Source organism: Amycolatopsis sp. NPDC114503 (genome assembly GCF_055633655.1).
On record NZ_JBVKDT010000002.1, the window covers coordinates 172,367 to 230,037 of the forward strand.

The following is a 57,671-nucleotide window of genomic DNA, read 5'->3' on the forward strand; positions in this document are numbered from 1 at the left end:
TCGTTGCGCGGGCCCGCCCGGACCGCGCCGCGCAGCTGCGCTGCACGGAATCCTCGGCACATCGCGTCGTCCGGCTCGGGCACCTGCGGCAGGCAGGCCACCACGACATCGGCCGCGGCCGCCGCGGCACGCGCCGCCGGGGTGCCGATCAGGTCGACCGAACCGTCGATCGGCCGGAAGCGGTCCAGCAGGTCCGGCACCGCCTCGGCGACGAACCGCCGGGCCAGCGCGGGCAGCCGGGGGTCGAGGTCGCTGCCCATCACCAGCGCGGCCGCGCACTCGCCCAGCATGAACGCGGCGTTCGCGCCGGAGCCCACCCCGACCTCGTACACCCGCCTGCCGCGGAGCCCTGCCCTGGCCAGCCCGGCCTGGAACGTGGTGGTCCACGGATCGGCCGGATCGAACGCGAAACTGGGCACCGCCTCGGAGTCCCCGCCTGCGGACTGGGCCGATACCGCGAGTAAGCCTTTCATCTGCCTTTTCTTCCCTCCGCGCCATTCGATTCGGGTCCGCTAGTCGATCAGCACGATCTCGTTCGCCTGCCCGCGCAGGCAGTGGTCGGATCGCATCGAGGCGGCGTAGCCCCCGGCGTTGAGGAGCGCGACGTGATCGCCCTCCCGCAACCGGGGCAGCACGTGGTCCACCGCCCACTGGTCGAGCGCCTCGTTGATGTTCCCCACCACGGTGTAGGTTTCGGCGCCTTCGCCGTAGCGGGGCGCCACCGCCACCGGTTCGCAGTGCAGGCCGTAGAACGCCGGTTCCATCGCCAGGTTGAATCCCGCGTCCAGGCCGGCGAACAGCACGACCCGCCGCCGCTCGACGTAGCTGACCGTGGTGAGCAGCAGGCCGGCGTCCTTGACCAGGTAGTCGCCCGGCTCCACGCTGACCGCCAGCCCGCGGCCGGCGAACCGGTCCGCGATCGCGGCGGCCCAGCGGTCCAGATCCAGCGGCCGGTCCCGCTCGCGGTGCGGAACGCCCAGCCCGCCGCCGAGGTTGACCTCCCGCAGTTCCGGGAACTCCGCGGCGAACCCGGCCAGCTCGTCCAGCGCCCGTGCCAGCTCGTCCAGCTCCGCGTCCAGATATCCGCAGCCGACGTGCATGTGCAGCCGGACGATCGACAGATCCCGTTTCGCGGCAACGGCTTTCGCCTCGGCGAGGTGCTCGCGGTAGATGCCGAACTTGGTCGTCGCGGCCCCGCTGTAGCTGAGCCGGTCGTCGCCCTGGTAGCCCACCCCGATCCCGGGGTTCACCCGCAGGCCGACCGCGCGCCCCGGAGCGAGCCGCCCGTAGGAGTCCAATGCGGACACCGAATCGAAATTGATCTTGATCCGGGCGAACTTCGCCAGTGCCTCGAGGTCCGCTTTGGACAGCGAGGTGCCGGTGAACGAGATGTCCTCGCCGGAGAATCCGCAGCCGAGCACATGCCTCAGCTCGCCGACCGAGCAGACGTCCACTCCGCACAGCTCGTGCACGCGGAGGCCGGTCAGCAGCGCGGGCGACCGGTTGGCCTTCACCGCGTAGTGGATCCGGTGGTCCAGACCGGCCGCGGACATCGCCGCGGCCAGCCGGGCGACGTTCTCCCGCACCCGGCCCGCCCGGTACACGTAGGCCGGCGTGCCGACCTGGCCTGCCAGCTCGCCGAGATCGGTCCGCCCCAGGTGCAGCCGGCCGGCCCGGTAGGCCAGGTCCGGCCGCTGCCACCAGTCCGGCGGCCGCGGCCCGGGCACCAGCCGGAGCCGGTCGGCCAGCTCGCCGAGAGCGGTGGCGACCAGGTCCCATTCGCATTCGTCGTCGAGGAGCACCGGCAGCCGGTCCGCGCCCTCGTTCGTGGCGAGGGCCTGTTTGACGCGCAGCACGGTCAACGGCGCGGTCAGCCCGCGACAGTCGAGGATCGCCGGGGGTTCTGTCATCGCGGCGCTCCCAGGTTCCCGGCGCGCAGATCGCCTTCCGCCCGCGCGAGCGAGGCGGCCATGATGTCCGCGATGCGATCGATCTCTTCCTTGCCGACGACCAGCGGCGGCGACATGATGCACAGGTTTTCGAACGGGCGGACGAGCAGCCCGGCCTCCTGGCAGTACTCGTCGACCCGGGCCGCGATCGCCTGGTTGCGCGCGGTGGGACCGGTTTCGCCGGGCACCCGGCATTCGACGCAGGCCATCAGGTGGTCGCCCCGCACCGCGGCGACGATCGGCGACTCCCGCACCTCGCGCAGCCGGCGGATGAAGTACGGGCCCACCTCGCGCACGTGTGCGCAGAGGTCCTCCCGTCGCATGATGCCGATGTTCGCGATCGCCGCGGCGCAGGCGACCGGATGCCCGGAGTAGGTGAACCCGTTGGAGAACACCGGTTTGTCCCGGCGGGCCGCGGCGGACATCGCCTCGGCCACCCGGTCGGACATCAGCACCGCGCCCAGCGGCTGGTATCCCGAGGTCAGGCCCTTGGCCGTGACGATCATGTCCGGCACGACGCCGAACCTCGCCTCCGAGGCGAAGAAATGGCCCAGCCGGCCGAATCCGGTGACCACCTCGTCGGAGACGTAGAGGATGTCGTGCTCGCGGCACAGCTCGTACGCGGCCTGGTGGTACCCGGGCGGCGGCACCAGCACGCCGCCCGAAGCGAGCACCGGTTCGGCTATGTAGCAAGCGATGTTGTGCGCCCCGATGCGTTCGATCGCCGCCGCCATGTCCGCGGTGAGCCGGTCGAGCGTCTCCTGGGCGGTGGCCTCGGCGTTGTCCGGGTCGTACCCCGGGCTCGCCAGGTGATGCGCCCAGCCGCTCTCGTAGCGGAAGTCGGTGCGGTCGGCGTCCTTTCCGGACAGCGAGGCGGCGAGGAACGTGCTGCCGTGGTAGGCGTTCGCCCGCGCCAGCACGTGGTATTTCCCCGGCTGCCCACGGGAGGCGAAGTGGTACTGCGCGATGCGCACCGCGGACTCCACCGCGGTCGAACCGCCGGTGGTGAAGTGCACCCGGTTCAGGTCCCCCGGCGCGAGTTCCGCCAGCAGCGCGGCGAGTTCCGCGGCCGGTTCGCTGGAAACGTCGCCGAACGGCGTGAAGTAGGCCATCCGCCTTGCTTGTGCGGCGATGGCCTCGACCAGTTCCTCGTTCCGGTAGCCCACGGTGACGCACCACATGCCGCCGATGGCGTCGAGATAGCGTTTGCCCGCGCTGTCGGCGACCTCGGTCCCTTCGGCCGAGGAGATCACCAGCGACTCCTGTTTGCCGAGGCCGCTGAGGTCCGCCCACGGGTGCAGCACGTGCCGGGCGTCCTGTGCCACCGGATCGTTTGTCGCCACGCCCCAAGTCCTTTCTGTTCCGATGTCCGCGGTCACGGCCGGCCGAGTGCGGCCCGGAGCTGGTCGTGCGCCCGGGTCAGCCCGCTGGTGCGGGCCATTTCCCCGTAGTCCGCGAGGGACGGATAACCGGCCGCGGCCTCCTTGTCGAGCGCGGCGACGAAGTCCCCGTTCCGGATGCCGGCCAGGATCTCCCGGCCGCGGTCCTTCACGTCCTGGCCGAACACGGTGCCCAGGTAGCGGTGGACCCCGAACCGGCAGGTCGGCGAGCCCTGCTGCTCGACCACCTCGTACAGGCCGGTGGCGGCGGCCTCGGCGACCATCTCGGCCATCTCCCCGGAGGCGTGCATGTCCAGCAGCGCCGGGACGCTGTCGTAGCCGGATTCGACCAGTACCTCGAACGCGGTCCGGAAGGCGTCCAGCAGCAACGGGGTCAGGAACTGTTCCTGGAAGAGGTCCAGTTCCGTCTCGGTGGCGCAGGACACCGGGAGCACGCCGCGGCGGGTGAAGCCGACCGCCTTGGCGATCGCCAGCGTCCGCTCCAGCGCCTTCCCGGTCGCGTCCTGGACGACGTCGGCGAACGCCAGCACGCCCGAGCCGTCCAGGTAGTGCTGCCGGATCGGCTTGCCGAACATCTTCGGCGCCAGCAGCGCGACGTCCACTGTGGACGGCGGGGCGATCCGGCGGTACCGCACCGAAAACCCGTGTGCCAGCACGAACAGGTCGCCGTCCCGCAGGTTCGGCGCGAGCTGTGCGGAGAAGACCTCGGGATGGGCGTCGTCCGGGATGAGCAGGATGACCACCGAGGCGTTCGCCGCCGCCTCGGCGATCGGCCGGGTGTCGAACCCGTCCGCGACGGCGGCCTCCCGGTATTCGTCGTCACGGTTGCCGATGAGGACCGGGACGCCGCTGTCCCGGAGATTGGCGGCGAAGGCCTTTCCCTGGATGCCGTAACCGATCACGGCCACCGTGGCGCCTTCGATGTGCCGAACGTCCGCGTCGGATTCGAAATACATGAAGGGCACTCTCCAGTCTGGTGAACTCATTCGGCGCCGCTGCCGGACACCGGTACCGTTTCCCCGTCCTGACGCGGGCCGAGCCGGCGGTCCTGCGGATCGCAGTGCGCGAGGTTCCGCTCGTGGATTTCGGCGAACCGGTCCCATTCCCGCTGACGCCGCCGCTCGTCCCAGCCGAGCAGCCCGGCCATTTCGGCCAGGATCAGGTCGAGCACGTTCCGGTCCAGCGCACAGCGGCCCGCCGGGTCGAACACCACCGCGTCCCGGATCGCGCCCGAATTCAGCAGGTAGTCCGCGTAGCTGTAGGCCATCTGGTACTGCACGTGGTGGCGCACTTTCCCGCGGAGGAAGCCGGCGTCCCCGCGACGGGCGTCCCGCTGCATCGCGAACCGGTCCTCGCCGCGGACCGGGAGGAACGGCGTCCGGCGCGTCGTCGAACAGCCGAGCTTCTTCACGCCCTTGCGCCGCAGTTCGCGGGCGAGCGCGTCGCCGAGTTCCTGGCCGGCCCAGCGGAACTCGGTCAGTTTGACGTTGATCAGGTCGAGCACCGTCCCGCCGCCCCGCCGGTGCCGCACGATCCGGAACATCCGGGACAGGTCCTGTGCGGAGATCTCGCCGTCCCCGGCGGCCGCCAGCGGCCGGATCCCGCAGAACACGTTGAACACGTCCCGCCTGCCGACCTGCCAGGGGCCGGCCACCAGTTCGTTGTAGGCGTCGAGCAGTTCCTCGACCTCGTCCGCCGTCGGCACCACCAGATCCGGATCGGCGTGCGGCCGGTCGGTGGTGGTGAGCTGGATGTACCAGAGCCCGTGGTGGTGGAACGGCCGCAAGTAGTGCTGCCGTTCCGGGTTGAGCGGCACCAGGCCGACCCGGAACCGGGGGTCGGCGGCGAGGCTTTCGTGGATGAACCGGTTCGTCACCTCCAGGTGCGAACCCCGCGAGTAGACCATCGACGCCCGCTCGTCCGAGCCGGCGGCACGGCCGCGGGTCCGGTCCAGCCACGGTCCCGACGCGTTGGTGACGGTGTACGCGCGCACCGTCACCTTCTCCGGCAGCTCTTCGTCGCTGAACCGGCGTGCCAGCGTCACCAGGAAGCACCCCGGTTCGGGCTGCCATTCGCAGCTCTCGAACTCCACGTGGCACAGCGCGCGCAGCGGATGCCGGGCCGTGCCGCGGTAGTAGGCGTCGCGAATCGCCTTGAGCACCAGCACTTTGTCGTTGTTCGCCTTGCCGTCCCAGTACTCGATGCCGCCCAGGACGTTGCCCGCGGCGAGGTGCGGCAGCTTGCGGTGCACCGCCGCGCGGTCGCGGAAGATCCTGGCCTTCCCGAACCGCGGGGACAGCCCGCACCACGCCCACACCGTCGTGAACAGGTCGTAGAGCACGATGCCGAAGAACACCGCGCCTTTCTTCTCCGGGCTGTCCGGGAAGACGCACACCACGTTCGGGGTTTCTTCGACGGTGCGGTCCGCGGTTTCCAGCAGGATCTTCCGCTCCCGGGTGCCGAACCAGACCAGTCGCAGGTCCAGCCAGGCCGAGCGCAGGTTGGCCGCGGGCGACTGCCTGATCCGCGGATCCCGGCGCAGTCCGCTCGCCAGCAGCAGCCGGTGGAAGGCCATCCGCAGGTACCGGATCCCGGGGTGGATCGCCTTGCCGGTCTTGCTCGACGTCTCCCCGCCGAACGCGCCGCGGTCGACCAGGATCGCGCTCGCGTTGCCCCGGGAGGCGAGGTCGCGCAGCACTCCCGCGCCGGCCGCGCCGCCGCCGACGATCACCGTGTCGTGGACGAATCCGGTGCGGTCGTCCGCCAGTTCCCGGAATTGGCGCGCCACGTCCGTCATGGCGAACGACCGCGTGGTCGACGGGGTCGCGGGGAAAGCCCGCCGGAACCGCTTCACTGTGCCCGACCTCCTCGTCGTACCGCGATCACGCGGTGGTTGGTGTCCCGCCAGGCGCGAAAAGTCACCGCCCGTTCGGCCGGCTCCGGCGAAGTCGCCGGCCGGTGCCAGGCCCGCTCGATCATGTAGCCCATGAACGCGCGCAGCGCGTCCGCCGGCATGCCCCGCCGGCCGCTCCGTTGCTGCACAAGGAGTTCCTGTGCCTCGCGCTCGCGCACCATGCGCTCGAACGACGGCCAGTCGAACGCCCACAGGCCGTCCAGCCGGTCGAACACCGGCCGCCACCGAGGCAGGTGCTCAGCGACCCGGCGGCCGAGCCCTTCCGGCACCGCGGCCGGATCGACGTCGGTCTCCGCGCCGGCGAACCACAGGTCGAACAGGAAGACTCCGACCTTGCCGCGCACCTCGAACGCGACGGCCGGCTGATCGTCGGCCCGCTTGTCGAAGTTTCCCATCCGCACCAGGGACTCCGGCGTGCTTCGCTCCATTTCGGACAGATTGCGCAGCAGCCAGTCCAGCTGGTGGGTGCCGGGCAGGGAGCGGTTGGAGACCCCGGGAACCCCGGGGTCGTATCCCCGCGCGCGCAGTGCCTCGCGGTCGGTTCTGCCGAGGTACCAGTCGTCTCCGCTGCGGGCCACGGCAGCTCCTTCGGTCCGCACGTCGAGGAGCTGGTTCAGCAGCACGGCCAGCGCGGTGCTCAGCACCGTCTTGCCGGCGCCGGGACTGCCGTTGAACCCCATCACGAACAGCCCGTCCGGCCGGCGCCGCCGCTTTTCGCCGAGGATCCAGCGGGCCAGCGGGAGGTAGAGCTGCCACAGGTCGGCCACCGGCACGGTCGAGGGGTCCGGGCAGCCGAAGTATTCGCGCCACCATCCGGCGAACGGCCGCCACACCCGGGTCAGCAGCGCGAGGTGTTCTTTCACCGCCGCCGGTCCGGCTCCGAAGCCGAACGCCGCCTGGATCGGGTCCTCCCCGGCCGTCGTGACGAGCATGCGCAGCTCTTCGGCGCTCGCCGGGCGGCCCCGCGCGATCGACCGCAGCACCGGGGCGAGGTGCCGGTTGATCGCGTCCCGGTGGCGGGTGCCGACCGACGCGAACCGCACGTCGTCGTCGCGCAGTTCGGCGAGCGCCGCGTAGGCTTCGGCGGACAGCAGGAACGGCGGCGCGGCGATATCGCGTTCCCGTCGCGCCCATCCCTCGATCGCGGCGACTGTCGACTCGTACCGTGCCGGTGCCAGCTCGCCGCTACGCATCGCGGTACTCCGTGAGCAGCGTGCGGAGTTCGCCGAGACGCCTCCCGGGTTTGGCGATCTCCGCCAGCGGTACGTCCTTGCCGAACCGCTGGGCGAAATCACCGCGGATCCGCACGTAGTCCAGCGAGTCCAGGCCCAGTTCGGCGAGCTGTCCCGCCTCGTCCCACCGATGCAGATATGCGCTCAGGAACGCCCGGATCCCGTCCTGCTCCACCGCCGGCGTGTCCTCTTCGGGCTTCGCGGGCGGTCGCTCCCGGTCCCCTGCCCGCGTTCCGGCGAGCAGCGGGAGGCGTGACCACGGTTCGCGCCGCCAGTCCAGTCCGCTCCCGACGAAGGTGCGGGCCGAATGGCCGGCCAGCGCCACCGCGACCACCTGCCCGAGCAGGCCCAGCGCGGTGCCGGACGCGAGCGGCGTCTCGCCGTCTGCCCTGGCCGATGCCAGTGCCCGTTCGTTGCGCGCGGCCATGCCGACCTCGCCCCACGAACCCCAGTCCACCGTGACGACGTCCGTGCCGGACCACCTCGCGTAGGCATCCATCCACCCGTTCGCCGCCGCGTAGTTCGCCTGGCCCGCCGCGCCCAGCAACGCGCTCGTGGAGGAGAACGCGACCACCCACGGCGCGCCGAGCCCGGTCAGCCCGGCCAACGCGAGCTTGGGCGCCAGCACCGTTTCGAACCGGCCGGGATCGAGGTTGCGCACCACTCCGTCGTCCAGCACGCCGGCGAGGTGGAAGATCCCGGCGAGCGGGCCGATGCGTTCGGCCAGCGCTGGGACGTCCAGCTCGCGGGCGAAGTCGACCGGCACGAACCGCACTCCGCGCCGCGGCCGGGCCGGCGCGCTCCGGCCGGACACCACGATGTCCGCCGCGGCCACCCGCTGGTGGTGGAGCAGCCAGTCCACGACCACCGCGCCGATTCCGCCGGTGCCGCCGGTGACGAGGTAGCTCCCCTCCGCGGCGCCGAGGGTGCCGGGCGGCAGCTCCGGGGCGACCGCGGGCAGCAGCCGCTGCGCCAGCGGATATCCGTCCCGCCACGTCAGATCGGCTTCCTCGGGACACGCGCGCAGCAGCGCGTCGACCCAGGCGGACCGGTCGGCCGGCCAGTCGCGGACGTAGATCCGCCGCACGGCCGGCCCCGGCTCTTCGAGGACGAACGAACGGGTCATCCCGGCCACCAGCCCGCTGTGCGCGTGCTCGGGCAGCACGAGGCTGAGCGTTCCGCGAGTTTCGTGGTGCGCCAAGGACTTCAGCAGTTCCAGGAACAACGCGCAGTACTCGGCGGGCGATTCGTCCCGAGGCGGCGGGCACAGCAGCGCCGCGTGCGATTCCGGCCCGGTGAGCCGCTCCCGGAGGAACCGCGGCGCCTCCGGGGAGAACTCCGTCCAGGCGACGTCGGCTTTCCCGGCGGCCGGGCGGACCGGCGCCCAGTGCAGTTCGTACAGCGGCACGTCGTCGGCGACCGGGTCGAGCCGGTGCAGGAAGGCGGTGACGCCGGCGAGGATCTCGTCCCGCCGTTCGAGGATGAAATCGTGCCCCCCGCGATGGATCCGCACGTCGACCACCGGGCTGCCGGTGAACGCGGCCCAAGCTCCGGCCGACGCGGCGGGGAACGACGGGTCCCCGTCCCCGCAGTGCACCTGAACCGGGCAGTCCACCACTCGCCCGCGGGCCGCGACCCGGCCCGCCGAACGAGCGTCGAACGCGAGGTCGGCGGTCAGCGCGGGGAGCACGGTCTCCCGCCACGCCGGGTCGGTCCGCAGTTCCGCGGGCGCCATCAGATATTCCGCCGGATCGACGTCCACAGTGGACTCGGTCTCGGCCGGGGCGCGGCCGACGACCACCACTGCGGTGACCCGTTCCGCCCAGTCCGCGAGCGGCCCGCCCAGCAGGTCGAAGGCGAGCGACGCGCCGAAACTCAGACCGCAGAACGCAACCGCGCCCGTCTCCGCGTCCGCGCGGATGGCAGCGGCCAGCTCGCCGAGCACAGCGTCGTCGGCCGTTCCGTCGCCGTGCCGCGGGAGCACCGCCACCACGTCGAGCCACGGGGGCGCGGCGTGTGCCCACGACCGGAACGCCTCCGCGCCGCCGCCCGCGTACGGAAAGCAGTAGAGCCGCATCCGCGCCGCCGGTTTGTCGACGAATCGGGTGAGCGGTTCCGATTCCGCGGTCTCCGGGAGCCGAGGCGCCACGTAGATCGACGCGGCCGGCTCGGTCCAGTGACTGGTCCGCTCGAACCGATAGGTCGGCAGCAGACGGTGGGTCGCCCGCTCCCCCTCGTGCAGCGCCGCGAAATCGACCGCAGCGCCTCGGCACCACAACGCGCCCAGCGTGCGCAGGAAAGCCGTCTCGTCGTCCCGGTCCGGGTTCGCCGCGTCCGGCATGGCCGCGATCGGAGCCGGGCCGGCGGCGCCGGTGTGCCTGAGGATCTTCCCGGTCAGGGAAGTGAGCACGGTGCCAGGGCCGATTTCCAGCACCACGTCGGGTTCCCACTTCAGCAGCAGCTCGACGTCCTCCCGCCAGCGCACCGGCGAGAGCAGGTGGTCCGCCCAGTGCGTTTCCGGCCGGTACCGCGCGTCCAGCCAGGTCCCGGTGAGGTTGGCGGCCAGCGGGATTTCCGGGGTCCGAGTGTCCACTTCGGACGCCGCCGCGCCGACGCGTTCGGCGACCGGGGCCAGCAGGCCGCTGTGGAACGGGTGCGAGACCGGCACCCGGCGACAGCTGAAACCCTTCTCCGGCAACGCTTCGGTCGCCTCGCGCAGAGCACTGTCCGTGCCGGAGAGGACGATCTGGCCGGGCGCGCTCTCGACGGCCCACCACAGCTCGTCCCGCCCGTCCACCCATTCGGCGAGCAAGTCCTCGTCGCCGGCGACGCTGAGCATCCCGCCGGCGGGCGGCAGGTCCTCGGTCGCCTTCGCCCGCGCGGCCACCAGCGCGGCCGCCTCGTCCAGCGTCAGCACCCCGGCGATCACCGCCGCCGCGTATTCGCCGATGCTGTGCCCGGCCACCGCGACCGGCCGCACCCCGAGTTCGAGAAACGTCCGCGCCAGCGCGTACTCGACCGCGAACAACCCGCACTGCGTGACGAGCGGCCGGCGCACCGATTCGTCGTCGGCCGTCAGCAGCAGCTCGGCCATCCCGGTGCCCAGCCGGTCGGAAAGGCCGGCGCACGCCGCGTCGAAATGCCGCCGGAACCGCCCGCCGTCCGCGCGGCCCCGGTACAGCCCGCGGGCCATTCCCGCGGTCTGCGAACCCTGGCCGGCGAAGCAGAACGCCACCGTGGCCGCCTGCCCGGGGACGGCGACCGCCTGCGGCGGCTGCTCGGCCAGCTCCCGCAACCCGGCCTCGGACAGCACCGCGGCGCCGCGCAGCGGGTGCGCCTCCTTGCCGAGCTGTGCGGAACGCACCAGCGGCGCGAGTTCCGCCTCGGGAGCCTCGGCCAGCAACCGCACCAGGTCGGCCGCGTTGCGCCGGTAGGCGCCCTCGCTCCGGGCGGACACCGGCACCAGGTGCATCGACCGCGCCGAGGGTTCTTCCGGCGGGCGTTCGGGGGGCTCTTCGAGGATCACGTGCGCGTTCGTCCCGCCGATCCCGAAGCTGGACACCCCGGCCCGCCGGGGCAGCTGGACGTCCGGCGTCGCGACTGTCCACTCCCGGCACGTTTCCTGCACGGTGAAGGGGGATCCGGCGGCGTCGACGAAATCCACCAGCTTCGGGTTCAGCGTCCGGTAGTTCACCGTCGGCGTGAGGACCCGGTGGTACAGGCACAGCACGGTCTTGATGAACCCGGTGATCCCGGCCGCGCAGTTGGCGTGCCCGATATTGCCCTTCACGCTGCCGATCGCGCAGTTGCCGCTGTCGAACCCGGCCGTGGCGCGGTGCTGGTCGAACGCGTCGAGCAGGCCCTTGAGCTCGATGGCGTCGCCGATCCTGGTCGCCGTCGCATGACACTCCACATAGGACAGTTGCTCGGCGGCGACGCCGGCCATGGCGATCGCGTCGGAGATGCACTGCGTCTGGGCGCGTGCGCTCGGCGCGGCGTACCCGGCCTTCGCCTTCCCGTCGTTGGACACGCCGAATCCGGTCAGCACGGCCCAGACGTGGTCGCCGTCCGCGAGCGCGTCGTCCAGCCGCTTCAGCACGACCGCGCCCACCGAGTCGCCGAAGAGGGTGCCGCTGGCCGCCTCGTCGAACGGGCGAACGTGCCCGTCCATGCTGCCGACCAGGCCCTCCGCGTAGCGGTAGCCGAAGTGCGGGAAGGTCAGCGCCGAGCCGCCCGCGACGGCCATGTCGCACTGCCCGGCGCACAACGCCTGTGCCGCCTGCGCCACCGCGACCAGCGCGCTGCTGCACGCCGAGGTCACGGTCATCGCGGGGCCGCCGAGGTCGAGCAGGTAGGCGACCCGGGTGGCGAGGTAGTCCTTCTCGTTCCCGATCTCGGTGAGGAACAGTCCCGCGGGGTCGAGCGGCGTGGTCAGTCCGCCGCCGCGGAGGTGGTGGACGAGATAGCCGTCGATGCCGCAGGCCGCGAACACGCCGGTGCGGCGCCGGTACGGGTTGGCCGCCCTGGCGTATCCGGCCTGTTCCAGCGCTGACCACGCGGTCTCGACGAACACCCGGTGCTGCGGATCCATCAGCTCCGCTTCGCGGTCGCCGATCCCCCAGAATCCGGCGTCGAACTTGTCCGCGTCCGCGAGGACCTGACCCGCGGGCACCCACTCGGGATGCGTGTACACCTCGTGCGGGACTCCGTTGGACCGCAACCGGTCCCGGTCGAACACGGTCAGCGAGTCGGTGCCGTTCTTCAGGTTCTCCCAGAACTGCTCGAGGGTTTCCGCGCCGGGGAACCGGCCGGACATCCCGACCACGGCGATCCGCACGGTCTCGGCAGGCCCGCTCCGCCGCGCCGGGGCCGGCGCGGGCCGCTCGCCGCCCGCGCAATGAGCCGCCATCGAGCCCAGCGTGCTGTACTGGAAGACGTCCACCACCGCGAGCGAAATCCCGAACCGCTCGGCCAGCAGGCCGGAAAGCCGCGCCGCGCTGAGCGAATCCCCGCCCAGGTCGAAGAAGTTGTCCTCGGCTTCGACCGACCGCAGACCCAGGACCTCCTGCCAGACCTGCGCCACCCGCCGTTCCGCCGAGCTGAGCGCCCCGGTCTCCCCGGCCGGCTCCTCCCGAGGGGGCGGCGGCAGCGCGGACAGGTCGAGCTTGCGTGCGTCGTTGCCGCTGATCGGCACGGCGTCCAGCCCGACGAAGTGACGGGGCCGCGCGTATTCCGGCAACTCCCGCTTCGCCCGGCGTCGTGCCCGGGCCAGCACGGCCTCCGAGGGGCGGCCCTCGTCTCCGAGGACGTAGGCGGTCAGGCCGGTCGGCTGGCCGGTGCGGTCGTCCAGGACCGGGCGCACGATCGCCCTGGCCACGCCGGGCTGTTCGGCGAGCACGTGTTCCACCGCGCGCAACGAAACCTTGAACCCGCGCACTTTCACCACATCGCCGGTGCGGCCCAGGATCTGCAGCTCGTCGCCGGGGAGCAGGCGGGCGCGGTCGCCGGTGCGGTAGAACGTGGCGTCGCCGAACGCCGAATCCCGCAGGGCGGCGGGACAGCGGACGAACCGCTCCGCGGTCTTCTCCGGATCGTCGAGATATCCGGCGGCGACTCCGGGGCCCGCGAAGTACAGCTCGCCCACGCTTCCGCGGGGCACTGGCTCGCCCGCCTCGTCCAGCACTGCCGCGGCGCTTCCGGCGAGCAGCGACCCGGCAGGCGCGAACGCCGAACCGGCACCGCCGCCCGGCCGCGCGGGCAGCAGATCGGCGTACGAAACGTCCAGGGATTCCCAGGTGCTGTAGGAGTTGACCACCCGCACGTGCGGGGGCAGCACGGCGGCCGCCTTCGCCACGACGCGGGACGGGACGACCTCGCCCATCAAGAACCAGGCCTCCATGTGGCCCAGGCGGCCGGCGAGGGCCGGACCGGCCACCGGATGGTCGAGGAGGCTCTCGAACAGCGACGGCGGCACCACGAGGCGGGTGATGCGGAACTCCTCGATCGTGCCGACCAGCCGGACCGGATCGACGATGTGCTCGTCCGGGACGACCACGGCGGTCCGGCCGGCCAGCAGGGGGCGCACGCATTCCCAGGGGAAGAACACGTTCAGCCCCTCGCGGGACGATTTCCGGTACGGGTAACGGCGGTACCGCGCGTCGAAGCAGTAGAGGCAGCTCGCGTGGCTGTTCAGCACCGCCTTCGGCGTGCCTGAGGTGCCGCTGGTCATCGAGACCAGCGCAATGTCGTCCGGGGCGAGGACCGGGAAGCCGACCGGTGCCAAGGGCAGGCGCGGCGGCCCCGGTTCCGGAGCGACGATCAGGTGCCGGCCGGCGGCCCGGTATTCCGGCGGCAGGAGCCCGGCCAGTTCGGGGGTGGTCAGCACGACCTTCACCCGGGCGCTGTCCAGGAACCGCTCCAGCAGGGCGCTCGGCCAGTTCTTCTCCAGCAGGCAGGCCGGCGCACCGGTGGACAGGCAGGTCAGCAGACTGACGCAGTACCCGGCCGACCGCGGGAACAGCAGCCCGACCGGATCGCCCTTCCCGACCCCCAGCGCGGCCAGGTCGCCGGCGAGCGCGACGACCTGGCCGGCGAGCGCCCGGTAGGTCCACCGGTGCGGGCCGTCGACCAGCGCCGGTGCTTCCGGGGACCGGCCGACCTGGTCCAGGAACCGGTCCCGGATCGTCTCCGTCGGCACTGGTTCCGGTTCCGGTTCCGGCGCGCCGGTCAGGACGATCGACGGCCCGATCCCGGCTTTCGCCCGCTCCAGGTGGCGCCCGACACTGGCCAGCAATCGCGCCTGCTCGGGGAAGTGTCCGCCCGGCAGCGTCTCGACGGCGACGGGCGTCCCGGGCGCGAAATACTCCCGCCAGGCGACCAGTTCGGCCGGGTCGACGGTCCGGTCGTCGGCGCCGCCGTACACGACGCACGGAACGGACAACGCCTGCCGGTCCGGCCGGTCGCGGTACTCCCCGGCAAGCCGCAGGTCGGCCCGCAGCGGCGGCAGGATGAGCCGCGCCAGATCGCCGTCGTCGAGCGCTTCCCCCGGCACCAGTCCCCACAACCGCACCAGATCGAGCAGCTGTTCGTCCGGCAAGTCCGGTCGCACCGCATCGGACAGCCCGAGATGCGGGGCGCGATAGGCGGAAAGGAAAAGGAGCTCCGGCGTCGGACCGTCCAGCCGAGCCAGTCTCTGACCTACCGCGAAGGCTGCCAGTGCGCCGAAACTGTGCCCGAAGAGCGCGAACGGCGAGCCGTCCGCATGCCGCAGGACCAGATCGGCGAGCTCGGCGACCAGCTTGTCCCACTGCCGGTAAGGCGCGGCTTCCCGGTGCCTCCCCCGGCCTGGAAGGGAGTACGACACCACCTCGACGTCGTCCGCCAGCCCGTCCGGCCAGTCGGCGAAAGCGGAGTGCCCGCCCCCCGCGTGCGGAAAGGCGAACAATCGGAAAGCGATATCTTCCCGCTGACTGAGAACCACGGGATCAATTCTCGGAGCAGAACTCGATTCCTCTCCGGAGCGGAGCATGCAATACCTCCGATAATACCCCGAGAAAAGGGGTCAGACGCGGAGATGCGGACACCGCAACGCATTGGCCGCGGTCAAGAAGAATTGATTGTTTACCCACGGTAGCATCGAGCTTCACAGCAGGTCAAGAATTCACCCGCTCGACACTATCCGCCAATTGGCCAATCATTACGCGGGCGTCGTCCGCCGCGTGCGGTCGTCTTGTTGCCAAGACATTCTCCGGCAACCGGGCATCATCCGGGGAGCGGAAAGCACCGCGCGCCGGGCCCGCCCGGCCGACGCCCGGCCTGCCGATGCCGAGCGCCCGGCCGGGCTTACGGCCGACGCGGTTCCGGCACCTCTTCCGGCTCCTCCACCAGGATCTCCCCCGCCGCGCGGTCCAACGTGGCGAGCACCCATTTTTCGAATCCGACACCGGCCCGGTCCGCGGCTTCGCGCCACTGGCGGAGCCGGTTGCCGGGCACCTCGAGGTGCCGCGTCCTGACCGGCTGCGCCTCGTCCAGCGACCCGGCGCCGCGGGCGCCCCTGATGGCGGCACGCAGCTGTTTCGTGGTCCAGTCCAGCTCTTCGGCCGCATTGAGCCAGTAATCCTGCTCATCCGCGGGGAGCGAGGCGACCTCGGTGTGATGCTGAAAGCTCAGCCGGGCCCGCCGGCGGTTCAGCTCGAACCTCCGGGACACCCACGCGTAGTTGCGCAGGGTCTGGTATTTCAGCCCGGCCGCCCGGATGCCCGTCTCGTACCGGTCCACGTAATTGTCCTTGCCGAACACGAGCCAGTCGCCGAGCCACCAGCACGACGAGTCCACGATGCCGGCGAGCGTGCGTCCGGCCCGCTCCCACGATTCGAAGTTCAGGCCCGACGAAATACGCAGCCCGACCGGCGTCGTCAGCACCTCCTCGCCGTAGGACGAGGCGTGCAGCACCCGCCGCTCGCCCCGGCCCGACGGCATCGGGCGCACGAAGGCGGTCCCTCTCGCGGCAGGCCTCGCCGAACCGACGAATTGAGTATTTGCCATTTCCAATCCTCCGTGTGACCGCGCACTCGAAACATCGGAGACGAGCGGCCCCATTCGAGTAATTGTCGCGTACCGGACACAAATCGACAGCAACCCCGGAACAGCACTTCGGCAGGCGCCGACAACAGCGCACCAGCATGACCGAAAGCGGTCCGGGCAACTTCCCCAGCAAAGAATTCGACCGACCGCGAATGACGAAGAAAATCGTCACGAATCGCGGCGCCCAACCCCGTCGTGCGTCATTTCAACGGGACGAACGAATCAGTCACAGCCAACCCCCCAGGTTATCGATGACCCGGTTACCCGGATTTTCAGTTCGATCTTCACACCTTGCCCTCATCGTGGCGCACCCGATCGGTCGAGTACAGGTCACAGACCCGACACTCACCCGACACTCCGCCTGGTCCGCCCGCAGATCACCCCGGCATTTCCGCTGGCCGCCGCTCGCCCGGGCGTCGGACGGTGACGCTCCGTGCCCACCGACCCGACACATTCGGCCCAGGCCGCCGGATCGCCGGCGAGAGCCGTCAACCCCTATTCCCCGCGACGCCGCGGCGACACTTCCGAAAGCCCGTGAATCCGGTCCGGCCGGGGAATCGCAAACGACTGACCGCCGGCTATTCCCGGCCATTTCGCACCTCCCGGCGGACACCGGTATCCGGGAAGGCCCGGTACCGCCCCCACCTGGGCCGACCGCCGGACTGTCCGGCCAGCGGCACACACACCGAATTAGTCATCAGACGGATTTCAGGTGGGCATGGTAAAGCACGCACCGGGATATATCGAAGCTTTCTACCGTGATGGGTGTACCTCGAACGGCTGAGTGCCGCTACAGTCGAGGTGACCGCGGCACTGGGGAGCAGCGGGCCCCGCCGACGCTGAATACGTTGTGGGTGAGACGCTGAATACGTTGTGGGGGACTGGGGATGGGCTTCGAGTTCGGCGTGCTCTTGCGCCGGCAACGGCTTCACGCCGGAATGACACAGGAGGACCTCGCCACCCGTTCGGGAGTGTCCGTCCGGACGATCAGCAGGCTGGAAATCGGCCGGAGAGACCCACGGGTCGACACCGTACGGCGATTGACCGCGGCATTGGCATTGTCCGGCAGCGCCCGCGACGAGCTCCTGTCGACCGCGCAGGACAGCGCCGACAGGCAGCCGACCCCGGCGCCGGTGTCCGGTCGCCGGTTCCTGCCCCGCGACCCCGGCGGGTTCACCGGCCGGGAGAAGGAACTGGCCAGGCTGCGGGAAGCCGTCGACCGCTCGGCCGAAGACATCGTTGTCATCTCGACGATCGACGGGATGGCCGGGGTGGGCAAGACCGCGCTGGCACTGCACGCCGCCCACCGCTTCGCCGCGCAGTTCCCGGACGGCCACTACTTCCTCGACCTGCACGGATTCACGCTCGACCACGCCCCGACCCAGTCGCGCGAGGCACTGGACACGCTGCTGCGGGTCTCCGGTCTGCCCGACGACCGGATTCCCGACGCGACGGAGGAACGGTCCGCGCTCTGGCGGGCGATGCTGGCGAACCAGCGCGCGCTGGTGATCCTGGACAACGCCCGGGATCTCGCGCAGGTGCAGCCGTTGCTGCCGAGTTCGCCCGGCTGCCTGGTCCTGATCACCTCCCGGCACCGGCTGGTCGGCCTCCCCGGTTCGCTCCCGCTGTCGCTCGACGTGCTGTCGGTCGACGAGGCCGTCGCGTTGTTCAACGAGGTCGCCGCGACCGGCCGGACGAACGGCCAGCAGGACAACGTGGTGAAGGCGGTGGAACTGTGCGGCCGGTTGCCGCTCGCCGTGCAGTTCGCCGCTTCCCGGCTGGCCCACCGCCCGTCCTGGACGGTGCCGCACCTGGTCGCGTGGCTGGAGCGCAAGAACGGTCAGCTGGACCATTTCACCCTCGACAACCACAGCGTCGCCATCGCGTTCACCGCGTCGTACCAGCAACTCGGCGCCGCCCCCCAGCGGTTGTTCCGGCTGCTGGGCCTTCATCCCGGTCCCGACTTCGGCCCGGACACCGCGGCCGCGCTGGCCGGCGCGATCTCCCTGAAGACCGGGTCGAACCTGCTGGAATGCCTGGTCGATCACCATCTGGTGGAACAGCCGACGCCGAATCGGTACCGGTTCCATTCCCTCGTCCGGGAGTACGCCAGGGCCACCTGCGAAGCCGAGGAGTCCGCCGACGCCCGCAGCGAGGCGCTCACCCGGCTGCTGGACCACCACCTGCACGCCGCCACGCTGGCGATGACCCGGCTCTACCCGCACGAATCGCCTCCGCCAGCGGACGTGTCCTCACCGCCGATGCCCGATTTCGAGCTGGAGAACGCGGAAGTCGCCGAGCAGTGGCTCGAAGTCGAGCTGACCAACCTGCTCGCCGGCGCCGCGAGGTCGCCCGGCGGCGGGCGCTCCCAGCACACGGTGCGGCTGGCCGGCGTGCTCGACCGGTGGCTGAACGAGCACACGCACGGCACCGACACGCTGGCGCTGCACTGACAACGCCGCGGCTCGTACGCGCCCCCCGGACAACCGATGTGGCGGTCAGGCGAGGAAGATCAAGTCACGACGGTCAGCGTGCCCCGGACAGGGCCAACGATTTCTGCTGCGCGCACCCCCGGAAAATGATGCATTCGGACTGTCTTTACTGCGGCGCCAGTCTTTTCACGCCGGCAGCGGCGGCCGGGCAGTCCGAGCGGACCGCATAAGGGAAGGCGAGAATCAGCAGCGACGGTGCACCGTCCTCCCGCCGCGCAGTGATCGCCGCCGCCTGTCGTCGACTTCGGGCACGACTCGAGACGGATCGCGCCGGGCGGCTCCGGCCGCTATTTCCGCCACATCCTGCGGAGCACACTTCCGCCGACCGAATACCGAAATGCTAGAAGTGCCTGCCGGTAAAAAGGCGCAGCTGTTCTGTTCCGCGGGCGATTGTTCGGGTGTCAGCAGAACTCCCGGAACCGTCTTCCGAGGCCTGGGCGAGGCTTTCGTCGACGTGGGGCCGATCAACCGGACCAGGTTGTGCACGTGACCGTTCGGCGAGCAGACGCTGGCGTGCTGAGCCAAGTGGACATGACCGGCGTAACGAACGGAGCAGCACACACGACTACAAATCACCTCGCGTCAAGGAGCATCCTCATGATCAAGGGCGTCGCCCTCTTCGCTGCGGCGGCCGCGGCGGCCGTCGCCCTCACCGCCTGTTCCGGTCGTGATGCCGGCGATCTCGGTGCCGGCGGTGTGACTCCCACCCCTGCTTCGACACCCGGCTACTCGCCGCAAGGGTCCTGCCCTCCGCTGCAGGCCGGACAGTCGTGCATCAACGGGCAATTGGTCCAGTCCAGCCCGACCAGCGAGCCCACGCCCCCAGTCGCGTCCGCCCCGACCAGCGAGCCTCCGCCCCAGGTCGAATCCACCCCGACCAGCGAGGCTCCCCAGTACCCGCCCCAGGTCGAGCAGGCGCGCGAGTCCGCGCAGTCGTATCTCGGCTACACCGCCTTCTCGCGAAACGGCTTGATCGACCAGCTGTCCTCGAAGTACGGCGACAGCTACCCGAAGAACGTCGCCACTCAGGCGGTGGACAGCCTGGATGTCGACTGGAACGCGCAGGCAGCCAAGGCGGCACAGGCGTACCTGGACTACACCTCGTTCTCGTGCACCGGTCTGACCCAGCAGCTGTCGTCGAGGTACGGCGGGCAGTTCACCAATGCCCAGGCCAAGTTCGGCGCCCACCAGACGAAGGCGTGCAAATAAGGTCCGGCGGGCGACCCGTCGCCGAACAAGAACAGCCTCGCTCGCCCGCACGTGACCGGGGTTCACAACAGCGACAAGAGATACCAACCGCCGACCACGAGCGCCGCGGTACACGGAATCGTCAGCACCGCGGCCACGGCTCGCGGTTTGTCCCCACGCCACAAATAACCGGCGGCTATGCACGTCACCAGCGCGAGCAATACCGGCAGCACGAGCGACCACAGGTACACCGCCACTATCAGGAATGCCGCGAACACGACGGACAGAACCACGCACAGAAGCGCCGGCCCGGCAAAACCCGCGGATCCTCGTCCGCTCGAATCAGCATGCATCGATGCCTCCCTTTCCCAGGGTAGAGCGGAGGCCTGGATCCAGCTCGTGCCGCCCGGAAAGCGGACTGCACCGAAGGCGTCAGCTCCACCGACGCTCAAGCCAGATGTCCTTGCGGCGGACCACTCTGCGGATTCGAACAACGCATCGAACGCTCGACCTGCACAACGCTGTGTCGCGATACAGTTGGAGAGCGCCCTGCCAGACCGTGCGAGCGCGGCGGCAGACTGTTGTCTGCGGTGCTCGACCGTGCTTCGCTCTCCGACGAGGCGAATCCTCACCGTTTCGTCTCCGAATCCCGCTTCAGTTCCAGCCCGCCGGGTTCGATCCTGTTTCGTAGTCGACGGGACTGATGTGTTCCCATTCTTTTCCGGTCGAAATCTCATAGGCGTGTTGCGCGACATAAAGCAGGAATTCAGCCTCAGGTCCGTCGCTCCCGGTGTACGAACCGAATTTCTCCGGGTCTTCGAGAACGGACCGGTAAGCCTGCTCCCCCGCCAGCACCACCGCTGCCCGGCAGTACAGGAAGGAATCGCTCGAGAGAGGCAACCCGGTGGCCGCGGACGGCGCCGCGGCCAGCTCCGACCGGTCCAGGTCGTACAGGCGCTGGGCGAGGATGTCCTCGAACTGTTTGATCTCCTCTTCGCCGCGCCTGCCGAGTTCCTCTTCCAGAGGGGCGAAAGCAGCCTGATCCGTCGCTGGAGGGTCCCGCCGCACCAAGGAGACGAGTGCCCAGAACTCGTGACCGTCCATCGGATCCTGTTCCTTCCGGATGAGTTTATCGTGCAGCCACGGCTACGGCGTAGCTGATCGAATGAACTTCACGGCGATATCAGTGAAATCCCACTTCAGAAGGTTTTCCTCGCCAGTGTTCGCCAGGATTTCGCGAAGAAGCCGGGCGGTCGGGCCTGGATGCTCGCGCCACTCGTCTGCGCCTTGGTCGTGGTAAGCGATCTTCCAGGTGTCCGGGTCGGTCGACGCGGTAATCCAGCAGAAGGTTCCGCCTTGGCCGTCAGTTCCCCAAGGCAGCAAGCCGCCAGGTTCGGGGAAGAGACCGTAGTCGACGTCGGTGAGGTATTCGAGGTCCTCGTCGCCGAGGATGTTCAGGAGTACGTCAAGATCGTGCTTGTACTTGATCCACGTCCGCTCAGTCGCGACAGGACTGCGAATGACGATCCCGCGAAATATGCCACCAGGGAAGCGATTCAACAGTTCTTTGTAGTCGGCTGGCAGTGGTGTGCCGAGTTCGCGTTCGACGTCTGACCACTCTTTTTCCGGCGTGAACTCTTCGCGCCAGTCGAGGAGCCGAGCGATCTCGTCGACAAGAGACGGGGCATGGGCTTCGGTCATCGGCTCTCCCAGAGACTGACGGCGACAGGCGAGGCCACCTGACCTCCGCGGAGCAGTTGACACCCTAGCAACCGCGTTCTCGAGAATCCTGACGTCCGAACGATTGACCGTGCGGTACTGGGTGACGATGGTGCCCGCCAAGTCGGAACCGCGCAGCCGGGCCGAGGTGTACCCTCTCGACCGCGTTCCCGTTCAGCATTCTGTCGAGGGGATGCCCGGCTCACGACGTTCGCGTTCCCGAGGCTCGAGCGGGAAGGGTATTGCCGGTGCCGGGGAACGGTCCCGGCTTCGGTCATCCTTGAGCCCGCGGAGAGACCGGAACCTCCTGAACGCGGCCTCGGCTCCTCCCGCCGCAGGCGCGCCGCTCCATCGCTTCCGGCCTCCGGTCGACGTTCTTCGGGGCGAACAGCTCCCGTCGAGCCGCTCGCTGCTTCTCCCCCACTTGGATCGTCGGCGGGCGGCTCGCCGGGGCCGACGAGCCCGAAGCCAGCGTGGCACCGGTGGTACCTGCGTGTTTCCGCGGGCTTCTCCTTTTCTTGGCTCCGATGTTCCCTCGGCAGGAACGTCCTCTCCGTTCGAAGGAAACCCGATGAACGGGCGGGACGCGCACACACCGCGCTTTCAGGAGCACCCCAAGCCCAGGAACACGCAAAACGGCCGCCGAGCACGTCCGGCCAGCCTCCGGATCGGACAGCTAGCCAAAAGCACCCTGTCGCCTCGTCCGGTAATCAATGGGGGCCGCCCCCAAGGTCCGGTAAGTTATCCGATATCCCGGTCCGCCGGGAACGACGACCCAGGGGATTGGGTCCGGTACGAGGGGAATCAGATGCACAAGGGTTTTGTCATGTCCATCGGCCGTTCGGCCGTGGCGATAGCCGCGGTCTCGGCGCTGGCGGCGTGTTCGTCGGAAGCCACTTCCGCTCCGTCGGAAACCGCCGCCGCCCGAGCCGAGGTTTTCGGCGCGGCCGGTTACCGCGGCATTGCCCCGGGCATGGCCAAAGAAGCGGCGCTCGCCACCGGCAAACTCGCCAACGCCCCGGTATCCGCGCTCGACGGCTGCACGGTCCTGAGCTGGCAGGGAGGTCCCGCTCCGGACCAGGCCCGGTTGGCCGCCGAGGCCGAGGCGCAACGAAAGGCCGACGACCTCAACGCCAAGGCGGACGCGGCAGACCAGGCCGCGAAGCAGCCCGCGGGCAAGTCCGCCGCGGATTCGGCCAAGGCGGCCGCCAAGGACGCGGAGGCTGCTCAGCTGTCGGCGGACGCCGCGATGGCGAGCGCCGATCTGGCGGGCAAGCGAGAAGAGCGCGACAAGGCGTTCGCCGCAGCCGGTGGCGCCTCGTTCGGCAAGAACGGCTTGCACGAGCTGGGCGCGCCGCCCGAGGCCAAGACCGCGGAGGGGATCGGCGTCGGATCCTCGCTGGCCGACCTGCACAAAGCGTACGACGGGCGCGGCCTGAAGGAAGGCACGGCCGGGCGGTTCGAGCTGCCCCTTCCGGAGAAGCCGGGCTGGCGCTTCGAATTCACCCCCACGGCCGACGGCAAGGTCGCCGGAGTGGCGATCGCCGACGGTGCCCTGAAGTGCCGGTGACGCGGTACCACGGGCGTTTCTGAGTCTATTGTGGACGGATGGAGGCCTCCTTGTCGCCGTGGGCAAGGAGGCCTTCAGTTCTCTTCGGCCAGGATTTGCGCACCGCCGCACTCGGGCCTTATCGCAAATCCCAAGACAGAAGCTCACCGGCGGCCGCCCGCCTTCCCGAGAACATCTCCGCGTAAAGCAACCAGCTCGAGGAACTTGGCTCGCGCGTAGTCGGAACGGCCGGTTCGCGGGCAAACGAGGACACGAACACGTGTCCTCGAAGATCTCGGTGCGGAGCTGCTCGATGCGCAAGCCCGGCGAGCCGCATCAGGTCGTGCGCTTTGCTCACACACTCAAGAATCAGCCGCGTCCCGCCATTTCGGCATGACACCGAGAATCAGGCCTTCGAATCCGTCGACGCCGGAATCGAACGAGCCGAGCCGATCCGCCAAACAATAGATTTCGCCGACATCGTCGATCGCGAGAAAGAATCTGCCGCCGCCAAGATCGCCGACCGGGAAGAGAACCCGTCCGATCTCCGAGCCCCAATCGACATAGCGCCCCTCTTCTCCGGAAGCCACCATCGGATCCAAGTCAACCGGTTCTTTTCCACGCGTTATGCCCCGACCAGCAAGATCGAATTTCAGGCCGCCGAACGAAGAAAGGAACTCCGCGGCCGCATCAGGCATGCGAAGCCCTTCGCCGGTCAGACCGGCACGCCAGCCTTCGACATCGACCCGCCTCCCCCGATACCACCCTGCCGCCTCAAGAGCTGCCACAAGCTCCGGCGAGAACTCCGCCACGCTCATTCCCTCCGCTCACAGAATCCAGAGTGCATCGCTCGGCCAGGGGACGCCACTCCAGGCACGGCTGGCGCTCTCACGATACCCAGCCGTGCCCCGCTGAGGCGATGAACCCGTCAGGTCACCTGCCCCATTCCCGCATCAGGTCCTCGGCATGACGGAGCAGAATTCGACATCCGTCGCACGACTGGCCACCATTCGATTGCAGGCGCTCGCCGATGCTTCGTAACTGCCCCAAGGCTTTACCGGCACCGGAGATCAGTTCGTCTATCCGTTCCTCCGACGTCAGGTCGAAGTATTCAGCCAGGCACTCGCGCAGCAGGTCGCATGAAGCAGCTATCGGAGAATCGTCGGCATCAGCAAGCGCCCGAGAGGCCTCGGCCAGTCGCCAGCCGCAATAGCCGTCCGGAGCAAAGAGCAACCACAGACCGGACGCCACCTCGAACTCATCGAATTTCGAAAGGTTCGATACAACGGTATTCTCGACGCAGAACAAGGTATCGTCGGACCGGTAATGCCGATAGCGCGTAGCAGGTGCGAAGAAATCTCGAACCGACCCCAGCCGCACTGTGCCTCGGCTGGCCGGGCGGCCGGATGATCCGTGGGGACCAGTCAGAAACGGCGCGTCCGGCACGTGCAAGGCGACACTGGTCAGCAAGCCGGTTCGCCGGTCGAACCTGAACTCGTCAACGGGTTCCGAAGCGAACCAGTCGACACTGCCCTGAGTCGACAGGACGCCTTTCTCATGGCGCTCGCGATCGAGATAAGGACCGCTCGACACGACGCCCTCGGCGAGCAGCAATCTTGGACGAGCGAGTGCGAGAGCACCAGCATCAGCGAACAGTTCGAGATCGTAGAATTTCAGCTTCGTGACCCTCTGCTTCGTGGCGATCGTCCACATTGGTATTGGCGCGCGAATATCTCCTTTGCCGGAGCGCCAGCGTATCAACTGAGGCGGGGTGCATCAGCCGTCAGTCTCGGACACCCGCCAGCCGTTCCAGTTCCGGCACGATCTGGGCGGGCGCGGGGGTTTCCAGTACCTGCGCACGTACCTTCTCCGCGGACGTGGCGAACGACGGCTCGTCCAGCAGCCTCAACAACTGCGCACGCAGCTGTCCGGCAGTGACCTGCTCGTGTTCCAGCACCAGACCCGCTCCTTGGGCGGCCAGCAGATCCGCCAAACCCGCCTTGTCCCACATGTTTCCCGGGATCACCAGTTGCGGAACGCCGTGCACCACGGCATTTCCGATCGTTCCCGCGCCGCCGTGGTGGATCACCGCCGCGCAGGTGGGCAGCAGGGCGTCCAGCGGGACGAAATCGTCCAGCCGGACGTTGTCCGGCACTGCTGAGGCCGACTCCGCTTGCCTGGCGGTCAGCGTCGCGACCACTTCGACGTCCAGGTCGGCGACTGCGGCGAAAAGGTCGCTGACCGAGAACTGGTCGTCGCCCCACAGGTCGCGGCGGGACATGCCCAGGGTGACGCAGACACGACGCCGGGAGGGCGGCGAGGACAGCCACGACGGCACCGTCGACGGGCCGTTGTAGGGGACGTGCCGCACCGGGAGGCAGTCCGCGCCGACGGGGAATCGGGTCCAGGGCGGAAGCGGGTCGAGCGTGCGCTGTCCCAGGACCAGTTCCTCGTCGAAGGCGCAGCCGTACCATTCGAGCTTTCCGGACAGCCACTCCGCCATGGGATCGGCTCCCCCGGCGCCGCCCAGGTCGGCGAAAAGGGCGCGCATGCGGGCCCAGTGGTCGAGGCCGAACAGCATCCGGACGTGGGCCGCGCCGCTGGCTCGCGCCGCGATCGGGCCCAGGTACGTCAGCGCGTCCCAGACGACCAGGTCCGGCTGCCACGAACGCGCGAACCCGACGACGTCGTCGAGCGCCGCGTCGTGGGCGAGGTTTTCCAGCGCGATGGAGCACCACGTCGTGAACACGCCGCGGACGTAGTCCAGGGTGAGGCGATCTTCCCGGGTTTCGGTGATGTCGAACTCCCAGTCGAAAACCGTCTTGCCGGCGGGCCGGTCCTGGTCCTTGCCGTTCCGTCCGCCCAGATTCAGCACCGGGCCGACCGTGACGGCGGGCAGTCCGGTGCGGGTGATGGCATCAGAGAGGTCCGGCTGGGACGCGATGCGGACGTCATGGCCGGCCGCGCGCAGCGCCCACGCCATCGGCACCAGGTTGTACAGGTGCGCGTTCGCCGCGAACGTCGTGAACAGGACCTTCATCGAGTTCTCCCCACCATTCTTCGCTCGCGTGCGCAGTCCGCCGACCCGAAACCTGGCGAAACATACCGATCAGTACGGTTTGCGGACCACCCCTAGCCGTCTCGCCAGGGGCCTCGCGGGCGTCCGTTGGGAGACACCAAAAGCCGGGTCTGCAGCTCGATCGTGAAGCGCTGCACAGGATCGTCCAGGTCGACCGCGCACAGTTCTTCGATGCGTTGCAGCCGGTACCGGAAGGTGTTGCGATGGATCCGAAGCGCGGCCGCGGCTCGGGTGGCGTCTCCGCCGGCGTCGAACCAGCAGCGCAGGGTGTTCAGGTACTCGGCGCCGCGGGGCGACGGGTCGCGGCGCAGCACATCGAGGGAGCCGTCGAGCAGGGCGGGGTGTTCGGCGGCGAGGTCCGCCAGTTCGGCGATCAGGACGTGCGGGAGCAGGTCCGTCAGGTGGGCGGTGGCCGGTGTCCTTCGGGCGGCCAGCACACCTGCCGCGTGCCGGAGCGGGCCCAGTTCGGCGCGGATTTCGGAGCCGGTGGCGCAGGGGCGGCCGAGGCACGCCGCCAGCGGCGCGCCTGTCGAGGCACGCCGGCGCAGGCGTTCGGTGAGATCGGCGGGTCCTGAGCCGGGGGTGGAGGGGAACAGGACGAACATGAGGGAACCCAGCACGGCAGTCGCGGCCGCCGGGTCGAGCATCCGTGCGCAGCGCGCGAGGGCGCCCTCGCGATCGGGGGTGGTCGCGCCGAGGGCGGCGAGACGCCACCGTCGCGAAGGGCCGAGCCGTTCGGTCAGCGCTTCCAGCGATCCTGAACCGGCCAGCAGTCCGCGCAGCAGCTCGGCGCGGATCGTGTCTTCGTCGTCTCGTCCGGCGGGTTCGTCGACGAACCAGGCAGCGGCGGCCGTCGACACGTCGTCCAGCACCCGCGCGACGGACGCGGACGATCGGCGCGGTGTGCAGAGGACATAGCCGCCGACAGCCGGACCGGAGTGGATCGGGGCGGCCCAGCGGGGGCCTTCGAGGCGCACGACGTTTCGGACTTGGGCGAGTCGCTCCCGCAATTCCGCCGGAACACGCCGGGCCAGCACCATTTCGCTCGTGAGTGCGTCCACCGGTTCGCCGCATCCGAAGGCGAGCACGCGGAAGGCCGCGTCAACGATCACTACGGCGCCGTCCAGCGCTAGGGCCGCGCTTTCGGCGAGGTCGTAGAGACCGCTCGCAGTCGGAGTGACGGCGCCGAACCGGGCACTGGACAGCAGAGATCGCACCACGGTGTCGATCTCCACCCATCCGGCCTGTTTTTCCACCACGAGCACCGGCACGGCGGCACCGGTCAGGTCGAGGTCTGCGGGCAGCGCGCGTACGACGAGCGCCGCGGCTCCCGCACGACCAGCAGCGGCCAAGGCTTGCGCTAGTTCGTCGGCAGTCGGGCGGGGTGTCGTCATCAGCACCAGCTGGTGACGACCGGGCCGCCGAAGAGGATCCCACGGCGCAGACCCGGTCAACGGCCGGTCCAGGCCCGAAGCGGGGGCCGCGACGCTGAACCAGCCGCGTCGCGCGAGGAGGAGCGTCAGCCGGATCGTCCCGTCCGGCGGAGGAAGGTCGGCACTCGGTTCTCCTGGCCGGGCATCGACTGCCGTCATCGGCCGCTCCTTCCGTCCACTCCACGCTGCGTCGGAGGAAGGCTAAGCAGCGCCCGCAGCGCAGTCAGTGGGCTCACCGCACTGCGAAGACCGCTCGGCAGGGCTCTCAGCCCAGCCTTCGCAACCGGGGCAGGAGATCCCGCCAGGCCAGTTCGAGGAAGCGGGCTTGATCGCCGCCGGGCGCGTGCAGCACCAGGTCGGTGAAGCCGGCGTCGACGTACGGGCGGATCCGTTCGACGACCTCGTCGGGATCGGCGGAGACGATCCACCGGGAAGCGACCTGGGACATCGGGAGTTCGTCGGCGACGCGCTCCATGTCGACCGGATCGGAGATGCCGTGCTTCTGTTCGGCGGTCAGGGACAGCGGTGCCCAGAACCGAGTGTTCGCGACAGCAGACTCGGCGTCGGTGTCGTAGGACAGCTTGATCTCGATCGAGCGCGCGACGTCCCCGGGCTTCCGGCCCGCCTGCTCGGCTCCGGCGTCGACAGCTGGCTGCAGCTTCTCCGTGTAGAGCTCCATTCCCTTGCCGCTGGTGCAGATGAAGCCGTCCGCCGTCCGGCCGGCGTACTTCGCCACCACCGGACCGCCCGCCGCGACGTAGACGGGCACCGGCCGCGCAGGGCGGTCGTAGACGGTCGCGTTCTCCGTTTGGTAGTACTCGCCGTCGAAACTCACCCGCTCCTCTGTCCACAAGCGACGGATGAGGTCGATCGCCTCGCGCAGGCGGGCGAACCGTTCCTTGAACCCCGGCCACTCCATGCGGGCGACGGCGACCTCGTTGAGCGCTTCGCCGGTGCCGAGGCCGAGCAGGACGCGTCCGGGATACAGCGCGCCGAGAGTGCCGAAAGCCTGCGCCACCACGGCGGGGTGGTAGCGGAAGGTCGCGGTCAGCACGCTGGTGCCGAGCCGCACCCGCTCGGTCCGTTCCCCCGCCGCGGCGAGCCAGGCCATCGAGAAGGGCGCGTGCCCGTTCCGGTGCCGCCAGGGCTGGTAATGGTCGCTCACCAGCACCGAGTCGAAACCCCGCTGTTCGGCGAGGACGGCAAGCTCTACCAGAGGTCGCGGTCCGAACTGTTCTGCCGATGCCTTGTAGCCAATAGTGATTCTCGCGGTGCGTGTGTCCATTCCGGACACTCAACCGGCCGAGCCGCGCCGGGTCATCGTGCACGGCGGACGAACCGCGGCCCGCTGTCTTGTGCGCGACGTCAGCCGGGCTCGTCCCAGTCGACGCCGGCGGCGCGCGTGGCCAGGTGCACGGCCAGGCGGTCGTCCGGATCGCCGAGGTCGACGGGCAGCAGTTCGGCGATCCTCTCCATGCGCTGCATCACGGTGTTGCGGTGGACGCCGAGGGCGGCTCCGGCGGCCTTCGCCGAAGACTGGAAATCCAGGTAGCACCGCAAAGTGCGGACGAGGCCGCCGGACGGATCGGCCTCGTCGAGCGGCGCGAGCAGGTCGGCTGCCGCACCGCGCAGCGGAGCTGATCCGTACCAGCCCGCGATCAGCTTCCGGGCGCTGCTGGCGTCGATGTGCTCGACGACCGCCCGGCGGTGCGAGGTGTGGGCGAGCAAGGCCGCGCGGCGGGCTTGCTCGGCGGAGCGGCCGATGCCCGCCGCGCCCGTGTGCGCGCGGCCCACTCCCGCGCACAGCCGCAGCCCCGGATGTTCCGCTTCGACGGCGGCGAGCGTCCTGGCGAGCCGATCGAGCAGCGGACCGGGATCCACCGTGTCGGCGGTCAGCCAGAACAGCCATCCTTCGGCGCGTTCGACGAGCCTCGCGTCCACACCGTGTTCGGCCAGCCGCGCCTCCACTTCCGCGCCCAGCGCGGACATCCGGAGCGCGGCCGGGACGGCTGCCGCCTGAATCTGCACCGCGGTGTGCCGTCCGGCGAGCCGCCAGCCGAGCGCGGTGGCCCGCTCGACGGTGCCGCGTCCCGGTTCGCCGGGCTGTTCGAGGATTTCGCTGAGCAGGAGCGAACGGCGCCGGTGTTCCCGTTCGTCGCGCAGGGCTTCCCCCGCCACGTGCACCGCGAACGACAGCGCGGCGATCGCGATCGCGCGCCGGACCGGTTCGAGCAGCACTCCGGCCGCGAAGCGGGGCCGCCGCACCACGATCCAGTAGACCGCCGGCCCGGTCGCGACGACCTGGACCGGGTGCAGCATCAGCTCGCCGTCCGCGCCGACAGTCAGCGCGACCGGCCGCGCATCGGCCAGCAACGCCGGGTCGGCACTCCTGCCGAACAGCGCGTGCACCGCCGGATCACCGGCCACGAAACGGGCTTCCGCGTCGACGAGCGCCACCGGCTCGCCGAGCGTCGCCGTGAGCTGCGAGGCGAGCGCGTTCGCGTCGGCGGGCGGACGCTGGAAGCGGCGCGAGGCCTCGCCGAGCACGCGCAGGCCCGCGACCTCGGGGGCGCTGACGTAGGGATCGAACGCCGTGACCACCCCGGTGGGAGTGATGTCCTCGACGCCGATGAGCGGCAACGCCAGCCGGTCGGCGAGCCTGCGGGTGGCGAAGGGCACCGGCCGGTGCGGGCGGGCCGCGACGATCCCGGACAGTCCCGCGCTGCCCGCCAGCCGGATCGCGAGATCCGCCGCGAGGTCGTCGAGGACGAGCTGCTCCCGGCCGAACACCACGACACTGCGCGGGGCGAGTTCGGAAATCTCGTGCACCGCGGAACCCGCGACCACCGCCCCGACGGGCCTCTTCAGCCCGGATTCGCCCGCGAGCACCTCGTAGTGCTCGAGCAGGTCCAGGTCCAGCAGCTGAGCCAGGGTGACCGTCACGGCGCCACCGGTTCCAGGACCGGTCCCACCGCGGTCGCCTGCAGACGCGCGGCCGGCACCGGAACGTAAGTCATCAGCGCCTCCTTCACCGGGGTTTCCCGCAGGGTGCGGGGATCGGCTCCGGCACGGACCGCGGCGTCCCGGGCCAGCTGCCGGGCGCGCGTTGCCGAGGCTTCCCTTCCGCCGGTGCCCTGCCAGAAGATCCGGTCGACCGAGCCCGCTGCTTCCGCGATCGCCGCCCCCACTGCGGCTGCGAGATCGCCGTCCGGCGGCCGAATCGCGTCGGGCAGGGACCCGTCTCCGACAAGCACGACCGGGAGATCGTCGTATCCGTACCGCGCGCGGGCGACCGCTGCGGCGAGGGACATCGAGCGGTCCACCACGATCAGCCGCAGGAGACGCGAGCCGATCCGGATACCGCCGAATTCACGGTGAGCGCTCGATTCGGGCAGCAAACCACCACGCGTCGCCCCGACGACTGTCTGGTTGCCGGTCGCTTGCACCACCACAGCCGCGGACACTCCGGCCAGCCGGGCGGCACCGTGCAGCGACGCCGCCTGGGCCGCCCCGAGGCAAGCCGTGGTGTGGCGCTGCGCGGCGAGTTCGGGCAGCACGGTTCCGTCCCCGCGAACCAAATACAGCTCTGCACCGGGGTTGTGCTTCCGAACCGCGGTGCCTAGTTCGTCGATCCGAGCGCGGGCGAACCCGGCCAGAGCGGCGTCGAGCACGGCGGTGTTCTCGCGCTCCAGCAGGCCGATCGCCTCGGTCTCGCTGCCTTTCCGCACCGGGACGTCCGGCCCGAGCACGTCGGCCAGGACCGCCGCGGCCTGCTGTTCGTGGTCGGGATTCTCCAGTCCGTGGACTCCGGCGACCGCGACCGCGCGGACGGCTCCGGCGCACCGGCGGGCGAAACCGGCCACTGCGGCGAGGTCCAGCGGCTCCGACGCCGTGCCGTCGTATTCGTGCCCGCCCCGTACCGTCGCGACGGGTCCCGCGAACGCACTGGACAGCTCGACCGGCCAGCCCAGAAGCGGCGGAAGCGCGGTCGCGCCGCCGATGCGCAGCACCCCGACGGGAGATCCCGCTTCGGCAGGCACGGGCTCCGGCAGGATCGCCACGACCCGGTCGACCGCTTGGGCATCGACCTCCGCGAGAAGCGCGTCGAGCAATCGCGACGGCGGGCCAGTCCCGGGACGTCCTCGGTGGGACGCCACAATTCGGCTCCCCTCGTCCACTGCTACGGCTCGGGCGGCGACGGCGTCGATGCCCACTCGCAACCGGCTCATCGAGCACCGGCCAGAGGAGTCGAGCCGTCGAACCGGACCGGGTCGACGGCGTAGCCGAACGCGCGCGGCCCGGCCGCCGCGTGTCCTTCGGGCGTGTGCCACCGATCGTCGACCGGGCTGGCGATCACGTGCACTGCCTGGCCGACGGCGAGGTCGACCGTCTGCGTCAAGGCGCCAGTGTCCGCGTCCGCGACGCCGATCAGGTCCGGGACCGTCGCCAGCACCGTGCCTTCCCGGCTGACGATCAGGTTCTCGTTCTGGAAGTCGATCCGCACGAAACCCTCTGGGGCATCCAGGGAAACCACGCCGCGCGGCCAGCCGTCCGATGAGTGCTGCAGGACTTCGGCGACGGTTCCGGTGCACACCAGCCGTCCGCCGCAGGCGCGCAGGTACGGGTCGTGTCCATCCTCGGCGAGCGCCGCACCGATCCTGGCGCACTCGCTGATCGACCCGACGGCGCCAAGCCGCGAACAGTCCCCCGCGGTCACCCGATACGCGCTGATCAGCGCCACGAGACCCAGCGGCGGCAGCACAGCCCGCACCAGCTCGCCGAGCACGGCGCCGGAGCCCTGGCTGAACTCCGCGACGACCCCGGAGCCGCCGACGACGGTGATCGGCGAGACGGAGAACCCGGCCAGCCGCAGCAGGGTCAGGTCGATCGAGGGCAGCGTGCGGCGCATCAGGTCGAGGTCGAGGCACGGCAGGCCGAGCTCGGCGGCGACGGCCAGCGGGACGGCCACGTTGACGCTGCCGAGCTGGATCGGCAGGATCGCCGCGCACTTCCGTCCGGCGCGCGCTTCCACCGCCGTCCGGAGAGTCTCCGCTTCGACGGTGCTGTGTGCCTTCTCGACGAGCGTATGCGGGGTTCCGCCCGACACCACGGGGAGGACGAGGGCGTCCGGGTCCAGATCGTCCGCCGTGACGAGCGGGATCGGCCCGTGCTGCCGGACGGCGGCGACCAGGAGCTGCTGCGCCAGGTACGGGTCGCCGCCTCCTCCGCTCCCGAAGTGCACGGCACCGCGCACCACGTCGTCGATCGCGGACTCGGCGACGTGCTCCATGCGCAAACCTTAACCGTCGTCGTGGCTGCTCACGAGGTCGTGACACCCCGGAAACCGGCATACAGCCGGGCGAACGTCCGCGCGGCGGCGGCCAAGTCGGCGACCGGCACGTATTCGTCGGCGGTGTGCGCGACGGTCATCGACCCGGGTCCGTACACGACGGTCGGGATGCCGAGCTGGTTGCGGAGGAAACGTGCGTCCGTGCCGAGCTTCAGCCCGCGGACGGGTGCGTCGCCCGCCGCCCGCCGGACCTCGGTGACGAACGGGTGCTCCGGGTCCAGTTCGGATCCCTCGGCGAAGGCGAGGACGTCCGCGTCGTAGTCGAACTCGCCCGCGGCGTCGATCAGCCCGGTGACGGTGGCCAGCGCCTCGTCCCGGGTCTGGCCGGGCAGCACGCGCCGGTCGATCCGCAGCCGGCATTCGGCCGCCACGATGTTGACGGCGGTGCCGCCCGCGATGGTTCCCGCGTTGGCCGTGGGAGCGCCGAGAAGCGGGTGCTCGCCGTCGCCGAAATCGGCGAGGTGGAGCGCGGAGACGATCCTCGCCGCGTCGGCGACCGCGGAATGCCCAGCCGCCGGATCGCTGCCGTGCCCCGCCCGGCCGCGCACCACGATCTCCGCCATCAGCGAGCCGCGCTCGGCCACCCCGACCCGCAGCTCGCTGGGTTCGGGCACGACGGCCGCGTCGGCGTGCACCAGCCCGGCGGAGACCAGCGCCTCCGTCCCGGCCCGGCCGCCGGTCTCCTCGTCGGCTACGAGGTGGAAGACGATGTCGGCGGGCGGCACGATTCCGGCGTCACGGCAGGCGCGCATCCCTTCGAGCGCTGCGGCGATCCCGCCCTTCATGTCGCAGGCGCCGCGGCCGTAGAGCAGCCCGTCCCGGACCAGGCCGCCGAAGGGAGGCACGGACCAGTCCTCTTCGGACACCGGAACGACGTCCACGTGCCCGTTGACCAGCAGCGTGGGGCCGCCGCCGGACCCGATGCGGCCCAGGATCGACGGACGGCCCGGCTCGGGCTCGAAAATCTCGACGTCGGCGCCCAGCTCGGCCAAGACCGTGCACAGCGGTTCGACGACCGGCCGCTCGCCGCCCGGCGGATTCCGCGTGTCGCATCGGATCAGGCTCGCGGCCAGTTCGGTCACCCTCGCGGTTTGGACCGCGGCTGCGGCGTTCATGACGGCTCCTCGAGGTGTGCGGTCATCGCGGCGAGCGCTTCGCGGTCGAGAAAGCCCAGCGGGGCCAGGCCTTTCGCGAACCCCAGTAGCGCGGGCCGGAAAGCCGCCACCTCCGCGAAGAGGTCTGCGGCCTGCCGATGCCGTCCGGCGCGGGCAAGCAACACCGCGCGCCAGAAGTCGGCCTCGCGGTTGTCCGGCCCGATGACCTCCGCCGCCGACGCGAGGTCTCTCAGCCGTTCGTCCAGTTCGTCCGGGGCAACCCCCTCGAACGGCCCGAGTGTCAGCCCAGGCGTGAACATCACTCCGCCGACCGCGCCGAACGCCCGCGAACGCGGGAGAAGCCGCGACAGCTCGGCGAGCGGATCCGGGTGGTCGTCGACGCGCAGATCGACGACCACCTCGTTCCACGGCGCCGGCCCGCGACGGCCGGACACCACCAGCAGCGCGGCCGACTGCGAACCGCGCACGTCTCCCCCGGCGCTGTCCGCGGCCAGGAGCCCGGCGAGGATGCGGTCGGCGAGGTCGCCGTCCGCGGTCTCGAAGGCGTTGAGCGCGGCCTGGCACACGCCCGGGGCGGCCAGCATGTTCCCTTGCACCGTCACCTGATGCCCGCGCGCGGAACCGGCGTGCGGGGCGCACGACTCGCCGGTGTGCGCGCCGACCGAACCTCGGGCGTCGACGATTCCCAGCTGGCGGTACCCGGAATCCGGATCCTCCGCGACCAGCAAGTCCACAGTGGACGGTGCGGGTACGCCCGCCCGCAACAGTTCCAGGCCGCGAGGTCCGTACCCGACGTTGACGAACGCCTGGGTGGCCACCGCGCCGACGCCCGCCTCGGCCCAGGGCAGCAACGCGCCGACGCCGAAGAAGTGGGTCTGGGCGCCGACGCCGAGCCATCCGGTGACCGGATCGCGCGCGACGATCGAGTACGTCACGGCCTTCCTTCCTCGGCGGTCGCGAGGTGGTTCCGGAGAAGGTCTGCCACCCGGCCGGGTTCCTCGAGCATCGGCAGGTGGCCCGTGCCGTCCAGCTCCTCCGCGGTGCCGCCGGTCGTCTCGGCCAGTTCGCGCGACATCTCGGGCGGGCACGTCGGATCCTCGGTGCCAGCCACCGCAAGCACCGGAATTCCCGCCGTGGCAACCTTTCCCGCCAGATGCCGGATGTCCGCGCCGAAGGCTCCATACAGGATCTCGGCGACCACCGTCGTCGGCCGGGTGCCGACCGCCTCCGCCATCACCTCCTTGACGCGAGCGGAGTCCCGGTGCTTCCGGCCCACGATCTGCGGGACCTGGCCGGCGAAATACCCGGCAGTCCCCTGTGCCTCGAGCTCGCGCACCATCGCGGCGATCGCCTCGTCCGGCACGCCGGTGCCCAGCGTCGAACCGAACGTGGCGACGCTGCGCACGCGCCGGGGGTGCAACGCCGCCAGCGCGACGCTGATCGTGCCGCCGAGCGATCCTCCGGCCAGATGCACCTCGTCCAGCCCTAGAGCGTCGAGGACCGCCAGGACGTCCGGCACGTAACCGTCCTCGACGGTGAACGGACCGGTCTGCCCGGAGTTTCCGTGTCCGCGCAGGTCCGGCGCCACGACGGGCCTGCCGAGCCGCGCGGCGACGTCCTCCCACACCACCGCCGCGGAGTTGATCGGATGGAGGAGCACGAGCGGGACCCCGGATCGGTCGTCCGCCGTGCGCAGCACCGACAGCTTTCCGGTCCGTCCTTCGATGCTGACGCGGTCCGAACCCATCCTCATTCCGTTCCGTGCTTGGGCATCTGCGGGTCCTGGACGCTGACGTGCATGTGCCAGATGCGCCAGTCCGCGCCGCCCTTGCCGTCGTCGCGACGGAAGAATTCGGTGGTGCGGAACGGTGTCGTTACCGCGTCCTGCTGGCCCGGAGCCAGCACGTCCGCGGTTCCCTCGGCGGTGAGCAGCGCGACGTCCCCGAAAATCTGGACGTCCGGGCCGACGGTGTCCTTGATCGCGGTGATGCTCAGCCCGATTTTCGCGGCGTTGACCCACAGTCGGTGCTTGTCGAGGACGCCGTGGTAGGTGTGGCCGTTGAGGTTGAACTGGTGGTAGCCGTCGCCCTCCGGGAAATACTGCAGCATCCGGTCGGCGACGAGGCCGACGTTCGCCTCGTACCAGCCTTCGTGCACTTCGAGGATTCGCTCGCGGTCAGTGCTCATGGTCGTGCCCTTTCAGTGAGTGAATTCGCCGGTCAGTTCTCCGACCGCGGCAAGGGTTTCTTCCGCGCCGTCCGCGACGACGGTCGCGATGGCGACGTTGTCCGCGCCCGCGTCGAGGTATTCCTTGAGGCGGGCGCGCGCGGTGTCCTGCCCGCCCACGACGCCGAAAACGTCGAGCCAGGCGTCCGGCATCTCGGCAGCGACCACCTCGGGCCCGCCGCGAGAGAGCATGTCCGCGAGCTGCTCGTTGGCACCGACCGCGCCGAACAACGGGCCGGGCCCCGTCGCCGCAAGGTAGAAGGCGAGAACCGCCTTGAGCGCTTCCCTCGCCGCGACCGCCTGCCCGGGATCCCGCGTGACGTTGGCCGCCGCGAGAACCGTGATCGTGATGCGCTCGTCCCGTCCGGCCGCGTGCGCCGCCTCGTCCAGCTTGCGCCGCGCGCTCCGCACGTATTCGACCGGCGCGAGCGCGCTCACGAGCAGGCCGTCGGCCAAGCGCCCGGTCAGCTCGAGGCCCTTGTCCCCGAGCACCCCGGTGAACAACGGCACCCGCCCGGGGACCGGGTGGGTGATCGCGACCTCGCGGAACGCGGCGAACCGGCCCTCCTCGTCGATCGTCTCGCCGCGCAGCAGCCCCCGGACGGCGGTGAGGGTTTCGCGCAGGGCGCTCATCGGCGACCGCTGGGTCAGGCCCATCTGCGCGGTCCAGGCGGGGACGCCGTGCCCGATCCCGGGCATCAGCCTGCCCGGGTAAGCGCGGGCGAGCGTGCTGATCTCCATCGCCAGCAACGCCGGATGCCGGACGACCGACGACACGACGCCGATGCCGACCGGAACCCGCGACGTCGCCCCGAGCGCCAGCGCGGCGCCCGCGATGCCGCCGAGGAAGAAGTAGTCCTCCGGCAGCCACAACTCCCCGAAACCGGCGGCCTCCGCGGCCGCGGCCCGGTTGCCGATCTGTTCGGGCGGAGTGGTGCTGCCGAGCAGCACCCCCAGCCGGCTGCGAGAGGGGCGGGTCATCGGCGGGCTCCTGTCGTGCGGGGTCACAACGTTGGGCTCGACCGTAGGAAGTGCGCCGGGTGCGGCGCTTCGGGCAGGGCGACGAAACGGGGGAAGGGCGGCAGTGCACGGTGCACTATGCGGACGGGCAGGGGTGCGGCCTGGTGTGAGCGGCAGCTCGGCTTGGACGAGCGGGCGCACCGATGAGGTTTTCGCGCCGCGCCCGTCTGTATCTGTGAGATCGGCTCACAGGAGGACTGGCATGACACGGAAACTGATCTTCGGCATGAACCTGACCCTGGACGGCTACATCGCCGCCCCTGGGGACGACATCGGCTGGAGCGAGCCGAGCGACGAGTTGTTCCAGTGGTGGCTCGACCAGGAACTGGGCAACAGCCTGTCGTTGTACGGCCGCAAGCTGTGGGAGGCGATGAGTTCCTACTGGCCGACCGGCGACCAGCAGCCGGGTGCTGCCCCGGCGCAGATCGAGTTCGCGCGGAACTGGCGGGACACCCCGAAGGCGGTGTTCTCCTCGACGGTCGACAAGGTCGACTGGAACACGCGGCTGGTGACCGGCGACGCGGTCGCCGAGATCGCCCGGCTCAAGGCGGAGGACGGCGGGCCGATGAGCATCGGCGGCGCGACGCTCGCCGGGGCGGCCATGCGGGCCGGGCTGATCGACGAGTACTCGGTGGTCACCCACCCGGTCCTGGTGGGCGGGGGCACGCCGTTCTTCGCCGCGCTGGACAGCTGGGTGAACCTGAGTCTGGTGGAGACGCGGACGTTTCCCGGCGGCGTGGCGCTGGCCCGCTACGAGACGAGGCGGTGAACAGCGCGGGGCTCGCCTGATCACATTGTCGGCGGCAGGCCCAGCCAGGGTTTGCCGGAGACCTCGAATCCGGTCAGCTCGGCGATCTTCCCGTCCACGATGTGCAGGACCGCGAGGTTCAACAGCCGGTACTCCGGGTCGCCGGGCGTCCGGAGGTACAACGCAGCGGCAGGCATCCGGTTGACCGTCGTCGCGACACAGCGCCAATCGTCGTAACCGCACTGGAAAAGCCCGGCGGCGACCCAGCCGTCCACCGCGTCCTTGGCCGTGCTGACCACGGTGCCCGGATCGGGCAGCATCGCGAAGCGCAAGTCGGCGCGCAGCAAGGACATCAGGCTGTCGACGTCGTTGCGTTCGTGGGCGTCGATGTACGCCTTCAGCACGCCGCGCTCGTCGTCCGACAGCTCGTGGGTGGCGGGGCTGCGCCAGTCGAGGCGGCGGCCGGGCAACCGTTCGCGCATCGTCACGCGCGCCCGCTGCAGTGCGCTGGTCACCGATGCGACGGTCAGCTCGAGAGCACCGGCGGCCTTCGAGGCCGGCCAGCCGAGGACGTCACGCAGGACGAACACCGCCCGCTGCCGTGGCGGCAGGTGCTGGACGGCGACGACGAACGCCAGCTCGATCGTCTCCCGCGCCACCGCCGATTCCTGCGGATCCTCGGGAGGCATCAGGTCGGGGCAGGGCTGCAGGTACGGCAGTTCGGAACCGGGGTACAGCGCCGGGGTGCGGTCGGTGCGCTTGTCCAGGAAGTCGAGGCAGGCGTTGGTCGCGATCCGGTACAGCCAGGTTCGCAACGCGGCGCGGCCCTCGAACGACTCCCGCTTGTTCCACGCCCGCAGGAACGTCTCCTGCGTCAGGTCCTGGGCGTCCTCGTAGTTCGCGAGCATCCGGTAGCAGTGCACCTGCAGCTCGCGGCGGTGGCGCTCGGTGACGAGCGCGAACCGCGCCGGGTCGCCGGAGCGGACCGCCGCGAGGAACGCGGCTTCGTCGGCGCCCAGCGGTTTAGCGTCGGTCATGGTCGTCAATCCTTCCACCGGTGCGAGGGGCTACCAGAATTGACGACGGGGCGAACGGTTTCTGATCGGTGCGGCCGCCGAACTGCGGTGCCCGGGCGCCGCAAGGCACCCGGGCACAGCGAGTCCGCGTCAATGCGCGGCGCGGACGAACTTGTCGGTGTACGTCTTGCCGAGGTCGATCTGCTTGCCCTTCACGTCCGGGTTGAACGCCTGCAGGACCGTGAGGTTGGTCTTCGGGCCGTCCGGCGGCATGATGCCGGTCGGGTTGTAGATGCCCTTCTCGTTGTCGAAGGCCTTGGCGTAGGCGTCTTTCCCGGAACCGGCGTAGTAGTCGGCCGGCATCACGTCGGCCAGTTGCGCGCCGGTGTGGCCCTGGATCCATTTGAGGGCCTCGACATACGCGTTCACGAGCTTCTGCACCACGTCCGGGTGACTGTCCACGTACTTCGTGGTCATGTACAGCGACGTCGCCGGATATTGGCCGCCCAACTGCTGCTTCGTGCCCGCCGCCGTGCGCATGTCCAGCAGGACGAACGCGGCGCCCTGGGCCAAGGCCGTGGACACCGTCGGCTCAGTCGTCATCGCGCAGTCGACGTTGCCGTGCTGCAGTGCGCCGATCAGCGTGGCTCCGGCCTGCACGCCGACCCGGTGGATTTTCGTCGGGTCGACGCCGTTCTTCTGCGCCAGGTACTGGGTCAGGAAGTCTGTGGAGGAACCGAGATCGGTCACGCCGAGGTTGCGACCGGACCAGTCGGCGGGCGAATGGATCTGGCCGCGCACCTCGTTGCGGCACAGTTCGACCTCGCCCGGCGTGGTCAGCATCGACACCACCGATTCCAGCGACTGGCCGAGGCCCTGCATGGCGATGGTGTGGTCGTAGAACCCGCCGACGCCGTCGACCTTTCCGGCGACCATGTTCGTCGTCGCGTCGACCCCGGCGCCCTCGTCCTGCAGGGTCACGTTCAGGCCTTGCTTCTGGTAGAAGCCGAGCCGCTGGGCGAGCATGAACGGCAGGTAGATCTGCTTGTTCAAGCCGCCGACCATGATGCTCACCGGCGTGCCGGTCCCGCCGGTGGAGCTGGTGCCGGCGTTCTGGCTCGCGGTCGAGGCGCAGCCGGCCACGGCCAGCAGCGCCGCCGCGAGCACGGCGGCCAATTTCTTCGCGGACACGGGGATCTCCTTTGTTCGAGCGGACAATCGGGGGGTCACAGGTCCGGACCGGACAGCTGGGCGGGCCGCCAGCGCAGCAGCCGGCGTTCGAGCCGGGTGATCAGCCATTCGGCGAGGAGCGCCACGACGCCCATGATCACCATCGCCGCCCAGACGCCGCTCGCGTCGAAGGTGCCCTGCGCGTTCTTGATCAGCACGCCGAGACCCGCGTAGCCGCCGAGGAATTCCCCGACGATCGCGCCGATCAGCGCGAAGCCGAAGCTCACGTGCAGGCTCGCGATGATCCAGGTGAACGCCGAGGGAAGCACCACCTGCCGGGTCACCTGCCACCGCGAAGCGCCGAGGATGCCGGCGTTGGCGATGAACGTCCGGTCGACCTCGCGGGTGCCCTGGAAGGCGTTGAAGAACACCCCGAAGAACACCAGCACGATCACCAGCAGGATCTTCGATTCCAGCCCGAGGCCGAACGCCAGCACGAAGACCGAGCCGAGCACGATCCGCGGAATCGCGTTGAGCACCTTGATGAACGGGCCGAACACCTCCGACAGGAACCGGATCCGGCCGAGCGCGATGCCGCAGACGATGCCCAGCACCGTGCCGATGGCGAAGCCGATCAGCGCCTCTTCGATGGTCGTCCAGATCTGGCTGCCGAGCGACCCGAGCGCGGTGCCCTCGGCCACCCACGACCGCAACCGGTCGAAGATGCCCGACGGAAGCCCGTACAGCACGATCGCGTGCTGGTCTCCTTGCACGAGAAGCTGCCAGCCGCCCAGAATCACCACCAGCACCGCTGCCTGGACCGTGTGGACAAGGACGGTGCGCGTCCGGCGGCGCGAACGGCGAGCGGCTGCTTGTGCTCCAGCGGCAGGGGTCGCGGGCGATTCCGCTTCGGTCGTCATGCTCCTGCCTCCCCGCTGATCCGCGTGGTCTGCGCGTACGCCAGGTCGACTTCCGTGCGCAGGGCGTCCCAGATCCGCTGGTACAGGTCGACGAACCGGCGTTCGAAACGGATTTCCTGCACCACCCGGGGACGCGGCAGGTCGATGGCGAACCGGGCCTTGACCGTCGCCGCCGGGCCCGCGGTCAGCACGACCACGGTGTCCGCGAGCGCGATCGCCTCTTCGAGGTCGTGGGTCACGAACACCACGGCGGGCCGGGTCAATTCCCACAGCGACAGCAGTTCGTCGGACATTTTCGCCCGGGTCTGCACGTCCAGCGCGCTGAACGGCTCGTCCATGAGCAGGATCCGCGGCTCGTTGATGAGGTTCTGCGCGAGCGCGACCCGTTTGCGCATCCCGCCGGACAGCTGGTGCGGGTACCGGTCCTCGAACCCGCTCAGCCCGACCCGGCGGATCCAGTCCCGCGCGCCGGAAACTGCCGCGCTCTTGGCCACGCCGCGGAACCTGGGGCCGGCGGAAACGTTGTCCAGCACCGTTTTCCAGGGCAGGATCGCGTCGGTCTGGAACATGAACCCCACCCCGGGCGTGATGCCCGAGACGTCCGCGCCGTGCACCCGGACCGTGCCGGCCGACGGCTGTTCCAGGCCCGCGACGAGGGTCAGGGTCGTGGACTTGCCGCAGCCGGTGGGTCCGACGACCGCGCAGAATTCGCCGGGAGCCACCTCGAGGTCCAGGTCGCGCAGCGCGGTGTAGGGCTGCGGCCCCTCGGTGGCGAACTGCTTGGCGACGTCCCGCATGGCGATGGCGGCCGGCGCGTCGGCGCCGGGCGGTCCGGATCTGGGTGCGTGCACGGTGGCGTCCTCTCGATCGGGGCCGATTCCGTTCGAGGAGGCTAAGAAGCGCCGCGGGGCGGCGGAATATTGCGTGCGATACCTGCGATCAGTGCGCTTTTCTCGGTTTCTGCTCATTAAGTGCGCGCCGGACCGGACGATCCGGGCGTACCGGCCGCGGTTTCTTGGCATCCGCGCGGTCTCGTGGTGTCATGCGGGACGCCCCTACGACAAGTGGCAGAGCGGAGCGGTCATGTGGCGGTCACGTCCCCTCGCCTCGCAGATCCTGGTCGCCGTTCTCGGGATCCTGCTCGCCACCGTCTCGGCCGGAGCCCTGCTCTACGTGAAGCTCGCCGGACAGACCCTCGACACGCAATACGGGCAGCGGGCGCTCGGGATCGCGAACACCGTCGCTCAGATGCCGTCGGTCCGCGACGCCCTCGTGCGGCGCGATCCCGGCCACGCGATCCAAGCCGCCGCGGAGCAGGTTCGCCGGGCCACCGGCGCGTCGTACGTCGTCGTCACCGACCGGTCCGGGCTGCGCTATTCCCATCCCAACACCGCACTCGTCGGCGAGCGCATCGAGGAGCCGGTGGCGGCCCTCGACGGCCGGAGCCATCTCGGCATCGACAACGGAAGCCTCGGCCGGTCCGCCAACGGCAAGGCGCCGATCTCGGGTCCTGGCGGCGGGATCGCGGGCCAGGTGTCGGTGGGAATCCTCGAAGAACAGGTCACGAGCGAACTGGCGAGCGACATTCCCTGGGTGCTCCTCTACTCCGGGCTGGCGCTGGCCATCGGAATGGCGGCGTCCTTGCTGCTCTCCCACCGGATCAAGCGCGCGACCTTCGGCTTGGAAGTCTCCGAGATCGCTTCGCTGCTCCAGGAACGGGAAGCGATGTTGCACGGCATCCGCGAGGGCATGGTGGGCCTCGACCGGCACGGCCGCGTCGAGGTGATCAACGACGAAGCCCGCAGGCTGCTCGGGATCCCCTCCGCCGCCCGCGGCCGCGACCTGTGCGAACTCGTCCCGCCCGGCCGCCTCCGCGACCTGCTCGCCGCGCCCGCCGCCGACGACGAGGTCGTGCTCACCGACGAATTCCTGTTGGTGGTCAACAAAATGCCGGTGGTCCTTTCCGGACAGGACGCCGGTTCGGTGCTCACCTTGCGCGACCGCACCGAGATGGAAGGCCTGGTGCGCGAACTCCACGCGGTCACCGGCCTGACCACCGCTCTGCGCGCGCAGGAACACGAATTCGCCAACCGGCTGCACGTCCTGTCCGGGCTCCTGGGCCTGGGCGAAGCGGAGGAAGCCGGCCGCTACCTCACCGAAATCGCGCACGGCCCGGCCGCGCAGGCGACCGATCTGCGCGCCCGGTTTTCCCCGCCCGAACTCGCGGCGCTGCTTTCGGCCAAGGTCGCCATCGCCGCCGAACGCGACGTGCGCCTCGAGGTCGACCCCGGTTCCGGGCTCGACCTCAGCACCGCCGACCCCGGCGCGCTCGTCACCGTGCTCGGCAACCTGATCGACAACGCCGTCGACGCCGTGGCCGGGCAGCCGGGAGAACGCCGGGTGCGCGTTCTCGTCGACGCTCTCGGCCCGGACGTCCGCATCGTCGTCTCCGACACTGGTCCCGGCATCCCGGAGGAAGCGCTGCACGAGATCTTCGCCGACGGCTACACCACGAAAACCCCGCGCCCGGGCATGCGCCGCGGGCTCGGTCTCGCCCTCGTCTACCGGCTGGTGCGCCGCTCCGGCGGATCGATCGCGGTGGACGGCTCGGCAGGGGCGCGATTCGACGTGCTGCTCCCGAATTCCCGTTCCCGCGCCGCGCTTGAACCCGCGGAGCACGCATGACGATCCGGACTCTCGTCATCGACGACGACTACCGGGTCGCCGCGATCCACGCCGCCGGCATCGACCGCGTGCCCGGCTTCGCCGCCGTCGGCAAGGCCCACACCGCGGCGGAAGCGCGTGCCCGCGTCGAGGAAGTCCGGCCGGACCTGCTGCTGCTCGACATCTACCTGCCCGACGAGGACGGCCTCTCCCTGCTGCGCGACCTGCGTTCGGGAGCCGCGCCGCCGGGGTGCATCGTGATCACCGCGTCCCGCGACCTCGGCACGGTCCGTTCCGCGATCCAGCTCGGCGCGGCCTACTACCTGGTCAAGCCCTTCGGTTTCGAGCAGCTGCGCGAGCAGCTGAGCGCCTACCGGAGCTGGTGCGAACGCGCCTCCGGCAGCGGCGAGGTCGATCAGGCCACAGTGGACAGTCTGTATTCCGTGCTGCGCGGCTCCGCACCGCGCACGGACCCGCTTCCCCCGACCATGCGCAAGGTGCTCGACGCGCTTCGCCGGGCCGGGCAGCCGCTCGGCGCCGGAGAGCTCGCGAGCACGCTGGGCATCAGCCGTCCCACGGCGCAACGCCATCTGAGCGAGTTGCACCGCCGCGGGTTCCTCAGCCTCGAACTGGAATACGGAAGCGCGGGCCGTCCGACGCACCGGTACGCGGTCGCCGCCGAGCACTGAGCCGGGCAGCCGGGACGCCCGGCGCGAACCCGGCGAACGGCTCCTTCCGCGCAATCGGCGATATCCCGGGCAGGACAAGGGATTCCGGTTGCTCCCATCGGGGTTTCCCGGTGGCCGGGGCACGGGCGGCGGGCGATCATTCAGCGGAACCGGCGCGACCGGAGCACCCGGCCGCCCGCCCGCCGGAGCACCGAAGGGATCGCCATGGCCGCCACCGGCCCGATCGACCACGTCGTCGTCCTGGTCCAGGAAAACCACACCACCGACAACTATTTCCGCTCGATGGCCGCGTTCGGCGCGAACGTCGCGACCGGCTGGCCGGTCTCCCCCAACCCGCCGAAGTCCGACCAGCCGCACGACCGCAAGGCCTACTACCGCTGGCTGACGAAGAAAAGCACCGGCGCGCACGTCCAGTTCGACACGGTCGCCGACCTGCCGTTCTACGCCTGGCTCGCCGCGAGCGGCGCGTTCGTCGAGAACCACTGCGCGGGCTACGGCACCAACTCGACGCCGAACCACCTGCTCATCGTCGGCGGCCAGACGCCCACCCTGCGCAATCCGCCCCGCGGCCAGGCCGATCCGGTGTGGGATATGCCGTCCCTGCCCGGGCTCGCCGCCGACCACGGGGTGAGCTGGAAGGCCTACACCGGCGCCAGCGGGTATCCCGTCGAGTTCTACCAGCAGCTCAAGGGGTCGCCGAATATCGTGCGCTCCGCCCAGATCATCGCCGATGCCCAGGCCGGCGCGCTGCCCGCGCTGTCGATGGTCTGGCACGACTCGCCCTACGACGAGCACCCGCCCGCGGACGTCGGCAAGGGCGAGGACACCGTGTGGCAGGTCGTCGACGCGATCGCGAAGGCCGGGCTCTGGGATTCGACGGTCTTCCTGCTGACCTGGGACGACTGGGGCGGGTTCGACGACCACGTGGCCACGCCGAACGTCGAGATCACCCCGGACGGCGTGCAACTCGCCTACGGCCCGCGCGTGCCGCTGCTGATGTTCGGCGGACGGGTCAAACCCGGCATCGACCACCGCTGGTCCTGGCATCCGAGCATCCCGAAGACCGTCATCGACCTGCTGAAGCTGCCGGAGCTCGGCGTCGGCCGCGTCGACGGCGACCACGGGCTCGCCGACCTCGTCGACCTCTCCCCTGGCGCGAAACTGAACCCGCCGCCCCCGGCGCACGGCACCGCGATCACCCAGCCCGCGCCGCCCGAACCCACCCCGGCGCCGACGCCGGTGCCGCCGCCCCCGGTCGCGAAACCCGCGCCGGTCGGGCCGATCCTGCTGCGCGGCGGCGGCACGCTGCCCCCGCCGAACGACGTGCCGTTGACCGTCCACTGAGGACTGTCTGGTCCGGGCCCGGAGCGACGCGGGTTGCTCACGACGAACCCCGGGCCGCGCACGCACCTGCCTCGACCACGTCGTCGGACATCACTGCCTTCAGCCTTCAGGCAAGTACTTGCCCAAGAGGAAAGCGTGAGGTACTTTCTCCTCAGGCAAGTACTTGCCTGAGGAGTTGCGCCGCGAAGGAGTGGCAGCAGTGAACGAACCCCTGAACAAACCGACGCCCGAAGAAGCGGCGGCGGCGCTGCGCACGGCCCGCGAAAGCCGGGAGCGGGTGCTCGCCTCCGCGCTCGGCGCGCGGTGGATTCCGGTCGTCGCCGGTCTGGTCGTGTTCGGCTACACCGTCGCCATCGACCTGATCCCCGGGACGCGGCCCTGGCTGACCTTTGCCGTGCTGGCTGTCGCGCTGGTGCTGGTCGTGCTCCTGCGCACCAGGACCGGCGGCAGCCTGCTCGGCCGGCCGGTCTCGGTGTCGACCCGCGCCCTGCCGCCCAGCGCCTGGCGCGTCGCGCCCGTCATCGGCCTGGCGATCGTCGCGGCCGTCGCCGTCCCGGTGCTGCACATCCCGCACGGCACGATCGTCTACGGCGCGCTGGCCGGGCTCTACATCATCTTCCTCGGCCCCAGGTTCCAGCTGTGGCTGCTTCGCCGGCGAGACAAGGACTGAACGGTGGCCGAGCTCGACCAGCTCCTGTTGGACCCGACGAGACTGGCCATCGTGGCGCTGCTGTCCGCCGCCGAATGGGCGGAGTTCGGGTTCGTCCGAGACGCGGTGAAGCTGTCGGATTCCGCACTGTCCAAACAGGTCTCGACACTTTCCCGGAACGAGTACGTCGACGTCCGCAAGGGCTACGTCGGCAAGCGGCCGCGCACGTGGCTCAACCTGACCGACAGCGGCCGCGACACCCTGGCCAAGCACCTCTCCGCCCTCCAAACCATTGCCGCGCAAGCACGTTCGGACGGTGCCCGGCAACCGCGCGACTAGCTCGCGACCCCACACGGTTTCGGGCAGGCACAACGCATACCGGGTCACGGAGACGACGGCGGCACCGAACCATTCACCTGATTCGCACCGCCGATCGTCTCCCACAACCGCAACGCCCTCTCGCGGTGCCGCCGCGCCAGATCAGGAGCACCAGCGGCAGCGTCAAGGTCGCCGATCAGGTGCCAGCACGCCGCTTCGTCCTGACGGTCGCCGTGCCGGTGGAACACCTCGGCGGCCCGCTCCAGCGCCGGGCTCGCCCGGTCCCGGTCGTGCTGGCCCGCGTACACGCGGCCGACTTCCAGCAGCGTGTACGCGGCACATCGTTCGTCGGCCAGTTCCTCGAAAGCGGACAGCGCCTGCCACAGGCAGCGCAGCGCCTCGTCCGGATCGCCGCGCTGATCGTGCAGCCGGCTGCACCGGCGCAGCACGACAGCCACTCGATGCCCGTCGCCGAGTGCCCTGGCCTGGCGCAGCGCCGCGTCGAACCAGAACTGCGCCTCGTCGAGTTCGCCCTGCACGAGCCGCAGCACGCCGATCGAGCACGACAGTTGCGCTTCGAGGGGCCGGTCGCCTTCGGCGACCACGATGGCGAGCGCCTGCTCGACCCGGTCGAGGGCTTCGGCGTAGTGGCCCCGGACCCGGCTGACGGTGCCCAGCATCGTCATCGACAACGCCTCGCCGCGCTTGTCCCCCCGTGCCTGGCACAGCCCGGCCGAGGATTCCAGTGCCCGGGTCGCCGCGCCGAACTCGTCGCGGTAGATGTGCAGCTGGGCCAAACCGCGCAGCAGCACCGATTCGCCCCGGACGTTGCCCGCGGCCACGACCGCGTCCAACGCCAGCCGGTGCCCGTGCTCCCAGTCCTGATACCGGCACCGGTGGTCGTGGTAAGTGACCATGGCGGCCGCCAATTCCCAGGCCAGCTCGTCCATTCGCCAGTCCGCGGCCAGTTTCACCGCGGCGAGCAGGGTGTCGCGTTCCGCGTCGAACCAGCCGGCCGGGTCGGCCAGGAGCCGCTCCGCGACCGCGCCGGGCAACGGCCGGCGCGGCGCGGAAGCGGGCGCCGGGACCAGGATCCCGGCAGGCAACCGCTCGGTGCCGCGCCCGGCCAGATCCAGCCAGGACGCCAGCACCCGGGCGATCGCGGCCCGCTTTTCCTCCGCGGGCAGCCCGGCGGCGATCTCGACGGCGCAGGTCCGGATCAGGTCGTGCAGGCGGTAACGCGGCTGGCCGAGCGCGTCGGTCGCGGTCAGCCGTACCAGGCTGGCGTCCACGAGCGCGTCCAGCACCTCCTCGGCGTCGGCGCGGTCCAGCAGCGGGCCGAGCACCCAGCCGGGCAGGGTGCAGGGGCCGAGCAGACCCAGCAGGCTCAGCGCGCGCACCGCGTCGTCAGGCAGCAGCCGCAGGCTCAGTTCGACGCTGGCGCGCACGCTCAAGTCCCCGATCTTCAGCTCGGCCAGCCGCCGCGACTCGTCCTCGAGCCGTTCCCGCAGCACCCGCAGCGACCAGGCCGGGCGGCCGGTGAGTTTGGCGCCCGCGATCCGGATCGCCAGCGGCAGATTGCCGCAGCAGGCGAGGATCGCGTCGGCCTCCGCGGGTTCCCGGTCCACCCGGTGCCGCCCGACGATGCCGGTGAACAGCTCCCGCGCCTCCGGCGGGCTCAGCGTGTCCAGGTCGAGGTAGCGGGCGCCGGGCAGGTGCGTCACCAGAGTGCGGCTGGTGATCAGCACGGCGCAGCCGCCTGCCCCGGGCAGCAACGGGAGCACCTGGTCCGCGTGGCCCGCGTCGTCGAGCAAAACCAGCATCCGGCGGCCGGCCAGCAGCGACCGGTACAGCGCGGCCCGTTCGGCCAGCCCGTCCGGGATTCCGCTGCCGGTGATCGAAAGCGCGCGCAGGGCCTCGGCCAGCATCAGGGCCGGGTCCTGCGGTTCGTCCGAGGTCGCGGCGAGGTCGAGATAGAGCTGGCCGTCGGGAAAAGCGGCGCCGGCCAGTCGCGCGGCGTGGGTCGCCAAGCAGGACTTGCCGACCCCGGGGCCGCCCACGATGACCGCCACCGGCACCTGGCTCGGCGCCGACGTCTCCAGCATCCGGGCGAGTTCGGCGAGGACGTCCGCCCGGCCGACGAAATCGGGGACGTCCAGCGGCAGTTGCCGCACCGGCAGCGCCATCGCCGGTTCGGGACTTTCCGTTGGTGCGGCCGAGGATCCGCTCGCCGGGACGTCCAGCGCGGGGTCGCCGGTCAGGATGCGCTGGCGCAGCTCCTGGATCGGCGGCGTGGGGTCGACGCCGAGATCAGCGGCCAGTGTCCGGTGCAGCCGTTCGTAGGCCTGCAGCGCCTCGCCCTGGCGCCGGCACCGGTAGAGGGCGACCATCAAGTGTTCGGCGATCTGCTCGTCATAGGGATGCTCGCGGGCCAGGATCCGCAACTCCTCCACGACTTCGCGATGCCGCCCCAGATCCAGTTCGATGCCAAGGCAAAGCGCGTGAACGGCCACGCGCTGGTCGTTCAGCCGTGCCGCCTCCGACTCCAGGACCCGGCTGGACAGGTCGGCCAAAGCGTTGCCGCGCCAGCAGGCCAGCGCCCGCCGCAGCGCGGCGGCGGTCTCGGCCGGGGCCGCGCTCCGTTCGGCGAGACGCCGCTCGCGCTCGAACTCCAGCAAGTCGAGCTGGTCCGGGGCCAGGCGGATCTGGTAGCCGCCGCGTCGCGTGCTGATCAGCGAAGCGGGCGCGCCGCACCCGGCGAGGTTGCGGCGCAGCCCGGACACCGCGTCCTGGACCTGGCGCACCGCAGTGGCGGGTTCTTTCCCGTCCCACATCACGGCGACGAGCCTGCCCGTGGCGACGAGATTGTTGGCGTCGAGCAGCAACGCGGCCAGCATCTTGGCCTGGCGCGGTCCGTCGAACCGGACCTCGCGCCCGGCGACGCGGGCGTGCAACGGCCCCAAAACGCCGAATCGCATGTTCCCCCCAGAACAGCGCCGCCCCCGGCAGATCTCACTGCTAGGACAAATCTAGGACGGCCGGCCGGAGCGTGTCCATAGCGTCCCGCTCGCCGGCACCGAAGACCGGCAGGCGGACAGCGCACGGCCCCGGCCGCGGCGGTGCGCCTTATGACGACGATCGACGTTTTTGGGGGAATAGTCATGCTTTCCGCGCACAACCGCCTCAGATCCCGGCTCCTGGCCGGCCTGATCGGGGCCGTTCTCGGCGGGGCCGCACTGGTGTGCGCCGGCACGCCCGCTTCGGCCGCCACCGGCAGCCAGATCGTGAGCATCGCCAAGGCAAATCTCGGCAAGGGATACTGCAGCACGAACAGCGCAGGCGGCACCGGCTTCGACCACAGCTGCACCGGCGGCGGCGAATTCTGGTGCGGCGACTTCGTTTCCTGGGTGTGGCAGCAGGCCGGGGTGCCCGTTCCGGCCAGCGCTCCCGCCTCGGTCCCCAGCTGGATGGACGTCTCCTCCTACCATTCGCTCAGCAGCGGATACGTCCCTCAGCCCGGGGACGCCGTCATCTTCGGCGACGACCGGTACCCGACCGACGGTTCTCACATCGCCGTCGTCACCGACTACAGCAACGGACTGCTCTCGGACGTCGGCGGGGACGAAGGCGGCAGCGGAAGCGGCAGCGCTTTCTGGTCCAGCAGCAAGGTCCAAACGGACGAAGGCAACGGCGGTCCCTGGAATCCGCACGACAAACTGTTCCCTGGCAAGAGTTACGAGATGTGGGTGCTCGGCTACGTCAGCAGCGGCGCGTCCACGCCTCCGCCCCCGCCGCCGAGCACGCTGCCGCAAGGCGGCTCCGGAATCGCGGCCGACGCCAACGGCGGCTTCGCCGTCGCCTGGCGGGGCCGAGACGCCAACAACAGCCTCTGGCTCGGCACCGGTTCCGGGGTCGCTCTGTCCTCGTACGGCGACCCCTACGCGCTCGGCGTCGCCGCGAACACCAAACCCTCGATCGCCACGTTCCCGGACGGCAGCTGGGTCACCGCCTGGCAAGGCCGCGACGCCAACAACAGCCTCTGGATCGCCACCGGCAAGGGCAACTCCATCACCGCCAAGGGCGCCCCGTGGTCCCTCGGCGTCGCCCCGAACACGAGCCCCTCGATCGTCCCGCTCCCCAACAACCAGTGGGAGGTGGCGTGGCAGGGGCGCGACGCCAACAACAGCCTCTGGCTGGCAACCGGCCAAGGTGCGTCTATCACGGCCAAGGGCGCCCCGTGGTCTCTCGGGGTCGCACCGGGTACCAGTCCCTCGTTGGCGCCGCTGCCCAACGGCAGCTGGGAAGTCGCCTGGCAGGGCCGCGACAGCAACAACAGCCTGTGGCTTGGCACTGGCACCGGCGTCGCTCTGTCCTCCTACGGCAATCCGTGGGCGTTAGGCGTCGCCGCCAACAGCAGCCCCTCGATCGTCACGCTGCCCAACGGCGGATTTGAAGTGGCGTGGCAGGGGCGCGACGCCAACAACAGCCTCTGGCTGGCGTCCGGCCGGGGTTCGTCCATCACCGCCAAGGGCGACCCGTGGGCGTTGGGGGTGGCGTCGGGTACCAGTCCGTCGCTGGCACCGCTGCCCAACGGCGGCTGGGAAGTCGCTTGGCAGGGCCGCGATGCCAACAACAGCCTCTGGCTCGGAACCGGTGCTGGCACGTACTTCTCCTCCTACGGCGACCCGTGGGCGTTGGGGGTGGCCGCGAATGCCAGCCCGTCGATCGTCACGCTGCCCAACGGCGGGTTCGAAGTGGCGTGGAAGAGCCGGGACGCCAACAACAGCCTCTGGCTGGCGACCGGGCAGGGTTCGTCCATCTCCGCGAAGGGCGACCCCTGGGCTCTCGGCGTCGGCTGAGTTTTTGGCTTCAGGCCTTGAGACGTCCTCGTGTCCTGCGGGGCACGAGGACGTGTCCGTCTCCGCTACCGGAACGAGCGGGTCACCAGCTCGTCGAAATCCCGATCCGGCAAAGTCCGGTTGAGCCGCAACAACTCCTCCGCGTGCAAACCGACCGCATAGCGGGTCTCCGGCGGATCAGCCTCCACCGCCCGCCGGATCGTCTCGGCGACGACGGCGGGATCGGCGCCGTCCGCGAGACCGGTTTCGGATTGGCTCGCCATCGCCTCGGCCATTCGCCCGTACGGGCCGTTTCCGGAGTATTCCCGGAGTTGCGAGGCGGTTTGGTCCTCGAACTCGGTCTTGATGATGCCGGGCTGAATGACCACGACCTCGATGCCGAAGGGCCGGACTTCCATCCGCAGCGTGTCGGAGTAAGCCTCGAGCGCGTGTTTCGAGGCGTAGTACCAAGATCCGAGCGGCAGGCTGATTTCCCCGCCGATCGAGGAGACGTTGACGATGCGTCCCGACCCTTGCGCGCGCATCGCGGGCAGGACCAGCTGGACGAGCCTGGCCGGGGCGAACACGTTGACCTGGAACTGATCGCGGGCGGCGTCCAGCGGAACGTCTTCGGCGGCTCCGTGCAGCACCGTCCCGGCGTTGTTGACCAGGACGTCGATGCGCCCCTGTTCGTCCAGGACCGTGCGGACGGCGCGCTCGAGGTCGGCCTCGCTCCGTGCGTCCATGGCGAGCGGATGCCCGCCGACGGCGCGGAGTTCATCCATTTTGGACACTCGCCGCGCGGCTCCGTACACGACATAGCCCGCCTTCAGCAGTTCCAGCGCCGTGGCGCGGCCGATTCCCGCGGACGCCCCGGTGAGCAAGCAGACTCTCGGCACGGTTCAGGCCTCCCAGGCGACAGGCAGGCGGTGGACGCCGTAGATGAGCATGTCGGAGCGCACGGCGACGTCCTCAGCGGGAACGGCGAGGCGCAGCGACGGGAACCTGGTCAGCAAGGCAGGCAGGGCAACGCGCATCTGGACGCGGGCCAGTTGCTGGCCGAGGCATTGGTGGATGCCGTGGCCGAAGGCGACGTGCCCGCTCGTTTTGCGGCGCAGGTCAAGCTTTTCCGGTTCGGGAAAGTGCTCGGGATCGCGGTTGGCCGCCGGCACCGAGATGGTGACCGACTCGCCGGCGGCCACCTGTTCGCCGCCGAGTTCGAGGTCTTCCAGTGCGGTGCGCACGGTGAACGGGATGATGCTCAGGTAGCGCAGCAGTTCTTCGACCGCGTTGTCGGCGATTTCGGGCTCGGCGCGCAGCAGCGCGAGCTGATCGGGGTGTTCGAGCAGCGCGAACAGGCCCAGCGCGAGCATGTTCGTGGTGGTGTCCAGACCGGCGGCCAGCAGCGAGAAGCCGATGTTGGCCAGTTCGGTGTCGGTGAGGTCGCTGCCGGTCAGGTCGCTGAGCACGTCGTCGGCGGGAGCTTTTCGCTTGGCGGCGATCAATTCGCCGATGACGCCGAGCACCGCGCCGTAGGCTTCGCCGACCTCTTCGGGCGTGTTGCCCAGCCGGAAGAGGGCAAGCGCGTGCCGCTGGAACCGGTCGCGCTCGGCGAAGGGGACTCCGAGCAGCTCGCAGATCGTCTGCGCCGGCAGCGGTTGCGCCAACGCCGGGACCACGTCGGCCGGGCTGCCGCGCTCGGCCATGGCGTTCAGGCATTCGTCCGCGATGTCCTGGATCCGCTCGGTCAGCCGGCGCATCCGGCGGACGGTGAACTGGCCGGCGAGCAGCCGCCGGTAGCGGGTGTGCTCCGGTGCGTCCATGCTGCCGAACATCCCCGGAGGCGCCGGCTGATCGCTGGCGACGCCTCCGGGGATCGGCAGGTGCCGCAGTTCGACTCGCGCGCTGAACCGGCGGTCGGCCAGCACTTCCCGGGCCAGGGCGTGTCCGGTCACCAGCCATCCGGCGTGCCCGTCCGGGTAGTCCAACCGGCTGAGCGGACTCTTCCCGCGCAGTTCGGCCAGCCCCGGCGGCGGGTCGAACGGCCGGCCGGCCTCCCGCTCGGTCGGCAGTGTCCTGGTCATCGCCGGCTCCTTTCCCGTGAACCTCTTGCGGGAAACGGTAGAGCGATGTTTCATTGTTTCGCAAACGACGAATCTGTATTTACCCAGGCCAGAGCCACATTATCGATGCACTCGCCTGCAGCTGAACGCATCGGCGGCGGTACGAGGCGAGTTCGAGGGCGGAGACGATCAGATGCCAGCCGGCAGGTTGAGCTACCCGGAACGACAGCGCGTCGCGGCCGGATTGGCGGACGGACTGAGCTACGCCGAGATCGGCAGGCGGCTGGGCAGGCCGAAGTCGACAGTGATCCGCGAGGTCGCCCGCAACGGCGGGGCGCACGACTACCGGGCCGACCGCGCCGAGCAGGCCGCCCGGCGCAGGGCTCGTCGCCGCGTCCCCGCTTCGCCGCCCGCCGCGCCGCCGCGGGCCGCGGCCGATCCGCGGAGCCGGAGCGACTTCGAGACGCGGTTCGCGCTGATGGCCGCCCAGACCGGAATGCCCTCGATGATGGCGCGGGTCCTGATCTGCCTGTTCACCGCCGAGTCGGGCAGCCGCACCGCGACCGAACTCGCCGCCCGGTTGCGCGTCAGCCCGGCATCGGTCTCCAAAGCTGTTGCCTGGCTGGAAAAACGCGGGCTGCTGCGGCGTGAGCGAGACGGCCGCCGCGAGCGTTACCTGATCGACGACGACGTGTGGCAGCAGGCCTGGCTGGCCAGCATGGAAGGCATTGCGCAGTGGGCCGATTTCACCCGTCAAGGCGCGGAACTGTTCGGTGGGGACACGCTGGTCGGCACGAGGCTGCTCGCGACGAGCCACTGGCTCCGGCACATCCGGCAGGACATGATCGACGCTGCCGAGCATTGGCGGCAGGTGTCGCGCGCCGCGAAGTCTTGACCTCCAGCAAACTGGAGGTACCAGGGTGCTCGCATGACCATCTGGATTTGCGGGACCTGCGGGGTCGAGCATCCCGACACCGAAGAGCCGCCGGCCGGAACCTGCCGGATCTGCTCGGACGAACGGCAGTACGTCCGCGCCTCCGGGCAGGCGTGGACCACAATGGACACACTGGCCGCCGAACCGCACGACCTGGTCCACGAGGAACCGGAACCGGGAATCCACCGCCTGCACCGCGAGCCGGAGTTCGGCATCGGCCAGTGGACCTACCTGGTCCAGACCGACGCCGGCAACCTGCTGTGGGATCCGCCCAACGCCCTCGACCCGCCGTTGCTCGGCAAGATCGCCGAACTCGGCGGGGCCGCGGCGATCGTGGCCAGCCACCCGCACATGTACGGCTCGCAGGTGAGCCTCAGCCACAGTCTCGGGAACGTCCCGGTACTGGTGCATTCCGCGGACCGGCACTGGGTGCGGCGGGAAGATCCGGTCATCCGCGAATGGCACGGCACGGAGCGGATCCTGCCCGGGATCACCTTGATCGAAGCGGGCGGGCACTTCCCGGGCGCCGCTGTCGCACACGTCGCCGCGGGCAAGGGCACGCTGCTGGTCGGCGACACTGTCGTGCCGGTCGCCGCGCCGGGCTGGGTGACGTTCATGCGCAGCTACCCCAACCAGATCCCGCTTTCCGCCGCGCTCGTCCGGCGGCTCGCGGACCGGCTCGAGCCCTACGAATTCGACCGGATCTACGCCCTGACCGGGGCCTCCCTGCAAGCTGACGCGAAGGCGGCCGTGCGCCGCTCCGCGCGGCGGTACATCGCCTGGGTCGACGGCACGAACGACCACCTCGGCTGATCTGCGTTGCCATTCCGGGTCCTCGCCGACTGCTCAGCGATCCCGTCCCCGGTTCGTACCCGGTCAGTTTCCGGAGCGACTGAGACGACTTTGACGGTCCACGGGCAGTACTGCTTCACTTTCCCTTCGCCCGCGTTGCTGACCTCGTGCGGCTGTCCGGTGTTGACGCCGGAGGAACCCCGGACGATGTCCCCGACGGGGAGGAATGCCGAAATTGCATTGCTGGTTCATTCGGGCAATACACAGTCCCGGCCGTCCTCGCGTGCGACGCCGGGAGGACTGGACACCCACTGAACGTCGACTGGAACCGCCGCCTCCGCGTCTTGCGTGCCTCGCGAACAGCCAACACATTGGGAGGACACGGAAACTAGGGGGTTGTCATGCTCAGAGCCGGCGCACTCACGGCCGTCACGGCGGGGTTGCTCGCCGCCGTCCCGTTCGTCACGGGCGCGGCGGTGCACGGGAACGGGTGCTGGTCCACCGCGCCGATCGAGCTGGTCAACGAAGGGGTGTGGAAGTACTCCGACCAGGTCTCGTGGTGTGCGCAGGAATCGAAGATCACGTCGGTGGGAGTGGAGGTCACGCACGAGGTGCTGAACCAGGCCTGCCGGTGGGTGGGCCTGGTCGCGGCGTACGACAAGCCCGCGAAGGACGGCATCGGGCGGACGGTCTACGTCCGGGGCCAATTCGCGTGCCAGGGCACGGTCGGCGCGGACGGCGTGAACCCGTGGTCGACCGTCACCGTCGAGCCGGACGGCACCTACACGGTCGATCGGAGCGGCATCCGCTGGTGATCACTCGCCGGGGCGCAGCCGGGAAAGGAGAGCGAGCGTGCGCGTCTCCCCCGGCCCCTGTCCGGTCTCCCGGTGCACGGCGAGCGCGCTCATGGCGTGCTCGGCGGCGGCCTCGTGCTCGCCCCGGGCGAGCAGAGCCCCGGCCAGCGCCGTCAAGGCCCGGCCCTGCAGCGCCCGGTAGCCCGCGCGCTCGGCGAGCTCGAGCGCCTGCCGGGCGGGCTCCGGGTCCGCGGTGACCGTCGTCAGGCCGATCAGCGCGTCGGCCTCCGGGTAACGGTCGCCGGTCTGGCGGATGAGGCCGAGGGCCTGCTCGTACCGGCGGATCGCCTCCGGCCGGTCGCCGAAGCGGGCGAGCACGGCCGCCAGCGCGGCCAGCGCCTCCGCCTCGGTCCGCGGGTCTCCCGCCTCCCGGGCGAGCGCGAGCCCGGTTCCGGCGCATTCGAGCGCCATGGCACGGTGGCCGCGATCGCTGTGCGCCAGGGCCAGCCGGCTGCGGGTTTCCGCTTCGCCGCCCCGGTTTCCCGCCTCGCACTGCAGGTCGAGGGACCGGCAGAGCAGTTCCACCGCCTCTGCTGTCCGGCCTCGGGCGTGCTGTGCCTGCCCGAGGTTGGCGAGGCTGATCGCTTCGCCGTACCGGGACCCGATCCGGCGGTACCGGCGCAGCGCCTGGGTGTAGTGCTCGGCGGCTTCGGCGAGCCTGCCCATTTCCCAGTGGACGAGCCCGAGGTTGCCGAAGGCGACCGCTTCCCCGGACGGCTGGCCGATCCGCCTGCTGAGGGCGAGCCCGCGGCCGAACCGGGACGCGGCGTCGGCGAGCCGCCCGGACTGCCAGTAGACGCACCCCAGGTTGCCGAGCACCGCGGCCTGCGCCTCGACCCAGCCCGCTTTCCGCGCGTGCAGCAGCGACGCCGTGTACTGCCGGACTGCCTGCTGGTACCGGCCTTGGCGGAAGTACAGATCCGCGAGGCTGAGCCGGGCGGCGGCCCGCGCGCGGAGTCCGCCGTCCGCGTCGGCGGCGCTCAGGCCGGCTTCGGCCACCGCGAGCCATTCGACCCGGCGCATGCACATCCAGAAGTACCCGCGCAACGCGTCGGCGAGCCGCCACGCCATGGGCCGCGGGCCGCTTTCGGCCGCGAACCGCACGGCGGCGACCAGATTGCCGCGTTCGGTGTCCAGCCACGCCGACGCCTCGCCCAGCCCGGCGAACGCGGCCGGGGCGCCGGACACCGGCAGCCGCAGCATGTGCGGGTAGAGGAGGCGGGCGGCGCCGTCCACCGCGGCCAGGTACCAGTCGTACACGCGGCGCAGCGCCTGCTCGCGGTCCGCGGCGGACTCCAGCAGTCCGGCTTGCTCGGCGGCGTATCGGCGGAGCAGGTCGTGGAAGCGGTACCGGCCGGGCGGGTGTTCGACCAGGTGCGCGGAGGCGAGCCGGTCCAGCACCGCGACCGCCTGCGCCGTCTCG

Annotated in this window: 45 protein-coding genes (2 of these 45 running past the window's edge); 13 read left to right on the forward strand and 32 right to left on the reverse strand. The window is 70.4% G+C overall.

Annotation, left to right across the window (positions count from 1 at the left end; translation table 11 throughout):
* The 8 genes from ACZ7OI_RS08690 to ACZ7OI_RS08725 all read right to left on the reverse strand — a co-directional run.
* Positions 1-473 carry the 5' portion of a methyltransferase domain-containing protein gene (locus tag ACZ7OI_RS08690; protein WP_470263564.1) on the reverse strand. 451 nt of this gene lie to the left of the window's left edge, so 473 of the gene's 924 nt are visible here — the first part of the coding sequence; it begins with the start codon at positions 471-473; the stop codon falls past the left edge of the window.
* A 39-nt stretch (positions 474-512) separates the two neighbouring features.
* The gene (locus tag ACZ7OI_RS08695; protein WP_470263565.1) at positions 513-1,910 is read right to left on the reverse strand and encodes a hypothetical protein; all 1,398 of its coding nucleotides are present in this window, start codon (positions 1,908-1,910) and stop codon (positions 513-515) included.
* A complete protein-coding gene (locus tag ACZ7OI_RS08700; RefSeq protein WP_470263566.1) occupies positions 1,907-3,292 on the reverse strand; it encodes an aminotransferase in 1,386 nt (461 codons plus the stop codon). Before ACZ7OI_RS08700 ends, ACZ7OI_RS08695 begins: the two co-directional genes overlap by 4 nt.
* A 32-nt stretch (positions 3,293-3,324) precedes the next feature.
* Positions 3,325-4,305 (reverse strand): NAD(P)-binding domain-containing protein, encoded by a 981-nt coding sequence (locus ACZ7OI_RS08705; RefSeq protein ID WP_470263567.1) that lies wholly within the window; start codon positions 4,303-4,305, stop codon positions 3,325-3,327.
* 26 nt (positions 4,306-4,331) lie between these two features.
* Complete coding sequence (locus tag ACZ7OI_RS08710; RefSeq protein ID WP_470263568.1) at positions 4,332-6,203, reverse strand: FAD-dependent oxidoreductase; 1,872 nt, start codon at positions 6,201-6,203, stop codon at positions 4,332-4,334.
* Positions 6,200-7,456 (reverse strand): hypothetical protein, encoded by a 1,257-nt coding sequence (locus tag ACZ7OI_RS08715; RefSeq protein ID WP_470263569.1) that lies wholly within the window; start codon positions 7,454-7,456, stop codon positions 6,200-6,202. The genes ACZ7OI_RS08710 and ACZ7OI_RS08715 overlap by 4 nt, the downstream gene beginning before the upstream one ends.
* Complete coding sequence (locus tag ACZ7OI_RS08720; protein WP_470263570.1) at positions 7,449-14,975, reverse strand: beta-ketoacyl synthase N-terminal-like domain-containing protein; 7,527 nt, start codon at positions 14,973-14,975, stop codon at positions 7,449-7,451. Before ACZ7OI_RS08720 ends, ACZ7OI_RS08715 begins: the two co-directional genes overlap by 8 nt.
* A 362-nt stretch (positions 14,976-15,337) precedes the next feature.
* Positions 15,338-16,039 (reverse strand): LmbU family transcriptional regulator, encoded by a 702-nt coding sequence (locus ACZ7OI_RS08725; RefSeq protein WP_470263571.1) that lies wholly within the window; start codon positions 16,037-16,039, stop codon positions 15,338-15,340.
* 926 nt (positions 16,040-16,965) lie between these two features.
* On the opposite strand from ACZ7OI_RS08725, the gene ACZ7OI_RS08730 reads away from it, so the two are divergent.
* Positions 16,966-18,531: an ATP-binding protein gene (locus ACZ7OI_RS08730; RefSeq protein ID WP_470263572.1), complete on the forward strand. Its 1,566-nt coding sequence runs from the start codon at positions 16,966-16,968 to the stop codon at positions 18,529-18,531.
* A gap of 636 nt (positions 18,532-19,167) precedes the next feature.
* On the forward strand, positions 19,168-19,779 hold the full coding sequence (locus ACZ7OI_RS08735; protein WP_470263573.1) for an Ltp family lipoprotein: 612 nt from the start codon (positions 19,168-19,170) through the stop codon (positions 19,777-19,779).
* Positions 19,780-19,841: 62 nt separating this feature from the next.
* On the opposite strand, the gene ACZ7OI_RS08740 is transcribed toward ACZ7OI_RS08735, so the two are convergent.
* The 3 genes from ACZ7OI_RS08740 to ACZ7OI_RS08750 all read right to left on the reverse strand — a co-directional run bounded on the left by ACZ7OI_RS08740 (position 19,842) and on the right by ACZ7OI_RS08750 (position 21,459).
* Positions 19,842-20,051: a hypothetical protein gene (locus ACZ7OI_RS08740; protein WP_470263574.1), complete on the reverse strand. Its 210-nt coding sequence runs from the start codon at positions 20,049-20,051 to the stop codon at positions 19,842-19,844.
* A 361-nt stretch (positions 20,052-20,412) separates the two neighbouring features.
* A complete protein-coding gene (locus tag ACZ7OI_RS08745) occupies positions 20,413-20,862 on the reverse strand; it encodes a DUF4240 domain-containing protein (RefSeq protein ID WP_470263575.1) in 450 nt (149 codons plus the stop codon).
* A gap of 42 nt (positions 20,863-20,904) precedes the next feature.
* Entirely contained in the window at positions 20,905-21,459 is a 555-nt protein-coding gene (locus ACZ7OI_RS08750; protein WP_470263576.1) for an SMI1/KNR4 family protein, read from the reverse strand.
* A gap of 844 nt (positions 21,460-22,303) precedes the next feature.
* Between ACZ7OI_RS08750 and ACZ7OI_RS08755 the strand changes: the two genes are divergently transcribed.
* Positions 22,304-23,047 (forward strand): hypothetical protein, encoded by a 744-nt coding sequence (locus ACZ7OI_RS08755; protein ID WP_470263577.1) that lies wholly within the window; start codon positions 22,304-22,306, stop codon positions 23,045-23,047.
* Between the two features lie 341 nt (positions 23,048-23,388).
* Here the strand turns inward: ACZ7OI_RS08755 and ACZ7OI_RS08760 are convergent, their stop codons facing one another.
* The 13 genes from ACZ7OI_RS08760 to ACZ7OI_RS08820 all read right to left on the reverse strand — a co-directional run bounded on the left by ACZ7OI_RS08760 (position 23,389) and on the right by ACZ7OI_RS08820 (position 37,210).
* Positions 23,389-23,838 carry an SUKH-3 domain-containing protein gene (locus ACZ7OI_RS08760; RefSeq protein WP_470263578.1) on the reverse strand — a complete coding sequence of 150 codons (450 nt, stop codon included), beginning with the start codon at positions 23,836-23,838 and terminating at the stop codon, positions 23,389-23,391.
* A 121-nt stretch (positions 23,839-23,959) separates the two neighbouring features.
* Positions 23,960-24,739 (reverse strand): hypothetical protein, encoded by a 780-nt coding sequence (locus ACZ7OI_RS08765; RefSeq protein WP_470263579.1) that lies wholly within the window; start codon positions 24,737-24,739, stop codon positions 23,960-23,962.
* Between the two features lie 70 nt (positions 24,740-24,809).
* Positions 24,810-26,066 carry an activator-dependent family glycosyltransferase gene (locus tag ACZ7OI_RS08770; RefSeq protein ID WP_470263580.1) on the reverse strand — a complete coding sequence of 419 codons (1,257 nt, stop codon included), beginning with the start codon at positions 26,064-26,066 and terminating at the stop codon, positions 24,810-24,812.
* Between the two features lie 92 nt (positions 26,067-26,158).
* Positions 26,159-27,697: a PucR family transcriptional regulator gene (locus ACZ7OI_RS08775; RefSeq protein ID WP_470263581.1), complete on the reverse strand. Its 1,539-nt coding sequence runs from the start codon at positions 27,695-27,697 to the stop codon at positions 26,159-26,161.
* 106 nt (positions 27,698-27,803) lie between these two features.
* Positions 27,804-28,823: a glucose-6-phosphate dehydrogenase (coenzyme-F420) gene (fgd, locus tag ACZ7OI_RS08780; protein WP_470263582.1), complete on the reverse strand. Its 1,020-nt coding sequence runs from the start codon at positions 28,821-28,823 to the stop codon at positions 27,804-27,806.
* Positions 28,824-28,903: 80 nt separating this feature from the next.
* A complete protein-coding gene (locus ACZ7OI_RS08785) occupies positions 28,904-30,481 on the reverse strand; it encodes a PucR family transcriptional regulator (protein WP_470263583.1) in 1,578 nt (525 codons plus the stop codon).
* Entirely contained in the window at positions 30,478-31,767 is a 1,290-nt protein-coding gene (locus ACZ7OI_RS08790) for a hydantoinase/oxoprolinase N-terminal domain-containing protein (RefSeq protein WP_470263584.1), read from the reverse strand. Before ACZ7OI_RS08790 ends, ACZ7OI_RS08785 begins: the two co-directional genes overlap by 4 nt.
* Positions 31,764-32,828, reverse strand: coding sequence for a DUF917 domain-containing protein (locus tag ACZ7OI_RS08795; RefSeq protein WP_470263585.1), 1,065 nt, complete (start codon positions 32,826-32,828; stop codon positions 31,764-31,766). Before ACZ7OI_RS08795 ends, ACZ7OI_RS08790 begins: the two co-directional genes overlap by 4 nt.
* Before the next feature lie 29 nt (positions 32,829-32,857).
* Positions 32,858-34,003, reverse strand: a complete 1,146-nt coding sequence (locus ACZ7OI_RS08800; RefSeq protein ID WP_470263586.1) for a M20 family metallopeptidase — start codon at positions 34,001-34,003, stop codon at positions 32,858-32,860.
* A complete protein-coding gene (locus ACZ7OI_RS08805; protein WP_470263587.1) occupies positions 34,000-34,938 on the reverse strand; it encodes a DUF1028 domain-containing protein in 939 nt (312 codons plus the stop codon). Before ACZ7OI_RS08805 ends, ACZ7OI_RS08800 begins: the two co-directional genes overlap by 4 nt.
* Positions 34,935-35,750: an alpha/beta fold hydrolase gene (locus ACZ7OI_RS08810; RefSeq protein ID WP_470263588.1), complete on the reverse strand. Its 816-nt coding sequence runs from the start codon at positions 35,748-35,750 to the stop codon at positions 34,935-34,937. Before ACZ7OI_RS08810 ends, ACZ7OI_RS08805 begins: the two co-directional genes overlap by 4 nt.
* A gap of 2 nt (positions 35,751-35,752) precedes the next feature.
* Complete coding sequence (locus ACZ7OI_RS08815) at positions 35,753-36,190, reverse strand: nuclear transport factor 2 family protein (RefSeq protein ID WP_470263589.1); 438 nt, start codon at positions 36,188-36,190, stop codon at positions 35,753-35,755.
* Positions 36,191-36,202: 12 nt separating this feature from the next.
* Positions 36,203-37,210: an LLM class flavin-dependent oxidoreductase gene (locus ACZ7OI_RS08820; protein ID WP_470263590.1), complete on the reverse strand. Its 1,008-nt coding sequence runs from the start codon at positions 37,208-37,210 to the stop codon at positions 36,203-36,205.
* 241 nt (positions 37,211-37,451) lie between these two features.
* Here ACZ7OI_RS08820 and ACZ7OI_RS08825 point away from each other — a divergent pair, with 241 nt between their 5' ends.
* A complete protein-coding gene (locus tag ACZ7OI_RS08825; RefSeq protein WP_470263591.1) occupies positions 37,452-38,018 on the forward strand; it encodes a dihydrofolate reductase family protein in 567 nt (188 codons plus the stop codon).
* Positions 38,019-38,038: 20 nt separating this feature from the next.
* Here ACZ7OI_RS08825 and ACZ7OI_RS08830 read toward each other — a convergent pair whose 3' ends face one another.
* The 4 genes from ACZ7OI_RS08830 to ACZ7OI_RS08845 all read right to left on the reverse strand — a co-directional run bounded on the left by ACZ7OI_RS08830 (position 38,039) and on the right by ACZ7OI_RS08845 (position 41,900).
* Positions 38,039-39,034, reverse strand: coding sequence for an RNA polymerase subunit sigma-70 (locus tag ACZ7OI_RS08830; RefSeq protein ID WP_470263592.1), 996 nt, complete (start codon positions 39,032-39,034; stop codon positions 38,039-38,041).
* Between the two features lie 129 nt (positions 39,035-39,163).
* Positions 39,164-40,204 (reverse strand): ABC transporter substrate-binding protein, encoded by a 1,041-nt coding sequence (locus ACZ7OI_RS08835; protein WP_470263593.1) that lies wholly within the window; start codon positions 40,202-40,204, stop codon positions 39,164-39,166.
* Positions 40,205-40,239: 35 nt separating this feature from the next.
* Entirely contained in the window at positions 40,240-41,103 is an 864-nt protein-coding gene (locus ACZ7OI_RS08840) for an ABC transporter permease (RefSeq protein WP_470263594.1), read from the reverse strand.
* A complete protein-coding gene (locus ACZ7OI_RS08845) occupies positions 41,100-41,900 on the reverse strand; it encodes an ABC transporter ATP-binding protein (RefSeq protein ID WP_470264299.1) in 801 nt (266 codons plus the stop codon). The genes ACZ7OI_RS08840 and ACZ7OI_RS08845 overlap by 4 nt, the downstream gene beginning before the upstream one ends.
* 286 nt (positions 41,901-42,186) lie before the next feature.
* On the opposite strand from ACZ7OI_RS08845, the gene ACZ7OI_RS08850 reads away from it, so the two are divergent.
* The 5 genes from ACZ7OI_RS08850 to ACZ7OI_RS08870 all read left to right on the forward strand — a co-directional run bounded on the left by ACZ7OI_RS08850 (position 42,187) and on the right by ACZ7OI_RS08870 (position 46,788).
* Positions 42,187-43,788, forward strand: coding sequence for an ATP-binding protein (locus ACZ7OI_RS08850; RefSeq protein WP_470263595.1), 1,602 nt, complete (start codon positions 42,187-42,189; stop codon positions 43,786-43,788).
* Positions 43,785-44,456, forward strand: a complete 672-nt coding sequence (locus tag ACZ7OI_RS08855; RefSeq protein WP_470263596.1) for a response regulator — start codon at positions 43,785-43,787, stop codon at positions 44,454-44,456. Before ACZ7OI_RS08850 ends, ACZ7OI_RS08855 begins: the two co-directional genes overlap by 4 nt.
* Before the next feature lie 204 nt (positions 44,457-44,660).
* Positions 44,661-45,800 (forward strand): alkaline phosphatase family protein, encoded by a 1,140-nt coding sequence (locus ACZ7OI_RS08860; protein WP_470263597.1) that lies wholly within the window; start codon positions 44,661-44,663, stop codon positions 45,798-45,800.
* Between the two features lie 199 nt (positions 45,801-45,999).
* Entirely contained in the window at positions 46,000-46,470 is a 471-nt protein-coding gene (locus tag ACZ7OI_RS08865) for a hypothetical protein (RefSeq protein WP_470263598.1), read from the forward strand.
* Between the two features lie 3 nt (positions 46,471-46,473).
* Positions 46,474-46,788: a winged helix-turn-helix domain-containing protein gene (locus ACZ7OI_RS08870; RefSeq protein ID WP_470263599.1), complete on the forward strand. Its 315-nt coding sequence runs from the start codon at positions 46,474-46,476 to the stop codon at positions 46,786-46,788.
* A 44-nt stretch (positions 46,789-46,832) separates the two neighbouring features.
* Here the strand turns inward: ACZ7OI_RS08870 and ACZ7OI_RS08875 are convergent, their stop codons facing one another.
* Positions 46,833-49,745 (reverse strand): AfsR/SARP family transcriptional regulator, encoded by a 2,913-nt coding sequence (locus tag ACZ7OI_RS08875; RefSeq protein WP_470263600.1) that lies wholly within the window; start codon positions 49,743-49,745, stop codon positions 46,833-46,835.
* 150 nt (positions 49,746-49,895) lie between these two features.
* Between ACZ7OI_RS08875 and ACZ7OI_RS08880 the strand changes: the two genes are divergently transcribed.
* A complete protein-coding gene (locus ACZ7OI_RS08880; RefSeq protein WP_470263601.1) occupies positions 49,896-51,626 on the forward strand; it encodes a CHAP domain-containing protein in 1,731 nt (576 codons plus the stop codon).
* Between the two features lie 65 nt (positions 51,627-51,691).
* Here the strand turns inward: ACZ7OI_RS08880 and ACZ7OI_RS08885 are convergent, their stop codons facing one another.
* Both ACZ7OI_RS08885 and ACZ7OI_RS08890 read right to left on the reverse strand, forming a co-directional pair.
* A complete protein-coding gene (locus ACZ7OI_RS08885; protein WP_470263602.1) occupies positions 51,692-52,504 on the reverse strand; it encodes an oxidoreductase in 813 nt (270 codons plus the stop codon).
* A 3-nt stretch (positions 52,505-52,507) separates the two neighbouring features.
* Positions 52,508-53,689 (reverse strand): cytochrome P450, encoded by a 1,182-nt coding sequence (locus tag ACZ7OI_RS08890; protein ID WP_470263603.1) that lies wholly within the window; start codon positions 53,687-53,689, stop codon positions 52,508-52,510.
* A gap of 172 nt (positions 53,690-53,861) precedes the next feature.
* On the opposite strand from ACZ7OI_RS08890, the gene ACZ7OI_RS08895 reads away from it, so the two are divergent.
* From ACZ7OI_RS08895 to ACZ7OI_RS08905, 3 genes are all read left to right on the forward strand, one after another.
* A complete protein-coding gene (locus tag ACZ7OI_RS08895; RefSeq protein WP_470263604.1) occupies positions 53,862-54,563 on the forward strand; it encodes a helix-turn-helix domain-containing protein in 702 nt (233 codons plus the stop codon).
* Between the two features lie 33 nt (positions 54,564-54,596).
* Positions 54,597-55,415 carry an MBL fold metallo-hydrolase gene (locus tag ACZ7OI_RS08900; protein WP_470263605.1) on the forward strand — a complete coding sequence of 273 codons (819 nt, stop codon included), beginning with the start codon at positions 54,597-54,599 and terminating at the stop codon, positions 55,413-55,415.
* A gap of 380 nt (positions 55,416-55,795) precedes the next feature.
* Positions 55,796-56,209, forward strand: a complete 414-nt coding sequence (locus ACZ7OI_RS08905) for a hypothetical protein (RefSeq protein ID WP_470263606.1) — start codon at positions 55,796-55,798, stop codon at positions 56,207-56,209.
* Here the strand turns inward: ACZ7OI_RS08905 and ACZ7OI_RS08910 are convergent, their stop codons facing one another.
* Positions 56,210-57,671, reverse strand: partial view of an AfsR/SARP family transcriptional regulator gene (locus ACZ7OI_RS08910; protein WP_470263607.1) — the 3' portion only. Its footprint extends 1,655 nt past the window's final position; only the last 1,462 of its 3,117 coding nucleotides appear in the window; its start codon lies beyond the right edge, outside the window; its stop codon occupies positions 56,210-56,212. It abuts the gene before it with no gap.

Bases quoted from the DNA above. Each gene is read 5' to 3' on its own strand.
- ACZ7OI_RS08695 (WP_470263565.1), bottom strand. From the start codon at position 1,910: ATGACAGAACCCCCGGCGATCCTCGACTGTCGCGGGCTGACCGCGCCG.
- ACZ7OI_RS08705 (WP_470263567.1), bottom strand. From the start codon at position 4,305: ATGTATTTCGAATCCGACGCGGACGTTCGGCACATCGAAGGCGCCACG.
- ACZ7OI_RS08715 (WP_470263569.1), bottom strand. From the start codon at position 7,456: ATGCGTAGCGGCGAGCTGGCACCGGCACGGTACGAGTCGACAGTCGCC.
- ACZ7OI_RS08725 (WP_470263571.1), bottom strand. From the start codon at position 16,039: ATGGCAAATACTCAATTCGTCGGTTCGGCGAGGCCTGCCGCGAGAGGG.
- ACZ7OI_RS08730 (WP_470263572.1), top strand. From the start codon at position 16,966: ATGGGCTTCGAGTTCGGCGTGCTCTTGCGCCGGCAACGGCTTCACGCC.
- ACZ7OI_RS08735 (WP_470263573.1), top strand. From the start codon at position 19,168: ATGATCAAGGGCGTCGCCCTCTTCGCTGCGGCGGCCGCGGCGGCCGTC.
- ACZ7OI_RS08745 (WP_470263575.1), bottom strand. From the start codon at position 20,862: ATGGACGGTCACGAGTTCTGGGCACTCGTCTCCTTGGTGCGGCGGGAC.
- ACZ7OI_RS08750 (WP_470263576.1), bottom strand. From the start codon at position 21,459: ATGACCGAAGCCCATGCCCCGTCTCTTGTCGACGAGATCGCTCGGCTC.
- ACZ7OI_RS08755 (WP_470263577.1), top strand. From the start codon at position 22,304: ATGTCCATCGGCCGTTCGGCCGTGGCGATAGCCGCGGTCTCGGCGCTG.
- ACZ7OI_RS08765 (WP_470263579.1), bottom strand. From the start codon at position 24,739: ATGTGGACGATCGCCACGAAGCAGAGGGTCACGAAGCTGAAATTCTAC.
- ACZ7OI_RS08770 (WP_470263580.1), bottom strand. From the start codon at position 26,066: ATGAAGGTCCTGTTCACGACGTTCGCGGCGAACGCGCACCTGTACAAC.
- ACZ7OI_RS08775 (WP_470263581.1), bottom strand. From the start codon at position 27,697: ATGACGGCAGTCGATGCCCGGCCAGGAGAACCGAGTGCCGACCTTCCT.
- fgd (WP_470263582.1), bottom strand. From the start codon at position 28,823: ATGGACACACGCACCGCGAGAATCACTATTGGCTACAAGGCATCGGCA.
- ACZ7OI_RS08790 (WP_470263584.1), bottom strand. From the start codon at position 31,767: ATGAGCCGGTTGCGAGTGGGCATCGACGCCGTCGCCGCCCGAGCCGTA.
- ACZ7OI_RS08795 (WP_470263585.1), bottom strand. From the start codon at position 32,828: ATGGAGCACGTCGCCGAGTCCGCGATCGACGACGTGGTGCGCGGTGCC.
- ACZ7OI_RS08800 (WP_470263586.1), bottom strand. From the start codon at position 34,003: ATGAACGCCGCAGCCGCGGTCCAAACCGCGAGGGTGACCGAACTGGCC.
- ACZ7OI_RS08810 (WP_470263588.1), bottom strand. From the start codon at position 35,750: ATGGGTTCGGACCGCGTCAGCATCGAAGGACGGACCGGAAAGCTGTCG.
- ACZ7OI_RS08815 (WP_470263589.1), bottom strand. From the start codon at position 36,190: ATGAGCACTGACCGCGAGCGAATCCTCGAAGTGCACGAAGGCTGGTAC.
- ACZ7OI_RS08820 (WP_470263590.1), bottom strand. From the start codon at position 37,210: ATGACCCGCCCCTCTCGCAGCCGGCTGGGGGTGCTGCTCGGCAGCACC.
- ACZ7OI_RS08825 (WP_470263591.1), top strand. From the start codon at position 37,452: ATGACACGGAAACTGATCTTCGGCATGAACCTGACCCTGGACGGCTAC.
- ACZ7OI_RS08830 (WP_470263592.1), bottom strand. From the start codon at position 39,034: ATGACCGACGCTAAACCGCTGGGCGCCGACGAAGCCGCGTTCCTCGCG.
- ACZ7OI_RS08840 (WP_470263594.1), bottom strand. From the start codon at position 41,103: ATGACGACCGAAGCGGAATCGCCCGCGACCCCTGCCGCTGGAGCACAA.
- ACZ7OI_RS08845 (WP_470264299.1), bottom strand. From the start codon at position 41,900: ATGCGGGACGTCGCCAAGCAGTTCGCCACCGAGGGGCCGCAGCCCTAC.
- ACZ7OI_RS08850 (WP_470263595.1), top strand. From the start codon at position 42,187: ATGTGGCGGTCACGTCCCCTCGCCTCGCAGATCCTGGTCGCCGTTCTC.
- ACZ7OI_RS08855 (WP_470263596.1), top strand. From the start codon at position 43,785: ATGACGATCCGGACTCTCGTCATCGACGACGACTACCGGGTCGCCGCG.
- ACZ7OI_RS08860 (WP_470263597.1), top strand. From the start codon at position 44,661: ATGGCCGCCACCGGCCCGATCGACCACGTCGTCGTCCTGGTCCAGGAA.
- ACZ7OI_RS08875 (WP_470263600.1), bottom strand. From the start codon at position 49,745: ATGCGATTCGGCGTTTTGGGGCCGTTGCACGCCCGCGTCGCCGGGCGC.
- ACZ7OI_RS08880 (WP_470263601.1), top strand. From the start codon at position 49,896: ATGACGACGATCGACGTTTTTGGGGGAATAGTCATGCTTTCCGCGCAC.
- ACZ7OI_RS08890 (WP_470263603.1), bottom strand. From the start codon at position 53,689: ATGACCAGGACACTGCCGACCGAGCGGGAGGCCGGCCGGCCGTTCGAC.
- ACZ7OI_RS08895 (WP_470263604.1), top strand. From the start codon at position 53,862: ATGCCAGCCGGCAGGTTGAGCTACCCGGAACGACAGCGCGTCGCGGCC.
- ACZ7OI_RS08900 (WP_470263605.1), top strand. From the start codon at position 54,597: ATGACCATCTGGATTTGCGGGACCTGCGGGGTCGAGCATCCCGACACC.
- ACZ7OI_RS08905 (WP_470263606.1), top strand. From the start codon at position 55,796: ATGCTCAGAGCCGGCGCACTCACGGCCGTCACGGCGGGGTTGCTCGCC.